The sequence below is a fragment of the Mycolicibacterium sediminis genome (assembly GCF_010731735.1).
Classification (GTDB): Bacteria; Actinomycetota; Actinomycetes; order Mycobacteriales; family Mycobacteriaceae; genus Mycobacterium; species Mycobacterium sediminis.
Genome location: NZ_AP022588.1, coordinates 1 through 54347, shown reverse-complemented (window position 1 = coordinate 54347; position 54347 = coordinate 1). Strand labels below are relative to the sequence as shown.

Annotated in this window: 58 protein-coding genes, 4 tRNA genes and 4 pseudogenes; 34 read left to right on the top strand and 32 right to left on the bottom strand. The window is 69.5% G+C overall.

What is annotated here, in order from left to right; translation table 11 throughout:
• Positions 1-69: 69 nt before the first annotated feature.
• Positions 70-1146: a CAF17-like 4Fe-4S cluster assembly/insertion protein YgfZ gene (ygfZ, locus tag G6N64_RS00325; RefSeq protein ID WP_163795088.1), complete on the bottom strand. Its 1077-nt coding sequence runs from the start codon at positions 1144-1146 to the stop codon at positions 70-72.
• Between the two features lie 40 nt (positions 1147-1186).
• Here ygfZ and G6N64_RS00320 point away from each other — a divergent pair, with 40 nt between their 5' ends.
• Positions 1187-2029 (top strand): aminodeoxychorismate lyase, encoded by an 843-nt coding sequence (locus G6N64_RS00320; RefSeq protein WP_163795086.1) that lies wholly within the window; start codon positions 1187-1189, stop codon positions 2027-2029.
• Between the two features lie 288 nt (positions 2030-2317).
• Positions 2318-3496 carry an alpha/beta hydrolase family protein gene (locus G6N64_RS00315; protein WP_163795084.1) on the top strand — a complete coding sequence of 393 codons (1179 nt, stop codon included), beginning with the start codon at positions 2318-2320 and terminating at the stop codon, positions 3494-3496.
• A 5-nt stretch (positions 3497-3501) separates the two neighbouring features.
• On the opposite strand, the gene G6N64_RS00310 is transcribed toward G6N64_RS00315, so the two are convergent.
• The 8 genes from G6N64_RS00310 to lmeA form a co-directional block, all read right to left on the bottom strand.
• On the bottom strand, positions 3502-3765 hold the full coding sequence (locus G6N64_RS00310; protein ID WP_163795082.1) for a hypothetical protein: 264 nt from the start codon (positions 3763-3765) through the stop codon (positions 3502-3504).
• Positions 3762-4454 carry a heme-binding beta-barrel domain-containing protein gene (locus tag G6N64_RS00305; protein WP_163795080.1) on the bottom strand — a complete coding sequence of 231 codons (693 nt, stop codon included), beginning with the start codon at positions 4452-4454 and terminating at the stop codon, positions 3762-3764. The genes G6N64_RS00310 and G6N64_RS00305 overlap by 4 nt, the downstream gene beginning before the upstream one ends.
• Positions 4455-4647: 193 nt before the next feature.
• Entirely contained in the window at positions 4648-4950 is a 303-nt protein-coding gene (locus G6N64_RS00300) for a DUF1416 domain-containing protein (protein ID WP_070355064.1), read from the bottom strand.
• 1 nt (position 4951) lies between these two features.
• Positions 4952-5785 (bottom strand): sulfurtransferase, encoded by an 834-nt coding sequence (locus tag G6N64_RS00295; RefSeq protein ID WP_163795077.1) that lies wholly within the window; start codon positions 5783-5785, stop codon positions 4952-4954.
• A gap of 25 nt (positions 5786-5810) precedes the next feature.
• Positions 5811-6290: a DUF4395 domain-containing protein gene (locus G6N64_RS00290; protein ID WP_163795075.1), complete on the bottom strand. Its 480-nt coding sequence runs from the start codon at positions 6288-6290 to the stop codon at positions 5811-5813.
• Positions 6291-6380: 90 nt separating this feature from the next.
• Positions 6381-6473, bottom strand: coding sequence for an Ms5788A family Cys-rich leader peptide (locus tag G6N64_RS30670; protein WP_409370713.1), 93 nt, complete (start codon positions 6471-6473; stop codon positions 6381-6383).
• 29 nt (positions 6474-6502) lie between these two features.
• Positions 6503-6925: a thioredoxin family protein gene (locus G6N64_RS00285; protein ID WP_163795073.1), complete on the bottom strand. Its 423-nt coding sequence runs from the start codon at positions 6923-6925 to the stop codon at positions 6503-6505.
• Positions 6922-7734, bottom strand: a complete 813-nt coding sequence (lmeA, locus tag G6N64_RS00280; protein ID WP_174266903.1) for a mannan chain length control protein LmeA — start codon at positions 7732-7734, stop codon at positions 6922-6924. Before lmeA ends, G6N64_RS00285 begins: the two co-directional genes overlap by 4 nt.
• 272 nt (positions 7735-8006) lie before the next feature.
• Between lmeA and G6N64_RS00275 the strand changes: the two genes are divergently transcribed.
• The 6 genes from G6N64_RS00275 to pstB all read left to right on the top strand — a co-directional run bounded on the left by G6N64_RS00275 (position 8007) and on the right by pstB (position 13705).
• On the top strand, positions 8007-8783 hold the full coding sequence (locus G6N64_RS00275; protein ID WP_163801334.1) for a winged helix-turn-helix transcriptional regulator: 777 nt from the start codon (positions 8007-8009) through the stop codon (positions 8781-8783).
• Entirely contained in the window at positions 8783-9658 is an 876-nt protein-coding gene (mshD, locus tag G6N64_RS00270) for a mycothiol synthase (RefSeq protein ID WP_163801333.1), read from the top strand. The genes G6N64_RS00275 and mshD overlap by 1 nt, the downstream gene beginning before the upstream one ends.
• 183 nt (positions 9659-9841) lie before the next feature.
• The gene (pstS, locus tag G6N64_RS00265; protein ID WP_163801332.1) at positions 9842-10900 is read left to right on the top strand and encodes a phosphate ABC transporter substrate-binding protein PstS; all 1059 of its coding nucleotides are present in this window, start codon (positions 9842-9844) and stop codon (positions 10898-10900) included.
• A 50-nt stretch (positions 10901-10950) separates the two neighbouring features.
• Positions 10951-12006 carry a phosphate ABC transporter permease subunit PstC gene (gene pstC, locus G6N64_RS00260; protein ID WP_163795069.1) on the top strand — a complete coding sequence of 352 codons (1056 nt, stop codon included), beginning with the start codon at positions 10951-10953 and terminating at the stop codon, positions 12004-12006.
• Positions 12003-12917: a phosphate ABC transporter permease PstA gene (gene pstA / locus G6N64_RS00255; RefSeq protein WP_163795067.1), complete on the top strand. Its 915-nt coding sequence runs from the start codon at positions 12003-12005 to the stop codon at positions 12915-12917. The genes pstC and pstA overlap by 4 nt, the downstream gene beginning before the upstream one ends.
• Positions 12918-12928: 11 nt before the next feature.
• Entirely contained in the window at positions 12929-13705 is a 777-nt protein-coding gene (gene pstB / locus G6N64_RS00250) for a phosphate ABC transporter ATP-binding protein PstB (protein ID WP_163795065.1), read from the top strand.
• A 110-nt stretch (positions 13706-13815) separates the two neighbouring features.
• Here the strand turns inward: pstB and G6N64_RS00245 are convergent, their stop codons facing one another.
• On the bottom strand, positions 13816-14790 hold the full coding sequence (locus tag G6N64_RS00245) for a quinone oxidoreductase family protein (protein WP_163795063.1): 975 nt from the start codon (positions 14788-14790) through the stop codon (positions 13816-13818).
• Positions 14791-14871: 81 nt separating this feature from the next.
• Here G6N64_RS00245 and G6N64_RS00240 point away from each other — a divergent pair, with 81 nt between their 5' ends.
• On the top strand, positions 14872-15420 hold the full coding sequence (locus tag G6N64_RS00240) for a MarR family winged helix-turn-helix transcriptional regulator (RefSeq protein WP_163795061.1): 549 nt from the start codon (positions 14872-14874) through the stop codon (positions 15418-15420).
• On the opposite strand, the gene phoU is transcribed toward G6N64_RS00240, so the two are convergent.
• The 4 genes from phoU to G6N64_RS00220 form a co-directional block, all read right to left on the bottom strand.
• The gene (phoU, locus tag G6N64_RS00235; protein ID WP_163795059.1) at positions 15374-16042 is read right to left on the bottom strand and encodes a phosphate signaling complex protein PhoU; all 669 of its coding nucleotides are present in this window, start codon (positions 16040-16042) and stop codon (positions 15374-15376) included. The two genes, G6N64_RS00240 and phoU, sit on opposite strands and share 47 nt — an antisense overlap.
• A gap of 76 nt (positions 16043-16118) precedes the next feature.
• Positions 16119-18194, bottom strand: coding sequence for an LCP family protein (locus tag G6N64_RS00230; RefSeq protein ID WP_163795057.1), 2076 nt, complete (start codon positions 18192-18194; stop codon positions 16119-16121).
• Positions 18195-18399: 205 nt separating this feature from the next.
• Positions 18400-19572, bottom strand: coding sequence for a tRNA dihydrouridine synthase DusB (dusB, locus tag G6N64_RS00225; RefSeq protein ID WP_197748360.1), 1173 nt, complete (start codon positions 19570-19572; stop codon positions 18400-18402).
• Positions 19560-20561: an acyl-ACP desaturase gene (locus tag G6N64_RS00220; RefSeq protein WP_163795053.1), complete on the bottom strand. Its 1002-nt coding sequence runs from the start codon at positions 20559-20561 to the stop codon at positions 19560-19562. Before G6N64_RS00220 ends, dusB begins: the two co-directional genes overlap by 13 nt.
• A 311-nt stretch (positions 20562-20872) precedes the next feature.
• Between G6N64_RS00220 and G6N64_RS00215 the strand changes: the two genes are divergently transcribed.
• Positions 20873-21292, top strand: coding sequence for a hypothetical protein (locus G6N64_RS00215; RefSeq protein ID WP_163795052.1), 420 nt, complete (start codon positions 20873-20875; stop codon positions 21290-21292).
• 9 nt (positions 21293-21301) lie between these two features.
• Here the strand turns inward: G6N64_RS00215 and G6N64_RS00210 are convergent, their stop codons facing one another.
• Positions 21302-21886, bottom strand: a complete 585-nt coding sequence (locus tag G6N64_RS00210) for a TetR/AcrR family transcriptional regulator (RefSeq protein WP_163795050.1) — start codon at positions 21884-21886, stop codon at positions 21302-21304.
• 67 nt (positions 21887-21953) lie between these two features.
• Here G6N64_RS00210 and G6N64_RS00205 point away from each other — a divergent pair, with 67 nt between their 5' ends.
• From G6N64_RS00205 to G6N64_RS00195, 3 genes are read left to right on the top strand one after another with little or no spacing between them, the layout of a single operon-like run.
• On the top strand, positions 21954-22952 hold the full coding sequence (locus G6N64_RS00205) for an oxygenase MpaB family protein (RefSeq protein WP_163795048.1): 999 nt from the start codon (positions 21954-21956) through the stop codon (positions 22950-22952).
• A gap of 32 nt (positions 22953-22984) precedes the next feature.
• Entirely contained in the window at positions 22985-24139 is a 1155-nt protein-coding gene (locus tag G6N64_RS00200; RefSeq protein WP_163795046.1) for a serine/threonine-protein kinase, read from the top strand.
• 42 nt (positions 24140-24181) lie between these two features.
• Complete coding sequence (locus G6N64_RS00195; protein ID WP_163795044.1) at positions 24182-24673, top strand: DUF2243 domain-containing protein; 492 nt, start codon at positions 24182-24184, stop codon at positions 24671-24673.
• Between the two features lie 9 nt (positions 24674-24682).
• On the opposite strand, the gene G6N64_RS00190 is transcribed toward G6N64_RS00195, so the two are convergent.
• Positions 24683-24758: transfer RNA gene (locus G6N64_RS00190), tRNA-Lys, on the bottom strand.
• A gap of 116 nt (positions 24759-24874) precedes the next feature.
• On the opposite strand from G6N64_RS00190, the gene G6N64_RS00185 reads away from it, so the two are divergent.
• The 6 genes from G6N64_RS00185 to G6N64_RS00160 all read left to right on the top strand — a co-directional run bounded on the left by G6N64_RS00185 (position 24875) and on the right by G6N64_RS00160 (position 28319).
• A tRNA-Glu gene (locus tag G6N64_RS00185) sits at positions 24875-24947 on the top strand.
• A 47-nt stretch (positions 24948-24994) separates the two neighbouring features.
• Positions 24995-25071 (top strand) — tRNA-Asp (locus tag G6N64_RS00180).
• A 39-nt stretch (positions 25072-25110) separates the two neighbouring features.
• Positions 25111-25187: transfer RNA gene (locus G6N64_RS00175), tRNA-Phe, on the top strand.
• Positions 25188-25497: 310 nt separating this feature from the next.
• The gene (locus tag G6N64_RS00170) at positions 25498-26070 is read left to right on the top strand and encodes a TetR/AcrR family transcriptional regulator (protein ID WP_163795042.1); all 573 of its coding nucleotides are present in this window, start codon (positions 25498-25500) and stop codon (positions 26068-26070) included.
• A 17-nt stretch (positions 26071-26087) separates the two neighbouring features.
• Positions 26088-26696, top strand: coding sequence for a TetR/AcrR family transcriptional regulator (locus G6N64_RS00165; protein WP_163795040.1), 609 nt, complete (start codon positions 26088-26090; stop codon positions 26694-26696).
• A 48-nt stretch (positions 26697-26744) separates the two neighbouring features.
• Positions 26745-28319: a phytoene desaturase family protein gene (locus tag G6N64_RS00160; protein WP_163795038.1), complete on the top strand. Its 1575-nt coding sequence runs from the start codon at positions 26745-26747 to the stop codon at positions 28317-28319.
• Positions 28320-28327: 8 nt separating this feature from the next.
• Here G6N64_RS00160 and G6N64_RS00155 read toward each other — a convergent pair whose 3' ends face one another.
• The 3 genes from G6N64_RS00155 to zwf are packed head-to-tail and all read right to left on the bottom strand — an operon-like array spanning position 28328 to position 31219.
• Positions 28328-29269 (bottom strand): cation diffusion facilitator family transporter, encoded by a 942-nt coding sequence (locus tag G6N64_RS00155; protein WP_163795036.1) that lies wholly within the window; start codon positions 29267-29269, stop codon positions 28328-28330.
• Between the two features lie 4 nt (positions 29270-29273).
• Complete coding sequence (locus G6N64_RS00150) at positions 29274-29627, bottom strand: UBP-type zinc finger domain-containing protein (RefSeq protein ID WP_163795035.1); 354 nt, start codon at positions 29625-29627, stop codon at positions 29274-29276.
• A gap of 29 nt (positions 29628-29656) precedes the next feature.
• Positions 29657-31219: a glucose-6-phosphate dehydrogenase gene (gene zwf, locus G6N64_RS00145; protein WP_409370712.1), complete on the bottom strand. Its 1563-nt coding sequence runs from the start codon at positions 31217-31219 to the stop codon at positions 29657-29659.
• A gap of 106 nt (positions 31220-31325) precedes the next feature.
• On the opposite strand from zwf, the gene G6N64_RS00140 reads away from it, so the two are divergent.
• The 5 genes from G6N64_RS00140 (at position 31326) to G6N64_RS00120 (ending at position 34729) form a co-directional block, all read left to right on the top strand.
• The gene (locus G6N64_RS00140; RefSeq protein ID WP_163795033.1) at positions 31326-31766 is read left to right on the top strand and encodes an SRPBCC family protein; all 441 of its coding nucleotides are present in this window, start codon (positions 31326-31328) and stop codon (positions 31764-31766) included.
• Positions 31763-32839 carry a CaiB/BaiF CoA transferase family protein gene (locus G6N64_RS00135; RefSeq protein ID WP_163795031.1) on the top strand — a complete coding sequence of 359 codons (1077 nt, stop codon included), beginning with the start codon at positions 31763-31765 and terminating at the stop codon, positions 32837-32839. The genes G6N64_RS00140 and G6N64_RS00135 overlap by 4 nt, the downstream gene beginning before the upstream one ends.
• Before the next feature lie 58 nt (positions 32840-32897).
• Positions 32898-33335 (top strand): SRPBCC family protein, encoded by a 438-nt coding sequence (locus tag G6N64_RS00130; RefSeq protein WP_163795029.1) that lies wholly within the window; start codon positions 32898-32900, stop codon positions 33333-33335.
• 59 nt (positions 33336-33394) lie between these two features.
• The gene (locus G6N64_RS00125; RefSeq protein WP_163795028.1) at positions 33395-34309 is read left to right on the top strand and encodes a TIGR03564 family F420-dependent LLM class oxidoreductase; all 915 of its coding nucleotides are present in this window, start codon (positions 33395-33397) and stop codon (positions 34307-34309) included.
• A 120-nt stretch (positions 34310-34429) separates the two neighbouring features.
• Entirely contained in the window at positions 34430-34729 is a 300-nt protein-coding gene (locus G6N64_RS00120) for a hypothetical protein (RefSeq protein ID WP_163795026.1), read from the top strand.
• Here G6N64_RS00120 and G6N64_RS00115 read toward each other — a convergent pair.
• A complete protein-coding gene (locus G6N64_RS00115; protein WP_163795024.1) occupies positions 34717-35895 on the bottom strand; it encodes a pyridoxal phosphate-dependent aminotransferase in 1179 nt (392 codons plus the stop codon). The genes G6N64_RS00120 and G6N64_RS00115 overlap by 13 nt on opposite strands.
• An 11-nt stretch (positions 35896-35906) precedes the next feature.
• Positions 35907-36380: a MarR family winged helix-turn-helix transcriptional regulator gene (locus tag G6N64_RS00110; protein WP_163795023.1), complete on the bottom strand. Its 474-nt coding sequence runs from the start codon at positions 36378-36380 to the stop codon at positions 35907-35909.
• Positions 36381-36445: 65 nt separating this feature from the next.
• Between G6N64_RS00110 and G6N64_RS00105 the strand changes: the two genes are divergently transcribed.
• From G6N64_RS00105 to G6N64_RS00090, 4 genes are all read left to right on the top strand, one after another.
• Complete coding sequence (locus G6N64_RS00105) at positions 36446-36883, top strand: Rid family hydrolase (RefSeq protein WP_163795022.1); 438 nt, start codon at positions 36446-36448, stop codon at positions 36881-36883.
• Between the two features lie 92 nt (positions 36884-36975).
• Positions 36976-38082, top strand: a complete 1107-nt coding sequence (locus G6N64_RS00100; protein ID WP_163795021.1) for an alkene reductase — start codon at positions 36976-36978, stop codon at positions 38080-38082.
• Positions 38083-38386: 304 nt separating this feature from the next.
• Entirely contained in the window at positions 38387-39598 is a 1212-nt protein-coding gene (locus G6N64_RS00095) for an acetyl-CoA C-acetyltransferase (RefSeq protein ID WP_163795020.1), read from the top strand.
• 4 nt (positions 39599-39602) lie between these two features.
• Entirely contained in the window at positions 39603-41750 is a 2148-nt protein-coding gene (locus G6N64_RS00090; protein WP_163795019.1) for a 3-hydroxyacyl-CoA dehydrogenase NAD-binding domain-containing protein, read from the top strand.
• A 58-nt stretch (positions 41751-41808) separates the two neighbouring features.
• On the opposite strand, the gene G6N64_RS00085 is transcribed toward G6N64_RS00090, so the two are convergent.
• Genes G6N64_RS00085 through G6N64_RS00075 form a run of 3 tightly spaced genes read right to left on the bottom strand, consistent with a single transcriptional unit; the run spans position 41809 to position 43374 of the window.
• A complete protein-coding gene (locus G6N64_RS00085) occupies positions 41809-42237 on the bottom strand; it encodes a pyridoxamine 5'-phosphate oxidase family protein (RefSeq protein WP_163795018.1) in 429 nt (142 codons plus the stop codon).
• Between the two features lie 35 nt (positions 42238-42272).
• Positions 42273-42779, bottom strand: a complete 507-nt coding sequence (locus G6N64_RS00080; protein ID WP_163795017.1) for a DUF2505 domain-containing protein — start codon at positions 42777-42779, stop codon at positions 42273-42275.
• 7 nt (positions 42780-42786) lie between these two features.
• Entirely contained in the window at positions 42787-43374 is a 588-nt protein-coding gene (locus G6N64_RS00075) for a hypothetical protein (protein ID WP_163795015.1), read from the bottom strand.
• Between the two features lie 150 nt (positions 43375-43524).
• Between G6N64_RS00075 and G6N64_RS00070 the strand changes: the two genes are divergently transcribed.
• Positions 43525-44514 carry an LLM class F420-dependent oxidoreductase gene (locus tag G6N64_RS00070; protein WP_163795013.1) on the top strand — a complete coding sequence of 330 codons (990 nt, stop codon included), beginning with the start codon at positions 43525-43527 and terminating at the stop codon, positions 44512-44514.
• Positions 44515-44521: 7 nt separating this feature from the next.
• Here the strand turns inward: G6N64_RS00070 and G6N64_RS00065 are convergent, their stop codons facing one another.
• On the bottom strand, positions 44522-44896 hold the full coding sequence (locus tag G6N64_RS00065) for a YybH family protein (protein ID WP_246230866.1): 375 nt from the start codon (positions 44894-44896) through the stop codon (positions 44522-44524).
• Entirely contained in the window at positions 44883-45599 is a 717-nt protein-coding gene (locus tag G6N64_RS00060; RefSeq protein ID WP_163795012.1) for an SDR family NAD(P)-dependent oxidoreductase, read from the bottom strand. Before G6N64_RS00060 ends, G6N64_RS00065 begins: the two co-directional genes overlap by 14 nt.
• A 124-nt stretch (positions 45600-45723) precedes the next feature.
• Here G6N64_RS00060 and G6N64_RS00055 point away from each other — a divergent pair, with 124 nt between their 5' ends.
• The gene (locus G6N64_RS00055; RefSeq protein WP_163795009.1) at positions 45724-46644 is read left to right on the top strand and encodes a LysR family transcriptional regulator; all 921 of its coding nucleotides are present in this window, start codon (positions 45724-45726) and stop codon (positions 46642-46644) included.
• A 12-nt stretch (positions 46645-46656) separates the two neighbouring features.
• On the opposite strand, the gene G6N64_RS00050 is transcribed toward G6N64_RS00055, so the two are convergent.
• The 4 genes and pseudogenes from G6N64_RS00050 to G6N64_RS00035 form a co-directional block, all read right to left on the bottom strand.
• The gene (locus G6N64_RS00050; protein ID WP_163795007.1) at positions 46657-47265 is read right to left on the bottom strand and encodes a hypothetical protein; all 609 of its coding nucleotides are present in this window, start codon (positions 47263-47265) and stop codon (positions 46657-46659) included.
• Between the two features lie 47 nt (positions 47266-47312).
• On the bottom strand, positions 47313-47660 hold the full coding sequence (locus G6N64_RS00045) for a VOC family protein (protein ID WP_163795005.1): 348 nt from the start codon (positions 47658-47660) through the stop codon (positions 47313-47315).
• A pseudogene (locus G6N64_RS00040) lies at positions 47657-49305 on the bottom strand (DNA repair helicase XPB). Before G6N64_RS00040 ends, G6N64_RS00045 begins: the two are co-directional and overlap by 4 nt.
• A gap of 37 nt (positions 49306-49342) precedes the next feature.
• Positions 49343-51565 (bottom strand): annotated as a pseudogene (locus tag G6N64_RS00035) (helicase-associated domain-containing protein).
• A 64-nt stretch (positions 51566-51629) separates the two neighbouring features.
• Between G6N64_RS00035 and G6N64_RS00030 the strand changes: the two are divergent.
• From G6N64_RS00030 to G6N64_RS00015, 4 genes and pseudogenes are all read left to right on the top strand, one after another.
• The gene (locus G6N64_RS00030; protein ID WP_197748314.1) at positions 51630-51812 is read left to right on the top strand and encodes a hypothetical protein; all 183 of its coding nucleotides are present in this window, start codon (positions 51630-51632) and stop codon (positions 51810-51812) included.
• A gap of 47 nt (positions 51813-51859) precedes the next feature.
• Positions 51860-52263: pseudogene (moaC, locus tag G6N64_RS00025) on the top strand (cyclic pyranopterin monophosphate synthase MoaC); the annotation flags it as partial.
• A 47-nt stretch (positions 52264-52310) separates the two neighbouring features.
• Entirely contained in the window at positions 52311-52760 is a 450-nt protein-coding gene (locus tag G6N64_RS00020) for a MogA/MoaB family molybdenum cofactor biosynthesis protein (RefSeq protein ID WP_163801328.1), read from the top strand.
• A gap of 53 nt (positions 52761-52813) precedes the next feature.
• A pseudogene (locus G6N64_RS00015) lies at positions 52814-53068 on the top strand (molybdenum cofactor biosynthesis protein MoaE); the annotation flags it as partial.
• Positions 53069-53182: 114 nt separating this feature from the next.
• Here the strand turns inward: G6N64_RS00015 and G6N64_RS30100 are convergent.
• Together G6N64_RS30100 and G6N64_RS30665 are read right to left on the bottom strand one after the other, a co-directional pair.
• Entirely contained in the window at positions 53183-53404 is a 222-nt protein-coding gene (locus G6N64_RS30100; protein ID WP_246231375.1) for a hypothetical protein, read from the bottom strand.
• 474 nt (positions 53405-53878) lie between these two features.
• Positions 53879-54316 carry a transglycosylase family protein gene (locus tag G6N64_RS30665; RefSeq protein WP_425487209.1) on the bottom strand — a complete coding sequence of 146 codons (438 nt, stop codon included), beginning with the start codon at positions 54314-54316 and terminating at the stop codon, positions 53879-53881.
• Positions 54317-54347 lie beyond the last annotated feature (31 nt).

The window sequence follows — 54347 nt, the reverse complement described above, 5'->3', positions numbered from 1 at the left end:
CAACACCTTACCGTGCGCAATCCTTCCGCGCTGGCAGGCCCGGCCCAGCGGTACCGCCGGGCCGCGGGATCACCTGGTCCGGCCCCGCAGGCGATCCACGGCCAGTCGGCCTGCACCGATCTGGTCGTCGAGGGGGAGGGTGTCGGGGTCGATGACGGCCGCGACGGATGCCTCGCCGCCGGTCACGAGTTCGGTGTCGGCGGGCAGGCCGCGCTTGAGCAGCGCCAGCGCCACCGGCCCCTCGTCGACGTGGTCGACGACGGTTCCCAACCGGCCCACGGCGCGCCCGCCGGCCAGCACCGGATCACCCGGCGACGGCCGGTCGCTCGACCCGTCGAGCTGCAGCAGGACCAGCATCCGCGGCGGTTTGCCCAGGTTGTGCACCCGCGCGACGGTCTCCTGGCCGCGATAGCAGCCCTTCTCCAGGTGGACGGACCCGTCGCCCGGGCCGCCGATCCAGCCGATCTCGTGGGGGATGGTGCGCTCGTCGGTGTCGACGCCCAACCGGGCCCGCACCGCGGCCACGCGCCGCGCCTCGTAGGTCCACATCCCCGCAGGTCGCACCCCTGCGGTCGTCAGCCGGCGGATCACGCCCGCCGCCTCGGCGCGGGGGACGAGCAGGTCGACGTCGCCGTCGAAGGTGCGTCGGGCGAACCCTTCGGCCAGCGGCACGGCCCGCCATGGCTGCGGCAGCGCATCGAGGCCCAGGACGTCGAGCACCTCGGGCGCGGCGGCCCCCGGCCCGAGCAGCGACAGCACCGCGAGGTCGGCGGGTTCGACCACCACCTCCGACCAGAACACCATCTTGCGCAGGAAGGTCAGCAACGGTTCGCCGCGCCACGACTCGGTGTCGAGATACGTGACCCCGTCGAGGTCGACCTGTAGCCAGTGATCCTCCACACGCCCCTGGCCGTCGAGGCTGGCGTTCTCGGTGACGACGCCGTCCTCGAGGGCGCTGACGTGCTGACTGGAGATGGTGTGCAACCACGTCAGCCGGTCCTTGCCGGTGAGCCGCAGGACGGCGCGATGCGACCGGTCCACCACCACGACGCCGTCGGCCGCGGCGCGCTGCTCGCCGAGTGGGTCGCCGTAGTGCCACGTGGCGCCGGCGTCTGGGCCTGATTCGGGTGCGGGAACAGCGGACATGCCTCAACTGTACGAGCAGCCGGCACTATCGTTCCCGGCCATGACGCCACGTCGCGCCACCGATCTCGTGGTGGGACTCGACGGCCATCTGCTCGACCCCGGCGCTGCGGTGCTGCACCCGGACGACCCCGTCCTCGCGCGGGGCGACGGCGTCTTCGAGACGGTGCTCGTGCGGCACGGCCGGGCGTGCCTGCTGGACGCCCACCTGAGCCGCCTGGCCGCATCCGCCGCGACCACCGGACTGCCCGCACCCGACGTCGGTCGCTTCCGGGCCGCGGTCGACGTCGCGGTCCGTGCATGGCCGGACGCCGAGGGGATGTTGCGTCTGCTGTACGGCCGGGCGACGCGCGGGACGGTGGCGTTCGTGACGGTGTCCGCGGTGCCGGACCGGGTCGTCGCCGCTCGCCGGGACGGCGTGTCCGTCGTGACACTGGACGCCGGCCACGCGGTCCCCGGTCCGTGGTCGGTGGCGACCGCGAAGTCGCTGTCCTACGGCAGGTTCGCCGCCGCGCAACGGCAGGCCGAGCGCGCGGGCGCGTCCGATGCGATGCTGATTCGATCGGATGGAAACGTGCTCGAAGGTGCCCGGTCGACGGTGGTCGTCTCGCCCGAGCCGGGCGTGCTGCTGAGCCCGCCGCTCGACTCGGCGATCCTGCCCGGCACGACGGCTGACGCACTGTTCGATGCCGCCCGCCGCCGAGGCTGGCGTTGCGAGCACGGACCACTCGGGATCGCCGATCTTGATGCGGCGCAAGGGCTCTGGCTGGTGTCGGCGGTCACGCTCGCCGCGCGGGTGCACACGCTGGACGGACGGCCGCTACGTGCCGCGCCCGCGGCGGCCGACGTCGCGTACCTCGTCGACCTCGCCGTCGCCACCGATTGAGCGGGAAGCGAAAAGTTGTTGTCGGCGCGCACGTTCGGGGGTAAGTTCGCTCGTACACGAGAAGGGAGGTGGTCCGAAATCATTAGTGACATATGGACATGTGAGGTGGCTGCTAGCTAGCAGCACCGGGAGTCATTCCTGGCACGGAGCACTCGCTCCACGCGCAGATCGAGACGATCGCGTGCGCTGGCGAATTCCCAGCAGTCACCCGGCCCCCGAGCTCCTAGGCCGTCCGCCTAGGTTTACCGGCTCGGGGGCCGTTCCATGTCTGCACCTAGGGTGTGTGCCATGCGCCGCACCTCGATCCTCCTGACGACCGCGCTCCTGGCACTGTCGACGCTGGTGGCGCCCGTCGCTCACGCCGCGGCCCCGGTCTGGTCGGGGCTGAACGCTTCCGACTACTCCGGCCCCATCGGCGCGCCCGGCACCCTCGTCGAGAGCGTCCCCCTCGACCCCGCCGTGACGCTGCCGGCCGCGGGTTCGGCGTACCGCTTCCTCTACTCGACCGTCGACGCCCGGGACCAACCTGCGGTCAGCACGGCGGCGGTCTTCCTCCCGCGCGGCGCGGCCCCCGACGGCGGGTGGCCCATCGTGGCCTGGGCGCACGGCACCGTCGGACTCGGCGACGACTGCACGCCGTCCGCCCACCCGCGCAACGAGCGCGACGTCGCCTACCTCGGGCACTGGCTCGACCAGGGCTACGCGGTCGTCGCCAGTGACTACGCCGGTCTCGGCACCCCGGGCGTGATGGCCTACCTCGACACCGTCAGCACCGCGCACGGCGTCGTCGACTCGGTGGTGGCCGCGCACCGGATGGCGCTTCCGCTGTCCCCCAGGTGGGCGGTGGTCGGCCAGTCCCAGGGCGGCGCGGGCGCCGTCGGCACAGCCCGCTACGCCACGGAGTTCAGCGCCGGCTCCGGACTGGACTACCGGGGAGCGGTCGCCACCGGAACGCCCGCCTTCATCGAGGAGATCGTCGGGAAGGCCGGACCGGACATGGCACTCCCACCCGAACTCGGGTCCGGTGCCAACGCCTACTCGGCGTACATCCTCGCGGCGTTCCGCGCGGCCCGCCCCGATCTGAACCTCGACCGCATCCTGTCGCCCGTCGGCCTCGACGCCGTCGCTCGCGCCGAAGTGCTCTGCTACCAGGATCTGGCCGCCGCGCTGGCGACGTCGCGTCCGAGCGGGTTCTTCACCGCGACGCTCGCGTCGGTGCCGGGGGCGGAAGCGGCCCTGACCGAGTACATGGGGATCCCGACGAGCGGCTACGACCGCCCGGTGTTCCTCGGCGTCGGTCTCCGCGACCGCGACGTGCCGCCCTCGTCGTCACTGAGGTTGGACGAGGCGATGCGCGCCAACGGCCAACCCGTCGAGTTGCACGTCTACCCCGACGAGGACCACAGCGGCACCGTGCTCGCGTCGATCCCGGACTCCACGCCGTTCCTGGCGCGGCTGATGTCCTAGCGCCGTCAGCTCGCGGGGCCGGGCGCCTTATCGGCGCACGCCTGCTGCGCGGTGGCCCAGGTCTGCGGATCGACGCCGGGAGATGCCGCCGGGCCGGCCGGTGGGGTCGAGATCCCGTGCTCGGCGAGGCAGCTCGCGTACGCGCCGTGACCGGACGCGGGCTGCGTGGTGGTGGGTTCGGGCTCGGGTGCCGGTGCCGGTGCCGACGAACACGCGGCGAGGACGCCGGCTGCCAGGACTGCGGCGGCCATCGCGGTGCGGTTCGTCAACCGACGAACCTCGCGAGCCGGGCGGACAGGTGCGGTACGAGACCACCGTCGGCGTCCACCCGCTCCTCGACGTAGGCGAGGTCGCCGCCCTCGACGATGCCGTAGAGCCGCTTGGCGCCTCCTACGAGGAGGCCCGACTTGCTGCGGGCCAGGGCGTCGGTGACGAGTTCCCACGAGGCCTGATTGAGCGGCCGGCCGTAGAACAGCTCGACGAACCCCGCGGAGTTCGCGAGCATCAGCTCGATGGCCTGGGATTCGGACGGGTCTGCGGGGTCGTTCACGAAGCGCCAGAAGCCGGTCTCGCGGAGGTCGGGCCGCTCGAACTCGCCGTCCTCGGTGAGCCGCCACGACCGCGACTCCCAGTTGAGGTAGTCGTTGCCGTCGTGGGAGACCACGATCTGCTGACCGAAGCGGTAGTCGCCACCGGCGTCGTGGCCGGTGCCCTCGCCGCGCCACACGCCGACGAGGGGAAGCAGCGCGAGGAGGGCGTCGTTGAGGCTGACGCCCTCGCGCAGGTTGGCCGTGTCGGCCGGACCGGGAAGGTCGTCGAAGCCCGGCACGTTGCGAACCGCGGTCTCCTTGGCGCGTTCGGCCGCCTCGGCGACGGCCCGGTCACCCGAACGCGGCGGGACCGCACCCGGGGCGTCGACGGCGTCGTCGGGGCCCGCGGCCTCGTGGTCGGACGTCACTCGTCGGTGATCAGTCGGTACACGGCGTACAGCGCGAACCACGTGATGACCACGACGGCCGCGACGAGCAACAACTCGAAGAACAGAATCACGGTTCGAGTCTAAGTCGTCGGGTTCACCCGGCACGACCTGCTCCACCCCGCGGGCGTGCGGGATATCTCACTCGCACACCGCGCAGGGGAAACGGATCGGGTCAGGCGACCTTGACGTCGACCTCGTGGATGCCCGCGCCGGACGGCGCGACGGTGGCGTCGCCGTTTCCGACCTTGGACAGCGCGCGCAGCGTCCACGTGCCGGGCGCGGCGAAGAACCGGAAGTCACCGGTCGCCGACGCCACGACCTCGGCGGTGAACTCGTCGCTGCTGTCGAGCAGGCGCACGAACGCACCGCCGACGGTCTGTCCCGACCCGTCGACGACGCGGCCGGTGATCACCGTCTCCTTCTCGAGGTCGACGCCCGCGGGCAACGTCAGTCCTTGTTTCGGTGCAGAGCACATATCAGCTTCCCAACTCGATCGGGGCTCCCACGAGGGAGCCGTATTCGGTCCAACTACCGTCGTAGTTCTTGACGTTCTTGTGTCCGAGCAACTCCTGCAGCACGAACCAGGTGTGCGACGAGCGCTCCCCGATGCGGCAGTAGGCGATGGTCAGCTTGTCGCCGTCCAGGCCGGCGTCGGCGTAGAGCTTGGCGAGGTCGTCGTCGGACTTGAAGGTGCCGTCCTCGTTGGCCGCCTTGCTCCACGGCACGCTGATGGCGGTGGGGATGTGACCGGCACGCTGACTCTGCTCCTGGGGCAGGTGCGCCGGGGCGAGGATCTTGCCGGAGAACTCGTCGGGGGACCGGACGTCGACGAGGTTCTTCTCACCGATCGCGGCGATGACCTCGTCGCGGAAGGCGCGGATGTCGTTGTTGGGCGCCTTGGCCGAGTACGACGTGGCGCTGCGGTTGGGCACCTCCGTCACCAGCGGGCGGCCGTCGAGTTCCCACTTCTTGCGGCCGCCGTCGAGCAGCTTGACGTTCTCGTGGCCGTACAGCTTGAAGTACCAGTAGGCGTAGGCGGCGAACCAGTTGTTGTTGCCGCCGTAGAGGATCACCGTGTCGTCGTTGGCGATTCCCTTGTCGGACAGCAACTTCGAGAACTGCTGCTGATCGACGAAGTCGCGCTTCACCGGGTCCTGCAGTTCGGTCTTCCAGTCGATCCGTACGGCGCCGGCGATGTGCCCGCCCTCGTAGGCGCTGGTGTCCTCGTCGACCTCGACGAAGACGGTGTTGGGGGCGTCGAGGTTGTCCTCGGCCCACTCGGTGGTGACCAGGACGTCGGAACGTGCCATGACGTGTTTCCTTTCGGGAGGTGCGTTAGGACGTTGGAGAGGGTGTTGACGCGGTGGTGGATGCCCGGCGCAGGCGTGCGACGAGCGGGTACAGCTGGCAGCCCAGGCAGATGCCGAAGGCTGCGTTGAGGAAGGCGGCGATCAGTGCGAACGCCGTCGCGACCAGGCCCACCGCGACCAGGCCGGAGGCGAAGCCCGCGGCGCCGATGACCGCGAACACGAGGCCGACGGCCTGCGCGAACTTCAGTGGTGCGATCGGTTCCCTGTCGGTGACGGGGCCCAGTCGCGGTGCCACCGCCGCGGCGAACACGCGGCCGTAGGGATTGCGGCGGGGTCCGCCGACCGCGCCGATGGCGAAGACCACGGCCTGCAGGGCGAGGAGCACCGCCGCGGCCGCGGGGCTGAACGCCGACGCGAGCAGGGTGGCGACGATGACGACCGTGGTGACCCATGCTGTGAAGCGGGGACCGCGAACGTCTACCTGGTCGGTGTTCGGGTTCGGCATGAGAATGCTCCTAGGGACGCTGTCGTCATCGGGGATCGCGGGCACGCCCGCGGGGGCTGCTCGGAGTGCGGCACGGACACGCGCGGCGACTCAGCAGCTACGACAACAACAGCGACAACCCGCAACGCGGCACAGATCAACTGCGCGGCGCTTGGTGAGCATCGGCTCGCGGCGGGTTGGCACGAACGACAGCCTACCCAACGACCCCGTGCTCAAGCCAATAGCGGTTCGAGAGCCGTCCGCAGGTCAGCGGCCTTCGGCACGCCGCTGATGCGGAACTTCGGTCGGCCGTCGGCGTCGAACACGATGGTCGTCGGCAGGGACAGCACCGAAAGTCGCTTGGCGGCCTCGGGGTCGTCGTCCATGTCGATCTCCACGTGGGCAACCGCGGGCAGTTCGGCGCAGACCTCGTCGACCACCCGTCGGACGGCGGCGCACGGCCCGCACCACGTCGCGGTGAAGTGCAGCACGGTGGGACCGGTGGTGGACAGGCCGAGACCGGAGGTGTCGACGTTCGACGCCGCCTCCCCGTCCCTGATCATCCCGGCTCGCAGGCTGATCAGCTTGCCGATCACGTAGGCCACGCCCAGCGCGGCGATCAGCACCGCGACGACGACGATCACCGAGGTACTCATGTCGTATCGAACCCATTCAGAGGCATGGTCACTCCCTCGGCTATGCCCTCGACGATGATGTCGGAGCCCCGCGCGCCGCCGCTGGTGGGCGCCACGCCGAACGGCAGCTTCATCCCCGGGATGGTGGCGGTGAACGCCTGGAGCACCGCGGTCCGCTCGTCGTCGGGAACCTCGCGGTCCGCGGTGTTGGGTCCGGTGAGCACACCGGTCGGGGTCAGGACGATCGTATTTCGGTCCGCGCCGGTCATCGTCAGGTCGACGGCGATGCTGACCTTCTCCATGAACCCGCTCGCCGTCGGGGTGCCGGTGAACACCAGTCCGCGGCTGTCCGAGATGCCGGACTCGGTGGTCCCGCCGGTCGCGTCGTTGGTCTCCCGCGACGGCGCCTCGACGAGGAGGTCCTTGATGTTCATGAACCGGCCGAGGTGGGTGGAGTCGACGATGATGCGGCTCTCGATCTTGCCGACCGGCAAGACAGAGTCGGGCTCGACCAGCCAGGAGTCGCCGAGATCGACCTCGTGCAGCGTCGACTCGAGCGACACCTTGCCCACCACCGGGTGCGGGACCCCACCGGCTCTGACCTCGACCTCGCGGTAGTGATGTGCGGCCGCCTGGGTCGTGAACGGGAACCCCAGGATGCCGACCCACGGGTCGAAGCCCAGGTCATTGGCCGTCCGGATGCTCCGCGCCCAGCGGTACTCGGCGTAGATGGCCCCGCCGAAGTCGACGCCGACCGCGGCGACCACGAGGGACGTCACCACCGCGATGAGCCCGATCAGCAGCCTGCGCACGAGGACATTGTGGCGTATCGGGTCGTGCCGGCGGGCAGGAGCGAAGCGACCGGGGAATGTCCCGGCGGGCAGGAGCGAAGCGACCGGGGAATGTGCCGGCGGGCGGGAGCGGAGTGTGACCGGCTCGTTCAACGCGGCTAATCAGCAGGTGGCACGCTATCGTTGGACGATCGCTGACCGGTAACGGCTGCGTGTCAGCCATGAATCTGGGCTGTGACCGGACGTTCGTCGGAGTCGGTGTCGCCGTCGACGACGCCGGTGGCGGACCCGGGGCCATGATGGAGGACCCGTTGGACCTATTGCTACTGACCGTCGACCCGCAACCCGAATCGGTCCTGCCCTCGCTCGCCCTGCTCGCCCACACGGTGCGCTCGGCGCCCACCGAGGTGTCCTCGCTGCTCGAGGCCGGGACGGCCGACGTCGCGATCGTCGACGCACGCACCGATCTCGCGGCCGCGCGTGGACTGTGCAGGCTGCTGGGCAGCACCGGGACGTCGGTGCCCGTCGTCGCCGTCGTGAACGAGGGTGGCCTGGTGGCCGTCAACACCGAGTGGGGGCTCGACGAGATCCTGCTTCCCAGCACGGGCCCGGCGGAGATCGACGCCCGGCTCCGCCTGCTGGTGGGGCGCCGCGGCGGAGCGGCCGACAACGAAAGCGTCGGCAAGGTGAGCCTCGGTGAACTCGTCATCGACGAGGGCACCTACACCGCTCGGCTCCGCGGCCGCCCCCTCGACCTCACCTATAAGGAATTCGAGCTGCTGAAGTACCTCGCGCAGCACGCCGGGCGCGTCTTCACGCGGGCGCAGCTGCTGCAGGAGGTGTGGGGGTACGACTTCTTCGGCGGCACCCGCACGGTCGACGTCCACGTGCGACGCCTGCGCGCCAAGCTGGGCCCCGAGTACGAATCGTTGATCGGCACCGTGCGCAACGTCGGCTACAAGGCCGTCCGTCCGGCACGGGGCAGGCCCCCGGCGCCCGGCACCGAGCTGTCCGACGAGGACGTCGACGACTACGAGACCTCGGACGACATGTCCGACGCGTACGTCGACCCACTGCGCACCACGTGATCGAGTGGCGCCCGGCGCTCTCCGGGGACGACCAGCGGCGGATCCGGGACGTCGTGGCCGCGGCCACGGCCGAGGACGGCGTCGCCCCGGTGGGCGACGGCGTGCTCCGCGAGCTTCCCCTCGACCGGACGCGGCATCTCGTGGCAGCCGAGGACGGCGACGTCCTCGGCTATCTCAACCTGGCACCGGCGTCGGACGACGCGCCGGCCATGGCCGAGGCCGTCGTGCACCCGGGGGCGCGGCGGCGCGGCATCGGGGGCGACCTCATCCGTGCCGGCCTCGCCGAGGGAGGTGCGGGCACCCGGGTCTGGGCGCACGGCAACCTCGAACCGGCCAGGGCCGTGGCGGCGGCGCTCGACCTGGAGAACGTGCGCGAGCTGTGGCAGATGCGGCGGTCTCTCGCCGACCTGCCGGCGGTGTCGGTGGCCCCCGGAGTCCGGCTGCGCACGTACGCCGGGCCCGAGGACGACGCCGAACTGCTGCGGGTCAACAACGCGGCCTTCTCCTGGCATCCGGAGCAGGGCGGGTGGACCGAGGCCGACGTCGCCGAGCGGCGGGCCGAGTCGTGGTTCGACCCGGCGGGGTTGTTCCTGGCCTTCGACGACTCCAGCGGTGCCCTGCTCGGCTTCCACTGGACGAAGGTGCACTCGCCCTCCCTCGGCGAGGTGTACGTCGTCGGAGTGGATCCCGCGGCGCAGGGAAGGGGCCTCGGTGCGACGCTTACGCTCGCCGGACTGCACCATCTCGCGGCAAGGCTGGGCAACTCGTCGACGGTGATGCTCTACGTCGAGGCCGATAACTCGCAGGCCGTGAAGACGTACGAACGGCTGAACTTCGAGGTCTTCAGCGCGGACGTGGCGTACACCACCCGTTAGCCCCTCAGCTGTGAGATCGCTGAGGCTGTTCACCGCTCGTTCACCTATGATCCCCGATCCGTCCATGACGGCCGAATACGTTGCCCGGGAGCCTGAGAAGACAACCGGAAGAGGGATTCAGTGAAGCTCGATCGCTTTAGCAGGGGCACTGGCGTGGCGCTCTCGTTGACCGCCGCAGCCGCCATGCTGCTGACCGCATGTGGCAGCGACAACAACGCGGGCACCTCGTCGAGCGCCTCGGGCAGCTCGTCGTCATCGGCCGACTGCGGTGGCAAGGCCTCCCTCACCGCCGAGGGATCGACCGCCCAGCAGAACGCCGTCGCCGAGTTCAACAAGGTGTGGCAGCAGGTGTGCTCCGGCAAGAACCTGTCCTACAACCCGACCGGCTCCGGTGCGGGCCGTGAGCAGTTCATCGCCAAGCAGGTCGACTTCGCCGGCTCCGACTCGGCCCTGAAGGACGACCAGGTGGCGGCCGCCGCTGCACGCTGCGGCGGCAACCCGGCGTGGAACCTGCCGCTGGTCTTCGGCCCCGTGGCCATGGCCTACAACGTCGAGGGCGTCGACAAGCTGGTCGTCAACGGTGACGTCCTGGCCAAGATCTTCCAGGGCCAGATCACCAAGTGGAACGACCCGGCGATCGCGGCACTCAACTCGGGAACCACCCTGCCGGACACCGCCATCACGCCGGTCTACCGCTCGGACTCCTCGGGTACCACCGACAACGTCCAGAAGTACCTCGCCGCCGCGGCACCGCAGACGTGGACCAAGGGCGCGGGCAGCGAATTCCAGGGTGGCGCAGGCGAAGGCGCACAGAAGTCCTCGGGCGTCGTGCAGGCCGTGCAGGCCACCCCGGGCGCGATCGGCTACGTCGAGAAGGGCTTCGCTCAGCAGGCCAATCTGCCGATGGCGCAGATCGACAACGGCGGGGGCGCCGTCGAGCTGACCGACGAGACCACCAAGAAGGCGATCGACGCGGCCAAGTTCGCCGCGGAGGGCAACGACCTGGCCCTGGACCTGAACTCGATCTACGGCACCAAGGAGGCGGGCTCCTACCCGCTGGTGCTGGCCACCTACGAGATCGTGTGCTCCAAGGGATACGACGCCGACACCGCCGCCGCGGTGAAGTCGTTCCTGACGGTCGCGGCCAACGACGGCCAGGCCAACCTCGGCCCCGCCGGATACGTACCGCTGCCGGACGCGTTCAAGGAGCGTCTGCTCACGTCCATCGACGCAATCGCCTAGTCACACCTAGCGCGCCAGCACCACAACGGTGAGGATGGGGTCCGGAATACATGACCGATAGGGTCACCGACGGGATGACAGTGACGACACCAGATCCATCCGGAGCGGGGTCGGGCGAGGCACTTGCCACGCCCTTCCCGGCACCGGACCCCATCTCCACCGACCCCGGCAGGGGTGGCAAGGTTCGCCTGGGGGACCGCATCTTCCGCGGTCTCGCCGAGGGCTCCGGCGTCCTGATCGTCGTCCTCATCGGCGCGATCGGCGTGTTCCTCCTCATGCGCGCCATCCCGGCGCTCACGCGCAACGAGGTGAACTTCTTCACCTACGGCGGCAACTGGATCACCACCGACACCTCGGCGATGACCTTCGGCATCCTGGACCTGCTCCAGGTGACGGTGTTCGTGTCGGTGTTCGCCCTGGTGCTCGCGATGCCGATCGCGCTGGGCATCGCGATCTTCCTCACCCAGTACTCCCCGAAGCGGCTCGCAGGACCGCTCGCCTACATGGTCGACCTGCTCGCCGCCGTCCCCTCGATCGTCTACGGCGTGTGGGGGCTGTACGTCCTCGCGCCGGTGCTGAAGCCGATCGCGGTGTTCCTCAACGAGAACCTGTCATGGCTCTTCCTGTTCAAGACGGGAACCGCGTCCGTGGCGGGCGGCGGCACGATCTTCACCGCGGGCATCGTGCTCGCGGTGATGATCCTGCCGATCATCACCGCCGTGACGCGCGAGGTGTTCGTGCAGACTCCGCGCGGTCAGGTCGAGGCCGCGCTGGCGCTGGGCGCCACCCGATGGGAGGTCGTGCGCACCACGGTCCTGCCGTTCGGCCTGTCCGGCTACATCAGCGGATCCATGCTCGGTCTGGGCCGCGCGCTGGGCGAGACCATCGCCCTGCTGATCATTCTGCGAGGCACCCAGACCGCATTCGGATGGTCGCTGTTCGACGGCGGCTACACGTTCGCCAGCAAGATCGCCGCGACGGCGAGCGAGTTCAACGATCAGTACAAGGCGGGTGCGTACATCGCCGCCGGCCTGGTGCTGTTCATCCTCACGTTCGTGGTGAACTCGGCGGCACGCGCCGCGGTCGCCGGAAGGGGCGCCAAGTGACATCCACCCTGGACCGTCCGGTCAAGCAGCCCACCTTCCAGGGCGTCAGCAGTCGGCGCAAGCTGACGAACAACGTGGCGACCGTGCTCGTCACGCTGTCGGTGCTCGTCGCCCTCGTGCCCCTGCTGTGGGTGCTGTATTCGGTGATCACCAAGGGCATCTCGGCTCTGATGTCGCCCACCTGGTTCACGAACTCCCAGGGCGGCATGACCGCCTTCGCGCCGGGCGGCGGCGTCTATCACGCTCTCATCGGAACGCTCCTGCAGGGCGCGGTGTGCTCGGTCATCTCGATCCCCATCGGCGTGATGGTCGCGGTGTACCTCGTCGAGTACGGCGGCGGCACGCGGATGGGCAAGCTCACCACCTTCATGGTGGACATCCTCACCGGCGTCCCGTCGATCGTCGCGGCACTGTTCATCTACGCACTGTGGGTGGCGACGCTGGGCTTCGAACGCTCGGGTTTCGCGGTGTCGCTGGCGCTGGTGCTCCTGATGATCCCGGTCATCGTCCGGGCCACCGAGGAAATGCTGCGTATCGTCCCGATGGACCTGCGCGAGGCGAGTTACGCACTGGGCGTGCCGAAGTGGAAGACGATCGTGCGGATCGTCATCCCCACGGCGCTGTCGGGCATCGTCACCGGCGTCATGCTCGCCCTGGCTCGCGTCATGGGTGAGACCGCGCCGCTGCTGATCCTGGTGGGCTACGCCCAAGCGATGAACTTCGACATGTTCGGCGGGTTCATGGGTTCGCTGCCCGGGATGATGTACGACCAGATCTCGGCTGGTGCCGGCGCCAACCCGGTGCCCACCGACCGGCTGTGGGGTGCGGCTCTGACGCTGATCCTGCTGATCGCCATCCTGAACGTCGCGGCTCGGCTGGTCGCCAAGATCTTTTCCCCCAAGAAGGTATAGGAGCCTCTCAGATGGCCAAGCGCCTCGACCTCAAAGACGTCAACATCTATTACGGCTCGTTCCACGCCGTGTCCGACGTGGCACTGTCCGTCCAGCCGCGCAGCGTGACGGCATTCATCGGCCCGTCCGGCTGCGGCAAGTCGACCGTGCTCCGCACGCTGAACCGCATGCACGAGGTGATCCCCGGCGCCCGCGTCGAGGGATCCGTGCTGCTCGACGGCGAGGACATCTACGGTGCCGGCGTCGACCCCGTCGGCGTCCGCAAGACCATCGGCATGGTGTTCCAGCGTCCGAACCCGTTCCCCACAATGTCCATTCGCGACAACGTCGTGGCGGGCCTGAAGCTGCAGGGCGTACGGAGCAAGAAGACCCTCGACGAGGTCGCCGAGCGGTCGCTGAAGGGCGCCAACCTCTGGAACGAGGTCAAGGACCGCCTCGAGAAGCCCGGTGGCGGACTGTCGGGCGGTCAGCAGCAGCGGCTCTGCATCGCCCGTGCGATCGCCGTGCAGCCCGACGTGCTGCTGATGGACGAGCCGTGTTCGGCGCTGGACCCGATCTCGACGCTGGCGATCGAGGACCTGATCTCGGAACTGAAGCAGGACTTCACGATCGTGATCGTCACGCACAACATGCAGCAGGCCGCCCGGGTGAGCGACCAGACCGCGTTCTTCAACCTCGAGGCGACCGGCAAGCCGGGCCAGCTCGTCGAGATCGACGACACCGAGAAGATCTTCTCCAACCCGACGCAGAAGGCGACCGAGGACTACATCTCGGGCCGCTTCGGCTGACGGTTCTTCCCGCGGTTTCTTCCCGCGAGCAGACGCAAGAATGCGCGACACGCCGGTGCTGCGTGCACGTTTGCGTCTGCTCGCCGGAAAGAGGTGACCCGTTCCGGGGGCTAGGGGACCAGGACGACTCGGGTGCCCGACGGTTCGGCGGTGGTCCATACGTCTTCGACGTCGGACAGCGCACGCGTCGCGGTTTCGAGCCGCAGATCACCCGAGGCGACCATCGCGAACAGTCGCGGCAGCGCCTCGGTGCGGGCGTTCGCCATGACCTCCGGCGGCACACTGCCGATGCCGACGCCCGACAGGACGATGCCGGTGCCTCGGAGGATTCCGGCCGGCAGTTCGATGGGATCGCCTGCGATGGAGCCGATCTGGACGAACCGGGTGGCGTGGTAGTGCGCCGACGGATGGCTGTCGGCGAGTGCGGTGAGTGCGGTGGCGGCCGGCGGGCCCCACAGGTAGTCGAGGACGGCGTCGAAGGGCCGCTCGGCGTGTAGTGCGCGGATGCGCTCGGCGAGGTCCTCGTCTCGCATCGAGATGGCCTCGTCCGCACCGGCGCCGAGCAGCCAGTCCAGCCTGGCCTGGTCACGTCCGGCGACCACGACGCGACCGGCGCCGAACACGTTCTTGGCCAACTGGGCCGCCATCGCACCGGTGACGCCGGTGGCGCCCAGGATGAGGACGTGGTCGCCCGGCTGCACCTTGGCGGCGAAGGACAGTGCCGTCCACGCCGAGATGCCGGGGTTGGGCACCGCCGCCGCGGTCACGGAGTCGACGCCCTCGGGCACCTCGACCAGACCGTCTGCGGCGACCAGCGTGCGCTGGGCCATCATCCCGTACGGAGCCACCGAGTAGCCGTAGACCCGTCGGCCGTCGTCGAGGCGTGCGACGCCGTCGAAACCGGGGATCGCCGGCAGGGGGATCTCCTTGCTGGCGTAGTGCTTTCCGGAGATGAGTGCACGCGTGAGGTTCGTCAGCGCGGACGCCTCCACCGTCGCCGCCAGGGCGCCGTCACGTGCCTCGGGATCACCGAACTCGGCGTACACCGGCGTCGCGCCCCATTCCTCTACCACTGCTGCCAACACGGGAGCCTCCATAGTTTCATTGGTAACGGTTTCTCTGGAAACAATGTACGCCCACCCCGCCTCGGTGGCAAGATGGTTTCCATGAAAACCAAGTCGGCGCTGATCGCGGACATCAACGCACTGCTGGGCGCGGTGAAGGACAAGTTCGAGGACGACGAGGACGGCGACGCCGAGCGGGACTACATGATCGAGCGCTGCCCGCCACGCCTTCGGGAATCGTTGCGGACCCTGCCCACCCTGGCGCTGCACCTGCTCGCCCACCTCGAGGGCGACCCGACCGGCGTGGTGGGGTTGGCCGCACGCTCGGGGCAGCTCAAGGGCACGGTGTCCAAACAGGTGCAGCGGCTGGTCGAGGCCGGTCTGGTGATGCGGACACCCGTGCCGGGCAACCGCAAGGAGGTCGAACTCGCGCTGACCGACGACGGCGAACTGGTGGCCCGCGCGCACGACGACATGCACGTCGAGATGGCCGCGGGGGTCGGCGACTTCCTGAGTCGCTACGCCAAGGCCGACCTCGAGGTCCTCGCTACCGTGCTGAGCGACCTGCTGGCCGCGCGACGGGTGGGCGTCCGCCTGACGCCGCCTACAGCGGCGTCGGAATCTGTTCCTCTTCGGGGAAGTGCCCGGTGACCTGGAAGATGACCCTGCGGGCCACCTCGACGGCATGGTCGGCGAAGCGCTCGTAGAACCGGCTGAGGAGCGTCACGTCGACGGCTGCGGTCACGCCGTGCTTCCACTCGCGGTCCATGAGGACGTTGAACAGATGGCGATGCAGATCGTCCATCGCGTCGTCCTCGTCGCGGATGCGCGCGGCCTTCTCCGGGTCCCGGGTGATCAACACCTCCTGTGTGCTGCTCCCGAGTTCGACTGCCACCCGGCCCATTTCGGCGAAGTAGCCGTTGACCTCCTCGGGCAGGGCGTGCTGCGGATGACGGCGACGCGCGATCTTGGCCACGTGCAGGGCCAGCGCCCCCATGCGGTCGATGTCGGCCACGATCTGGATCGCGCTGACGATCGAGCGGAGGTCGCCGGCCACCGGGGCCTGCAGGGCGAGCAGGACGAAGGCGTTCTCCTCGGCACGGACGCTCAACGCGGCGATCTGCTCGTGGTCGGTGATGACCTGCTCGGCCAGCACCAGGTCAGCCTGCAGGAGGGCCTGGGTCGATCGCTCCATCGCGACGCCCGCTAGGCCGCACATCTCCCCGAGCAGGTCGGAGAGTGAAGCCAGCTGTTCTTGGTAGGCGGTGCGCATGGTCGAAGCCTACGGTCTGAGCCGGTGAAACGTCACGTCGTCGCAGGTGAACGGACGGTGAATGCCGTTGGGCGGGTCAGCCTTCACAGGATGTGTCGGCCGCGTTGGTGACGGTCAGGTCCTCCGGCAGGTGCGTCGGTTCGCTGCCGGATCCCTTGAGTACCTGAACCTGGACCGTCGAGCCGCTGGGCGTCGGGGGTGCCACGGTCGAGAAGTCGGAACCCAGCACGACGCGGATCTCGTCGCCCATTCCCGACACGCGCTCGATCGTGGGATTCGCGAAGGACGACGCGACCGTCGCCGCGGCCTCCTCGTTGCCCGCGGAGAAGAACACCGTCGTCGAATCGAGCGGTCCCGGGTAGTCGTCGGGTTCCACGGTGTTGAAGCCGTGCTCCTGCAGGGCGGTGGCCGCGGTGGTCGCCAGCCCGTTCTCGCCCGTGGAATTGGACACCCGGACGGTGACGGCGGCCGGGTCCGTCGTGACCGCGTCGACCACCTCACCGTGCGCGTCCGGTGCCCCCGGCGCGCTGGTGGGGGTCTGCGGCGCGGCCGTGCTGTCGGCCTTCTCCTCGGGGAGCGGATCGTCGTTGATGATCGCGTCGAACAGCGCGCGCATGTCGTCCATCCGCGGAACCTCGTTGCCGTACTCGTCGGCGTATCCGACGGTGGGCACGGTGACGAACGTGATGCGGCCCGCGTTGACGCCCTGCACGGACTGGCCGAGGTCGACCAGGTCCCTGGTGTCGATGTTGTCCACGTAGCTGTCGGCGATGAACATGTTCACCACGTTGTTCAGCTTGCTCAGCGAGAAGAACGTGTCCTTGGAGATCAGCGATCTCAGCAGCGACGACAGGAACAGCTGCTGGCGCTTGATGCGGCCGTAGTCGCCGTTGGTCTCGGTGGTGACCTGCCGCGCCCGGACGTACTGCAGCGCGGTGTGGCCGTCGATGATCTGCCTGCCGGCGGTGGGCAGCACCGTGCCCAGTTCGTAGTCCTCGAGCGGTGTCGTACTGCAGACCTCGACCCCGCCGAGCGCGTCGACCATGGTCTGGAAACCCGCGAAGTCGACGGCCATGAACCGGTTCACCGACAGGCCCGACAGTTTCTGGATGACCTTGACCAGACACCTCGGCCCGCCAACCGCGTAGGCCGAGTTCAGCTTCGTCTCCGTGTAGACCTCCTCGAGGCCGTACATCGGGGACTCCTCGTCGGTGATCGGTCCGTAGGCCCGCGTCTGCGGATCCCACGGCTCGCACTTCTGCGGGGTGATGGAGAGGTCGCGCGGGAAGGACACCGCGACGACCCGCTTCCGGTTCGCGGGGATGTTGACCAGCATGATCGTGTCGGATCGGGCGCCGTCGGCGTCTTCGGTCGTGCCCGCGCCCACGTCGCTGTTCTGGCCGAAGCGGCTGTCCGTGCCGACGATCAGGAAGTTCTCGTCGCCGAACTGCGCGTTCGGGTCGAGGATGTCGCGCGAATCGGGGTCCAGGGCCGAGACCTTGTTGAGGCTGCGGTTCTTGACCGACTGCCACTGCCAGGCCGCACCGGTCATCGCGAGCGCGCAGATGGCGATCAGGGCCGCCGCCACCCGACCGACGATCATCGCCCGGCGACGGGCGCGATGCGTGCGGACCACCGGAAGCACGGTGGTCTCCCCGATCCGCTCCGGGACGACCACCTCCCGGGAGTCGCTCAGACGGGGCTCGCCGGACAGGACGGGGAGTTCGGAGGCATGCGCCGGAAGGGCGGGGAAGACGATGGTCTCGGGATCGGCCTGGCGCGGCACGGCCTGCGTCTCGGGCTCGGAACTCGGCTCGGCCTCGATCTCCGGCTCGGCGGCTTCCTCAGGGGGTTCGGGCTGCGGATCGCTGCGGTGGCGGGGACGTTCGTCGGCCTGCTCGAGCGAGGCGGTACCCGCCACCTTCGCGATCAGATCGGCGACGGTGACGCCCTCTACGTGGCTGCCGGCCGATTCGTCGTCGTCCCGGTCCTGGCGGCTGCGCCGGCCCGTCGGACGTCCCTGCGAACTCGTCGACCGTTCCCACGGCGCGGCGCCTGGCAATGAGCGCGGCGATCGGGTAAGCCATTGGTTGTCGTCACCGGGCTGATCCGATCGTCGGCGGCCAGGAGTGGCGTCGTCACCGTCACTCATGTCCAGGGGGCCTCCGACTCCGGCTACGCACGCGGAAATTCGTTGATGTGCTTCTAGTCTTGTAGCAGCACGGCACGGGCTCCGCTACCCGGAACCGATCGCAATGAACCCACATCGTACTGAGGAAACCTGAGAGCAATCCACCCGGCGAGCGTCTCGGTGCCGTCTCGGTGCCGTCTCGCGGGTGTCTCGGTCGGGCTTCTACCTACCCGCCGGAGTGCATGACGTCCGCTCCGAACGGCACCGTGCAATCGTCGGGATCGTCGAGCCACCCCTCGGGCAGCGACACGCCGGCAGCAGAACCCTGACGCCCGCGCGGCCCCTCCGCTGCGCGTGGGAACGGCACGTCGTGGTCGAGGCGGGCGAGCAGGTCGTCCAGCTCCGCGAGGGTCTTGACCAGCGCCAATCCCCGGCGGAGGTCAGCGCCCGCGGGGAAGCCGTGCAGGTACCAGGCGACGTGCTTGCGGATGTCGCGCATCGCCTTGTCCTCGCCGAAGTGGTCGGTGAGCAGCTCGCCGTGGCGCCGCACGATCCGGGCGACCTCGCCGAGGGTCGGCGGTTCCTTCGCCGGGCGACCGCCGAACGCGGCCGACAGCTCGGCGAACATCCACGGCCTGCCCAGGCAGCCGCGCCCGATCACCACCCCGTCGCACCCGGTGGCGGCCATCATCTCGAGCGCGTCGTTCGCGTCGAAGATGTCGCCGTTGCCGAGGACAGGGATCGAGGTGACGTGCTGCTTCAGCGCAGCGATCTGCTCCCAGTCCGCCGTGCCCGAGTAGCGCTGGGCGGCCGTACGAGCGTGCAGAGCGACCGCGGCGGCACCCTCCTCGGCGGCGATGCGGCCGGCGTCGAGGTGGGTGTGGTGCGCGTCGTCGATGCCGATGCGGAACTTCACGGTGACCGGGATGTCGGTGCCCTCGGTCGCCCGCACGGCAGCGCCGACGATCTGGCCGAACAGGGCCCGCTTGTAGGGAAGCGCGGCACCGCCCCCGCGCCGGGTCACCTTCGGCACCGGGCAGCCGAAGTTCATGTCGATGTGGTCCGCCAGGCCCTCGTCGGCGATCATCTTGGCCGCGGCATAGGTGTTGACCGGGTCGACGGCGTACAGCTGCAGCGAGCGGGGTGACTCGTCGGGCGCGAACGTCGTCATGTGCATGGTCACCGGGTGGCGCTCGACGAGCGCACGGGCGGTGACCATCTCGCAGACGTAGAGCCCGCTGACCGTGCCCTCCCGGGCCAGTTCGAGTTCGCGGCACAGCGTCCGGAAGGCGACGTTGGTCACGCCCGCCATGGGCGCGAGGACGACGGGGCTGCGCAAGGCGAACGGCCCGATCCGGAGGGATCGGGCCGTGTCCGGGGGAGTGCTTAGGAGGACGATGATCCCACCAGCAGGTTCTTCCGTGCCTTCTTCTCGGCCACCTGGCGCTCGCGCTCGAGGCGGCGCTGCTTGGCCGTCTCGAACTTCTGGCAGGCCTCTTCGAGTTCCTCGATCAGCTTGCCGAGGTCGTCGCGCATCTCGGCGGCCTCGCCGGTGAAGTCCTCGCGCTCGAAGATCCGCCACTTGCGCAGGACGGGCATCACGACGTCGTCGAGGTGGATCCGCGGGTCGTACACGCCGCCGACGGCGATCGTGACGGCGCGGCGGCGGAACTCGGGCACCGTGTATCCAGGCATCTTGAAGTTGCGCAGCACGCGGTGCAGCGACTTCATGGCCTGGTTGGGTGCGATGTCCAGGCCGGCGGCCGACACGTCGCGGTAGAAGATCATGTGCAGGTTCTCGTCGGCCGAGACGCGGCCGAGGAGTTGGTCGGCGATGGTCTCGTTGCACGCCTTGCCGGTGTTGCGGTGCGAGACGCGGGTCGCGAGTTCCTGGAACGTCACGTAGATCACCGAGTCGAACAGGCTCTCGGCGAACATGTCGCCCTGCGCGTTCTGGCCGGGGCTGAAGCCACGCGTGACCTGCTCGAGGCGGATGGTCTCGAGTTCGACGGGGTCGATTGCCCGGGTGACGATGAGGTAGTCGCGCAGGGCGATGCCGTGGCGGTTCTCCTCGGCGGTCCAGCGGTTGACCCACCAGCCCCAGGGCCCGTCCATGCTGAAGTTCATCGCGATCTCGCGGTGGTACGACGGCAGGTTGTCCTCGGTCAGGAGGTTCTGCACCATCGCGGTCTGCGCGATGTCGGAGAGCTTGGACTGCTCCGGGCTCCACTCCTGGCCGCCGAGGGCGTAGAAGTTCTTGCCGTCGGACCACGGGATGTAGTCGTGCGGGTTCCAGTCCTTGCGCATCGAGAGGTGCCGGTTGATGTTCTTCTCGACCACTGGCTCGAGTTCTCGCAGCAGATGCAGGTCGGTCAAGTCGGTCGCCATGGGCGTCGTCCTCCTCGCGTTCAAGGCCCGGATAAGTATCTGTATCCGTTGGTTGCAGTCAACATATCTGTGTAACCCGGTGACATCAAGTTGTGTTATTCGAGTGTGACGGGTGTTGCACCTGCACGTGACACGGGACATCGTGCACCACGGGTCTACCCGTGTCGGCGCGGCGGAACCGGCACCCGCACGTCGCGCCGACGGGCGTTCGGAGGTGATGCGACGAGTTCGGCTCGCTGCTGTGCAAGCACCATGGAGCGGCGGTACGATCTGCCGCGAGCAGGCTGTTACGACTCGCAGATAGGTCTTCCGTGAAGAAGCTCTTGGTTATTGGTTCCGGCGCAGCATGCGCCTTCGCGGTCTCGGCCGTGCTGGGTACCGGCATCGCCGCAGCCGACGACTATGCGGGGCAGTCGTACGCCGACGCATCGTCCGCGGCCAGCGACGCCGGCCAGACCGTGATCGTGGCCGCACGCGTGGGCGACAAGGTCAGCGAAGACGAATGCTTGGTCACGCGCTCCCAGACGGCGCCCTTCGCAAGCGCCAACGACGGCGTGCACGTCTCCAGCACCGTGCAGTTCTACCTGAACTGCAACGCCGGTGTGGCGTCGGCGACGAAGCCGGGCAACTCCCTGGCCAGCGAGGTCGGCCGCTCGACGAAGGCCGCCGAGGACGAGGCCGCCGCTCAGGAGCAGCAGGAGCTGGAGCAGGTCAGCACTCCCGACGAGTAGTCGACGGCCTCAGCCGGCGGTCGCCCGGCTGAGCAGCATGTCCACGCAGTAGTCGATGAACTGCTCCCTGGTGGTGGTCAGGCGTCCGTTGAGATAGGCCGTGAACAGGGCCGTCAGCGCACCGACGAGGCCGGTGGCCACCATGGCCTGCACACCGGTGTCGGTGATGCGGGTCAGCTTGCGCTGCAGCAGGTCGATGAACGTCGGCATCCACTCCGCCCCCGAGCGGGCGAGCACCGGTTCCCGCTCGGGCGCGATCAGCAGGACGCGGCCGCGCGCCGGGTCGTCCACCATGAGCGTGACGAACCGTTCGACGGCGTCCCGCGGCGTGGTCGACGACGTCAGCGCGGACATGGCCGTGCTGCACACGTCGTCGTAGACGGCGCGGACGAACTCGTCGCGGTCGGTGAAGCTCTCGTAGAAGTACCGCTCGGTGAGACCCGCGGCCCGGCACACGGCGCGGACGGTCAGTGCGGGACCACTCGGTCCACCCAGCAGGTCCACGCCCGCGGCGACGAGTTTGTCGCGGCGCATCGGCGCGCGCTGCTGCAGGGGGACGCCGGACCATTGGCTCCGCCGTTGACCGGACGTCACATCCCTCCTATGCTCTTGATGACAACGCCTGTAGTCAGAATGACGTCTGACCGATGGAGAAGTGCCAGTGACACAAGATACGTCCCCGACCTGCCCGGTCACCAGCGACGCGACGGTCGCCGCGGGCTGCCCCGTCGCGCCGGGTGGCTACGAGGCGCCGCCGCTGGGGCCGGACTCGCTGACGTGGAAGTACTTCGGTGACTGGCGCGGACTGCTGCAGGGTCCCTGGGCGGGCTCGATGCAGAACATGCACCCGCAGCTCGGTGCGGCCGTCGAGGAGCACTCCACGTTCTTCATCGAACGCTGGCAGCGATTGTTGCGCTCGCTCTACCCGATCGGCGGCGTGGTGTTCGACGGCGACCGGGCGCCGCGCACCGGCGCCGAGGTCCGCGATTACCACGTAGACATCAAGGGCGTCGACGCGCAGGGCCGCCGCTATCACGCACTGAACCCCGACGTCTTCTACTGGGCGCACTCGACGTTCTTCATGGGGACGGTGATCGTCGCCGAGCGATTCTGCGGCGGTCTGACCGAGGCGGAGAAGCGCCAACTCTTCGACGAGCACAAGGCCTGGTACGACCTGTACGGCATGAGCACCAGGCCCGTCCCGGACACCTGGGAGGAGTTCCAGGAGTACTGGGACCACATGTGCCGCAACGTGCTCGAGAACAACTTCGCGGCGCGCGCGGTGCTCGACCTCAGCGAGCTGCCCAAGCCACCGTGGGCGGGCAGGCTGCCGAATTGGATGTGGAACCTGCAGCGCCCGCTGGTGGCCCGCTTCTTCGTGTGGTTCACCGTCGGGCTCTACGACCCGCCGGTGCGGGAGTTGATGGGCTACCGCTGGTCGCCCCGCGACGAGCGGGTGCACCGACTGCTGGGCACCGCCGTCGGCAAGGTGTTCGCGCTGCTGCCCCGGCGCGCCCGCATGCATCCACGGGCGCGCGCCGGATGGGACCGTGCCACCGGCCGGATGCCCGCCGGCGCGCCGCTGCCGGAGACGCCGGCACGCAACCTGCCGCCAATCGACAGGCGCGGCAATCCCGCGCACTACTGCCCCGACGTCTGACGGCGGCCGGTCGCGCCACTAGCGTGGGAGCGATGGCGGGCCCAGATCTCCTCGGCGGCCGCTACGAACTTCGTGGCGTGCTCGGTCACGGCGGCATGGCCGTTGTGCACGCCGGATGGGACCGCCGACTGAATCGGCCGGTGGCCGTGAAACTGCTGCACCGCACGCTGCTGCACGACGCCGACTCGCGGGCACGCTTCGGATTCGAGGCGACCGTCGCGGCGGCGCTCAATCACCCGAACATCGTGACGGTGCACGACAGCGGCGAGCACCACGGCGTCCCGTACCTCGTCATGGAGCAGCTGCCGGGCACCTCGCTGGCCGAGGCGATCGCGAGGGGCCCGATGCCCGTGCCCTACGTGCGTGCGGTGCTGGCCGACGTCCTCTCGGGACTCGCGGCAGCGCACGCCGCCGGCGTCCTGCATCGCGACGTGAAGCCGTCCAACGTCCTGTTCGGGCCCGTCGGGGAGGCGAAGCTCGCCGACTTCGGGATCGCCAAGTCGAACAGCGCGGACATCACGCGCGTCGGCCAGGTGGTCGGCACGATGGCGTACCTGAGCCCCGACCGCATCTCCGGCAAGCCCGCGTCGCCCGCCGACGACCTCTACGCCGTCGGTGCGATGGGCTACGAAGCCCTCACCGGCGCAATGGCATTCCCGCAGCAGGACCCGGTCCTTCTGCTCCGTGCCGTCGCGGAGCGCGACGTCGTCCCGCTCCGGGCGGCCCGTCCCGACGTCGACCCCGTGCTGCTCGGTGTGATCGAGCGTGCGATGTCACCGGACGCCTCGGTCCGGTTTCCCAGCGCCGACGCGATGCGCACGGCGCTGACCGCCGTCAGGCCTCCCACCCGGGTGCTCTCCTCGCCGGCCCCGCCACCGATGACGGGCGCGGTGCCGCCACCTCCGCCGCCGGACGGGCGCCGGAAGGTGTTGGCCGTCAGCGCCGTTGCCGCCGCCGTCCTCCTGGCACTCCTGCTGGTCGTCGTCGAGGCGACGACGTCGGAACCGGCGACCTCGGAGCCCACCCCGACGCCGACCACGTCGAGTGCCACGTCGTCGTCCGTCGTCCCCGTGTCGACGACACCCGCGGTGCTGGCCCCTCCGCCACCGCAGGGGCCGCCGGGTCCGGGTGAGCGGCCCGGGAACGGCAACGAGCGTCCCAAGAAGCCCAAGAAGGGTGAGGAGTGACGACGGTCGTTTGACGGCGGTGTCAACGGGGACTCGCCGGCGATGGCGACCACCGCGCACCGTCCCTCGTCCGATCTGAAGCCGTCGGCAGCCCCGGCGCTACTGCTGGGACTGGGTCTCGGCGGCTTCGTCGACGGCATCGTCCTGCACGAGATCCTGCAGTGGCATCACATCCTCAGCAGCGTGCCCGAACACCCGACCGACACGGTCGCGGGTCTCGAGGTGAACGTCCTCGCCGACGGCTTCTTCCACGTCGTCACCTGGCTCCTGGTGATGGCGGGAACCACGATGACGGTCGTCGCCTGGCGGAGCGGACGCCTCGCGCCGAGCTGGTCGTTCCACGTCGGGCTGCTACTGCTCGGGTGGGGGATCTTCAACGTCGTGGAAGGTCTGATCGATCACCAGATCCTGCGGATCCACCACGTACGCGACGACCTCGGTGGGCCGCTCGCGTGGGACATCGGCTTCCTGGTGTTCGGTCTGCTGCTGGTCATCGTGGGCTGGACGACGTATCGGCGCGACACCCGGAGGTGACGACAGACGTGGTACCCCCACCCGGGCTCGAACCGGGGACCTGCGGATTAAAAGTCCGTAGCTCTACCAACTGAGCTATAGGGGCGCGGTACTGAAGGATACTGGGCCACCCTCGTTTGAGGATTTGGGTGTCGGTACCCTAAGCTATCGAAGCTCCCAACGTCACCGCGTTGTGGGCGACCCCGAAGAGATTCGGCTTTGGCCCCCATCGTTTAGCGGCCTAGGACGCCGCCCTTTCACGGCGGTAGCACGGGTTCGAATCCCGTTGGGGGTACGACGCGACGGTGGTGACGCCGGAGCAGTAGTAACGCAGGAAAGCAAGGCCCTGTGGCGCAGTTGGTTAGCGCGCCGCCCTGTCACGGCGGAGGTCGCGGGTTCGAGTCCCGTCAGGGTCGCCATCATTGGCGAGGTACACCGGTGTGAGTCGGTGGCCTTCCGGCCAGGTAGCTCAGTTGGTACGAGCGTCCGCCTGAAAAGCGGAAGGTCGCCGGTTCGATCCCGGCCCTGGCCACCACGAACGTGGACGAAACGCGCTTTTCGTAGACGTCCACTCGCACTTCTCCGCCAAAAGGCGACTCTCGCGCGCGTCTAGCGACGTCTCTCCACGCGTCTGACCGTCACCGGGAACGTCGGCTCCTGAATCGAGTCGGCGCCACTCGCACCGCCGCCAGAACGTCCCGTCCCATGGGTCGTCGTACCAGCGGATCATCGTCGAGCACCTCGCCACGTGGCTGCACTCGCCGGCCGTGCATCTGCGGCACTCGATCACGTCTCGGATACTCCCACGGCCCGATCCCAGCATCCGTCGGTAGCATCTCCCCACAGTGAACGACAGCTTCCGCCAACGTCTGTTCGACGCCCTCGAGGAGTCGATCGCCGAGGACGGCTACGCGAAGACGACCATCGCCGACGTCGTGCGCCGGGCCCGGACGTCTCGCCGCACCTTCTACGAGCACTTCTCGAGCAAGGACGACTGCTTCGTCGCGCTGCTGACGGAGACGAACGCCGAGCAGATCCGGCAGATCACCGCGGCCGTCCGACCGGATGCACCCTGGGAGACCCAGGTGCGGCAGGCGATCGAGGCGTGGGTGGCGTCGATGGAGTCGCGACCCGCGCTGACGCTGAGCTGGATCCGCGACGTGCCCGCGCTGGGTACGTCGGCGCGGATGCTGCAGCGCGACGCCATGGAGCACTTCGTGGACATGGTGCAGGCACTCTCGAGTTCCGCCGGGTTCCTCGCCGGCGGCGGCGGACCCGTGTCGCGGCAGCGGATCATCATGCTGCTGGGTGGGTTACGCGAGTTGACGGCGATCACGGTCGAGGGCGGCGGACGCATGAGCGACGTCGCCGAGGAGGGCGTCGACGCGGCGATCGCGCTGGTCGGGCCACGAGCCTGACGCGGTACGTTACCGACATGGTCCGGCCCGCGCAGACCGCGCGCAGCGAGCGCACCCGTGAGGCGCTGCGCCGGGCCGCTCTGGTCCGCTTCCTCGGCCAGGGTGTCGAGGACACCTCCGCCGAGCAGATCGCCGCCGACGCCGGGGTCTCCCTGCGCACCTTTTACCGCCACTTCACGTCCAAGCACGATCTGCTGTTCGCCGACTACGACGCCGGCCTGGAGTGGTTCCGCGCCGCCCTGGCCGAGCAGTCGGGCGACGTGTCGCTGATCGAGTCGGTGCACGCCGCGGTGATGGCGGCGCCGTACGACGTCGACGCGGTGGCCAGGATCGCCGAGCTGCGCACCCAGGAACTCGACGCGGGTCGGATCGTGCGCCACGTGCGACAGGTGGAGGGTGAGTTCGCCGAGGCGGTCGAGGAGTTCCTGATCCGCACCGACCAGCCCGGTCACGGGACCGACGAGCGACTCCGGGTCACCGTCACCGCCCGCTGCGTGGCCGCGGCGGTGTTCGGCGCCATGGAGGTGTGGATGCTCGACCCCGACCGCTCGCTGTCCGAACTGGCGCGGCTCACCAGGACCGCGCTCGAGTCGGTCGCCGAGGGGTTCGACAGCACGCGCCGGTGAAGTTTCGTCATAATTGACAAAACCTGGGGCCCGTGCCAGCCTCGGCTGATGACGGACTTCGACGCCATCGTCGTCGGCGCGGGACACAACGGGCTCACCGCGGCGACGCTGCTGCAGCGGGCCGGCCTGCGCACGCTGTGCCTGGACGCCAAGCTCTACGCCGGGGGCATGGCCTCGACCGTCGAACTGTTCGACGGCTTCAAGTTCGAGATCGCGGGCTCCGTGCAGATTCCGACCTCGGCCGTCGTAAGCCGGGAACTTGGGCTCGACCAGTTGCCGACCGTCGACCTCGACGTGATGTCGGTGTCGATGCGGGGGATCGGCGACGAACCGCTGATCTACTACACGGATCCGATGAAGCTGATGACCCATCTCGACGAGGTGCACGGCGCGGAGGCCGTGATGGGGATGGCCGGTTTGATGGCCTGGTGTCAGGCGCCGACGCGGGCGCTGGGCCGGTTCGACGCGGGGGCGCCGCCGAAGACCCTCGACGAGATGTACGCCTGCGCCACCAACGAATTCGAGCGGTCGACGATCACCGACCTACTCTTCGGCTCGGTCACCGACGTCCTCGACCGCTACCTGCCGGACCGCGAGAAGCACGGCGCGCTGCGCGGCATGCTGTCCCTGCTGGCGGTCAACACCACCTACCGCGGGCCCGCGACGCCCGGCACCGCCGCCGCCCTCGCGTACGGGTTCGCCGTGCCCGACGAGAACGCGCTGCTGGTCAAGAAACTCCGCGGCGGGATCGGCGCGCTCACGTCGCACCTGTGCGAGACGTTCACGTCCCAGGGCGGTGAGATACGACTGCGCAGCAGGGTCGACGAGATCACCGTCGCCGACGGCCGGGTGAGCGGTGTCCGCCTGGACGACGGGTCGGTGATCTCGGCACCCGTCGTCGTGTCCGGCATTGCGCCCGACCTCGCGATCACCAAGCTGCTCGACCCCGCCGCGCTACCGGGCGAGGTGCGCGAGAGGTTCGGCCGCGTCGACCACCGCGGCAGCTACCTGCAGATGCACTTCGCACTCGACGGGATCCCCGAGTTCGCCGCGCCCTACGAGGTGCTCAACGATCCTGCGATGCAGTCGAACATCGGGATCTTCAGCACCCCCGAGGAACTGCAGCAGCAGTGGGAGGACTGTCGCCGTGGCATCGTCCCGGCAGATCCGGCGATCGCGCTGCAGATCCCGTCGGTCAACGACCCCGGTCTCGCACCGCCGGGCAAGCACGCGGCGTCGGCGTTCTCGCTGTGGTTCCCCATCCAGGAGGCGCACGCCGACGGTGCGTCGAGCTACGGCGACATGAAGGTCGAGATGGGCCGACGGGTGATCGAGAAGATCACCCGCCTGGCGCCGGACTTCGAGTCGAAGATCATGCGGCACACCACGTTCACACCGAAGCACATGGGCACGATGTTCGGCGCGCCCGGCGGCGACTACTGCCACGGGCTCATCCATCCGGACCAGATCGGCATCAACCGTCCGGGGCCGAGGGGCTACGTCGACCAACCGATTCCCCTGCCGGGCCTGTACCTCGGGAGCGCCGGATGTCACGGGGGGCCCGGCATCACGTTCATCCCCGGCTACAACGCCGCCCAGGCGGTGCTGGCCGACGCCGGCTGACGGGCGCGCTAGGACGACACCGGGGTGTCGTCGGGCTCGGACACCGTCAGCACCGCCTCGGCCACGTACGGGTCCTGCTCGAGGCGGTGCTCCAAGTCCCGCAGCGTCTTCGCCACCGACGACTCCACGGCGTCGCCCTGCAGGTCGACGCTGGCGATGACGAAGAGCCGCTTCGGGCCGATGAACTCGGGCCGCAGGAAGCGGACCTCCGCTACCTCCGGGAATCCGCCGAGCCGGGTGACGAGGGCTTCGCGGATGCGGGGTGAGCCGGGCTCGCCGGTGAGGAACTGGCGGTTGCGGTCTATCAGGATCACCGCGACCACTCCGAGCAGCACGCCCACCAGGATCGAACCCACCGCATCCCACACCGCCGACCCGGTCAGCTCGTGCAGCAGCAGGCCGGAGAATGCAATGACGATGCCGATCAGCGCGGCGCTGTCCTCGGCGAACACCGCTCGTACCGTGGGGTCGGAGGTGGCGAGCGCGTAGTCCAGGACATCGCTGTCGAAAGTGGTTGCCTCGCGCCGTAATTGGCGGGTGGCCTGCAGGAGTGACGTACCCTCCAGCACGAACGCGACGGCGAGCACCACGTAGGCCAGCAGATAGTTCTCCGAGGCCGACTCGGAACCGTGCAGCAGTTCGGTGACGCCTCGCCAGATCGACACCGCGGCGCCCACCACGAACAGACCCACCGCGGCGAGCAGTGACCAGACGTAGGTCTCCCGGCCGTAGCCGAGTGGCCGTCGTTCGTCGGCGGCGCGCGTCCCGCGGCGGTTGGCGATCAGCAGGAACACCTCGTTGCCGGTGTCGGCCCAGGAGTGCGCGGCCTCGGCGGTCATCGACGCCGACCCCGACACCATCGCGGCGACCGTCTTGGCGATCGCGATGACGAGGTTGGCGCCGAAGGCGATGATGACGGTGAGCGTGCTCTCACCACCGGCCTTCACCATGGTGTCAGTCGGCGCGATTCTGCAGCCGTGCCATCCAGTCGCCCGGCACCCGGTCGTGCGGGCCGGGCACGGTCTGCGCCTCGGGATGGCTCTGCGGCGCCGCGAGGTCCGGACCCTCGTAGTACCCGTCGGTGGAGTAGTCCCAGAACCAGTCCTCGCCCGGCTCGAACGACTGGATGATCGGATGCCCCGAACTGCGCCAGTGTGCGGCGGCATGGCGGGACAGCGAGTCGTCGCAGCACCCGACGTGTCCGCAGGCCGCGCACCGGCGCAGGTGGAACCACCAGCCGCCCGCGGCGTCGCAATCGACGCAGCCGGAGCCGCTCGGCGGGACGGAGGGATCGATCGGGTCGCTCATGGGTCGAAGCCTATCCGAGATCCCTTGCCTCACTTCTTCTCGCGCCACGCCCGCTCGAACGGCAGCCGCCACGCGTTCGGCGCGACGAGCTGGTGGATCGCGTTCGGGCCCCACGTGCCGGGCTGGTACTGCTTGACCGGCGGCGGATCGTCGAGCAGCTGCATCGACCGGTCCCAGAGGCTCTCGATGCCCTCGGCGGTGGTGAACAGCGTGTGGTCGCCGCGCATGGCGTCGAGGATGAGGCGCTCGTACGCCTCGAGCACGTCACCCACGTTCTCCGTCTCCTGAGTGGAGAACTGCATCGACATCTTGTCGAGCTTCATGCCGGGCCCGGGCCGCTTCCCGTAGAAGGACAGCGAGACCTTGGACGCGTCGGCCAGGTCGAACGTCAGGTGGTCCGGCCCTTGGGAACCGACGCCCGACCCGGCCGGGAACATCGTGCGGGGCGCTTCCTTGAAGGCGATCGAGATGATGCGCATGCCCTCGGCCAGCTTCTTGCCGGTGCGCAGGTAGATCGGCACCCCGGCCCAGCGCCAGTTGTCGATGCCCACCTTCAGCGCGATGAAGGTCTCGGTGTCCGAGTCCCGGGCGACGCCCTCCTCATTGCGGTAGCCGGCGTACTGCCCGCGCACGACGTCCGAACACTGGATCGGCAGCATCGACCGGAAGACCTTGTTCTTCTCCTCGCTGATCGCGCGCGGCTCGAGTGCAGTCGGCGGTTCCATCACCACGAACGCCATCACCTGGAAGAGGTGCGTGACCACCATGTCCTTGTAGGCGCCGGTGCTCTCGTAGAAGTTCGCGCGCTGATCCAGCCCGAGGGTCTCGGGGATGTCGATCTGGATGTGGTCGATGAAGTTGCGGTTCCAGATCGGCTCGAACAGGCCGTTGGCGAAGCGGAACGCCAGGATGTTCTGCGCGGCCTCCTTGCCCAGGAAGTGGTCGATGCGGAAGATCTGGCGCTCGCGGAACGTCTCGTGCACGAAGTCGTTGAGTTCGATGGCGCTCGCCAGGTCGGTGCCGAACGGCTTCTCCATCACCACCCGGGAGCGGTCGACGAGTTTTGCGTCGCGCAACATCGTGATGACCGCGCGCGCCGCCTTGGGCGGTACCGAGAGGTAGTGCAGCCGTTGCACTTCCGCGGTCATGCCTGCGGCGACGTCGACCTCGGAGGAGAGTTCGGCCTCGGCGGCCGCCACTGCCTCCGCCAACGCCTCCGGCCCGGCGCCCTGCGGGACGTAGGTGATCCGGGAGGCGAAGTCGTCCCACTGCGCGTCGGTCAGCTTGTGGGTGCCGAACGCGTCGACGGCCTCCCTCGTCAGCTCCCGGAACTCGTCGGGCGACAGGTCCTCGAGCGACGTCCCCACCACCCGGATCTTCGGTGCGAGCGAGGACAGCACCAGATATGCCATGCCGGGCAGCAGTTTGCGCTTCGCCAGGTCGCCGGTCGCGCCGAACAGGACGATGACGTGCGGCGCCAGCGCCGCCTCGTCACGGCGGTTGGGACGGGCACCCGGCGCGGGGTAGGCGATGGTCTGCGCGCCGCTCTGCGCGATTGGCTGCTCGGGCTGCTCTACCTCGTTGGTGGCCACGCCCCCGATGCTTCCACCGCTTGGTGAACTGCGCATGGCAGCCGAAGAATTCGCCACGGTCACCCAAAGCCGCGAATGTCCGCCCGCACGTGGCTACTGTCTCGGCATGGCAGTCAGCGACTCACGTGAAGTCACCATCGACGCGACCCCCGAGGAAATCCTGGACGTGATCGCCGACGTCAAGACGGCGCCGGACTGGTCGTCGCAGCACCAGGGCGCGGAGATCCTCGAGGAGGACGCCGACGGCCGGCCCAGCAAGGTCAAGATCAAGCTGAAGACGATGGGCATCACCGACGAGCAGGTCGTGCAGTACTCGTGGACGGATACCAGCGCGAGCTGGACGCTCGTCAGCTCGGGACAGCTGAAGACGCAGGACGCCAGCTACACGCTGACCCCGGACGGTGCCAAGACCAAGGTGCGCTTCGAGATCACCGTCGACCCGTCGGTGCCCATCCCCGGCTTCGTGTTGAAGCGCGCCATGAAGGGTGGCCTCGAGGCCGCGACCGACGGGCTGCGCAAGCAGGTCATGAAGGTCAAGAAGGGTTGAGCGGGGGTCCCCTGGCCGGGGTGCGGGTCGTCGAACTGGGCGGCATCGGACCCGGGCCGCACGCGGCGATGATCCTGGCCGACCTGGGTGCGGACGTGGTCCGCGTGCGCAGGCCGGGCGGGCTGACGATGCCCGCCGAGGACGTCGATCTCCTGCACCGTGGCAAGCGCATCGTCGACCTCGACGTGAAGAAGGATCCCCAGGCGCTGCTCGACCTCGCCGCCAAGGCCGACGTGCTGCTGGACTGCTTCCGGCCCGGCACCTGCGAACGGCTCGGCGTAGGACCCGAGCAGTGCGCGGCTGTGAACCCGCGGCTGATCTTCGCCCGCATCACGGGCTGGGGCCAGGACGGCCCGATGGCCACGCAGGCGGGCCACGACATCAACTACCTGTCGCAGACCGGCGCGCTCAGCGCGATCGGCTACCGGGACCGGCCGCCGGTCGCGCCGCTGAACCTGGTGGCCGACTTCGGCGGCGGCTCGATGTTCGTGCTGCTCGGCATCGTCAGCGCGCTCTACGAGCGGGAGCGATCCGGCACGGGGCAGGTGATCGACGCCGCGATGGTCGACGGCGTGAGCATCCTGGCGCAGATGATGTGGACGATGAAGTCGACCGGGTCGCTGCAGGACCGGCGGGAGTCCTTCCTGCTCGACGGCGGCGCGCCCTACTACCGGACCTACGAGACCTCCGACGGGCAGTACGTGGCCGTCGGCGCGATCGAGCCGCAGTTCTTCGCCCAGTTGGTCAGTGGCCTCGGTCTGTCGCCCGACGAGGTGCCCAACCAGTTCGACCTCGGCCGCTACGACGAGATGCGCGAGACCTTCGCGCAGCGGTTCGCCACCCGGACCCGCGCCGAGTGGACCGAGGTCTTCGGCGGCACCGACGCGTGCGTGACGCCCGTGCTGACGTGGACCGAGGCGGCCCTCGACGAACACCTCCTCGCGCGGGGCACCGTGGTGACCGCCAACGGCGTCGACCAGGCCGCCCCCGCACCCCGGTTCTCCCGGACGCCCGCCGGCCCGCCGGCGTCACCACCGTCGGAGACCACCCCGCTCGACCGGGTCGGCTGGTGACGTTCAGTTAGCTGGCTGAAGTGTTGCGCGAGGCTGGGGGGATGGCTACCGTAGCTCCATGGCGGTCAGAGCCTTCCGGGAAGTGGTGTTCGACGCCGCGCCCGAGGCGATCCTCGATGCCCTCGCGGACATCGAGGACGTGCCGTCGTGGTCGACGCTGCACCGGGAGGCCGAAGTCCTCGACCGGCATCCGGACGGCAGACCGCATCACGTCAGGGCCACGCTGAAGATCATGGGCGTCACCGACCGCGAGGTGCTCGAGTACCACTGGGGTGACGACTGGGTGGTCTGGGACGCGGCCGACACCTTCCAGCAGCGCGGTCAGCACGGCGAGTACAACCTCACCCGCGAGGGCGACCAGACGCGCGTTCGGTTCGACATCATCATCGACGTCGCCGCTCCCGTGCCGGCCTTCCTGATGAGACGCGCGAAGAAGATGGTGCTCGACGTGGCCGTCGACCGACTGCGCTGCCGCGTCACGCGTAATCACGGCTGAGATCGGATCACCGTGATCCGTAGGGAATGGGTCGCGGTCGACGGCGGGTTGTCCGCTACATGCCCACAGGAGTAGTGCTCCACCGCAGCGAGACCACCACCAACGCCGTCGACGACTTCGTCGAGCAGGCCCGTCAGGCATGGGACGTGGGTGTCCGCCAGGTCTGGGTGGCCCAGCAGTTCGACCACGACGCCATCACGCTGGCCGCCCTGATCGGTGCCGCCGTACCCGGTCTGGGCGTCGGCACGTTCGTCGTCCCGATCAACCCCCGGCACCCGCTGATCGTCGCCTCCCAGGCACAGACGGCGCAGGCGGCGTCGCACGGGAACTTCAGCCTGGGCCTCGGGCTGGGCTCGCACGGGCCGGAGCGCCAGGCCTTCGGCACGGCGTGGCCCAACACCATCGCGCGGCTGCGGGAGCACCTGACGATCCTCCGGTCGATCGTCGACACCCGCGCGGTCGACTTCCACGGCGACGAGTTGACCGCGGCCCCCGAGTGGACCGTCAGCCTGCCCGGCGGGACACCGCTGCCCATCTACGTGGCCGCGATGGGCCCCAAGGCGCTCGAGGTGGCCGGTCAGTTGGCCGACGGCACGCTGCCCTACCTCGCCGGTCCCCGCACGATCGGCGAGTTCATCGCGCCGACGATCACCGCCGCCGCCACCGCGGCTGGCAGGGGTGAGCCGCGCGTCGTCGCGGCGGTGCCGGTGCTGGTGACCGACGACGTCGAGGAGGGACGCGAGGCGGCCGCGGAGGCGCTGAACTTCTACGCCGCGATCCCCTCCTACCAGAAGGTGATCGCGCGCGAGGGCGTGGAGTCGATCGTCGAGCTGGCCGCGGTGGGCGATGCCGAATCCGTTGTCCGGCAACTGCGTCGCTACCTCGACGCCGGGGCGACCGACGTGGTGTTGAGCCCGCTGCGCGGCGTTGACGCCGACCGCGGGCGGCTGTGGGACGTCGCCGCGGCGCTGTAGTGGTGGGGGCTAGCCGGTAGTCGGACCTGGGTGCCAGCGGCGACGCGGTGGGGGCGTCCGCGCGAGATGGTGGAGGGGTCGGGTCACGGGGATCCGGCGCTCACTCACCGGAGGTCCGCCATGAAGAACCTACTCGCCAGCGTCGCCACCGCCGGATTCGTCTTCGCGGCCGGAATGAGCCTGGCCGCACCGGCTCTCGCGGACCCACTGGCCGGCGGATCGGCCGCGGACGCCGTCAGCAGCCTGCAGTCGCGCGGCTACGACGTCCGGGTGCAGGGTGACACCGAGGCGCCGCTGTCGGAGTGCACGGCCACCCAGATCAGTGGACTGTCGGGCACCAATTCGGCGGGCCAGGGCGGCGTACCCAAGGGGTCGACGGTCTACGTGACCGTGGCGTGCGACGACGACTACGACGAGTGATCGCGCAGCACCTGGAGTCGGCGGATCGCCTCGTCCATCGTCTCGTCGCGCTTGCAAAAGGCGAATCGCACCAGGTGCTTCCACTCGTCGGCGTGCGCCGCGGCCGGGTCGCAGAACGCCGACATCGGGATCGCCGCCACCCCGGCACGCTCGGGTAATTCGGCGCAGAACGTCGCGCTGTCGGCGAAGCCGAGCGGACGCGGGTCGGCGCACAGGAAGTAGGTGCCGTGGCTGTCGTGCACGTCGAAGCCGATGTCGGTCAGCGCCGACGCAAGGGTGTCGCGTCTGGTCTGGAACGATTCGCGCAGCGTCGCGACCCATCCGTCCTCGTCGTTGAGCGCCCTGGCCACGGCGGGCTGGAACGGCGCACCGCCGACGTAGCTGAGGTACTGCTTGGCCGCGCGGACTCCCGCGATGAGTTCGGCGGGGCCGCACGCCCATCCGATCTTCCAGCCCGTGACGTTGAACATCTTCGCCGCGCTGGAGACCGTGATGGTGCGTTCGGCCATGCCGGGGTAGGTCGCCAGCGGAACGTGGCGGTGGCCGTCGAAGGTCAGCGTCTCGTACACCTCGTCGGCGATCACCAGCAGGTCGTTCTCGACGGCGATGCGTGCGATGCCCGCCAGTTCCGCGTCACCGGCCACCATGCCCGTCGGGTTGTGCGGCGAGTTGACGATGAGGGCCTTGGTCCGGGGTGTCACGGCGGCACGCAATGCGTCGACGTCGATGGCGAACCCGCGTCCGTCGCGCACCATCGGGACGGCCACCCGGTGACATCCGGCCATCGCGATCACGGGGGAGTACGAGTCGTAGAACGGTTCGACCAGGAGTATCTCGGACCCGGGTTCGACGAGCCCGATGACCGACGCTGCGATTGCCTCGGTCGCGCCCACCGTCACCAGTATCTCGGTGTCGGGGTCGTACTCGACGCCGTAGAGGCGGCTGCGTTGCGCCGCGATGGCCTCCCGCAGCGGCGGGATGCCGAGGCCCGGTGGGTACTGGTTCACGCCGTCGGCGATCGCCTCCTGCGCCGTCTTCAGCATGTCGGCGGGGCCGTCCTCGTCCGGGAACCCCTGGCCGAGGTTCACCGCGCCGATCCGCGCCGCGAGGGCCGACATCTCGGCGAAGATCGTCACCGCGTAGGGCCGGAGCCGTTGCACCGTCATGACAGTCGAGCCTAGGCCCCGGCGAAGTCGGGCGGCACCACCCGCAGCTTGGCTGCGATCCTTGCCAGCGAGCGTTGATCGGCGACGGTGAGTGGATCGAGCACCAGTTCGCGCACGGCGTTCAGGTGGATCGGGGCCGCCTCGACAACGAGAGCAAGGCCGGCGTCGGTGAGCGTCGCGATGGTGTAGCGGCCGTCGTCGGGGTCGGGTGAGCGGGTCATCCAGCCCCGCTGCTCGAATCGCTTGACGACGTTGGACAGCCGCGACAGGGAGCCGTTGGCGAGGAATGCCAACTCGCTCATGCGCATTCGGCGGTCCGGGGCCTCGGACACGTGACTCAGCGTCAGATACTCGAACAGCGTGAGGTCGACCTGGCGCAGTGGCGCCTCGAGCATGCGCGGCAGTAGCAGCATCAGGGAGACGAGGCCCGTCCACGCCTCCTTCTCGCTGGCGCTGAGCCACTGCGGTTGGTCCGTACCTGCCATCCCCGTACTTTAGCGACACCGTCGATCACTTTACGCGTGAAGTGATTTAGTGCTACGTTGACTTCATGAATGAAGTAATCAACGACACCGACGTCCAGTTCTACGTGACCCCGGGATACGGCGACTACATGCGAGAGAACCTGCACTACAGCCAGGCGGTCCGGATCGGGAACCGGATCGAGACCTCGGGCCAGGGCGGCTGGGACGACGACATCGTCTTCCCGGAGTCCCTCGACGAGGAGATCGTGCGCGCCTTCGACAACGTCGAACGCACGCTCGCCACCGCCGGCGCCACCTGGCGCGACGTCGTCGCGGTGAACTCCTACCACGTCGCCGCCGAGCAGGGCACCATCGGCGATGCCCACAACCGCGTGATGGTCGACCAGTTCCGCACCCGGATGCCCGACAGGGCACCGATCTGGACGCAGACCGGGGTCACCGTGCTCGGGGCGGTCGGGATGCGCGTCGAGATCCGCGTCACCGCCGTCGTCGCGCAGTCCTGAAACACGTTGCACGACGAACGTTCTGGTCGAGTGGTCTCGGGCCGGCGGCGCCCGGGGGAATGAACCGGGCCCCCGGCGCGCTGGAGATCAGCATGACGTTCACGCTCGCGGCCGATGCGGCCCTCCTGAAGCCCACTCGAATCGGCGAGACCGCCGTCGACAACAGGATCTTCATGGCGCCGTTGACGCGGTCGCGTGCCCAGGCAGACGGCACGCCGTCCGACCTCGCTGCCCAGTACTACTCGCAGCGTGCCGGGGCCGGTCTGATCATCTCCGAGGCGACGGCCGTCTCCAAGGAGTCCAACGGCGCGTACCTGAACACCCCGGGCATCTACACCGACGGGCACCAGGCGAAGTGGGCCGAGATCGCCGCCGCCGTGCACGACGGCGGTGGCCGGATGTTCGTGCAGCTGTGGCACGTGGGCCGGATGGGCCACCCCGACATCGGCGGCGTGGAGACGGTGGGTCCGTCGGCCATCGCGGCGGACGCCGTGACGCACACCCCGTCCGGCAAGCAGTCGCTACCGGTTCCGCGTGCGCTGGCGACCGCCGAGATCGCCCCCATCGTCGCGGACTTCCGCCGCGCCGCGCGGCGCGCGATCGACGCCGGCATGGACGGCGTGGAGATCCACTCCGCCAACGGGTACCTGCTGCACGAGTTCCTCTCCGACGTCGTCAACCAGCGCACCGACGCCTACGGTGGCTCACCCGAGAACCGGGCGCGCCTGACCGCCGAGGTGGTCGAAGCCGTCGCCGACGAGATCGGGGCCGGTCGGGTCGGACTGCGCATCTCGCCCGGGAACTCCGCCGGTGACATGCGGGAGGTCGACACGGTCGGCGCCTACGAGGCGCTTCTCGAGCGGATCGCGCCGCTGGGCCTGGCCTACCTGCACGTCCTGATCGAGCCGTCGTCGGCCGAGTTCGGCGTGATCCGCGCGGTGTGGGAGGGCAACCTCGTGCTCAACACCGGCCGCGAGGTCGACACGGACTTCTGCCAGATGGAGTCGCTGGCCGGCTGGGGTGCCATCACCGCCGCGGCGATCGGCCGGGCGTTCCTGGCCAACCCCGACCTCATCGACCGGCTCGTCCTCGGCGCCGACCTGAACGAACCCGACGTGGCGACCTTCTACGCCCCCGGCCCCGCCGGCTACGTCGACTACCCGACGCTGGCGGAGGCGGAGCAGCCCCAGTCCGCGTAGGCCTCTCTCGCGAGCAGTCGTGAACTCCCCTGTTTCCTGGCGAAACAGGGGAGTTCGCGTCTGTTGGCGAGATGGGGTGACCCGAACGCATCGCCGAACGTGACGCCACTGCGAAGAATCCGCGCGATCTTCGCCGTGGCGTCACGTTCGTCCGGGCACTGCGCCGCAGGTCGCTGGGCAAGCGCCCAACCAACGGGTTGGGCGAGGCTGCTAGGCTCGCATCGCGAGGATCATCCTCCACGCTGGGCTTCTGTAGTAGGGGAAGTCTGCGTATCCATACACCCCAGGACCTGGAGAGTCAGACATGTCCGAAGAAGCCTTCATCTATGAGGCGATCCGCACGCCGCGCGGCAAGCAGCGCAACGGAGCCCTCAACGAGATCAAGCCCGTCAACCTCGTCGTCGGCCTGATCGACGAACTGCGCACCCGCCACCCCGATCTCGACGAGAACCTGATCAGCGACCTGATCCTCGGCGTCGTCTCGCCCGTCGGCGACCAGGGCGGCGACATCGCCCGCACCGCCGCGCTGGTCGCGAAGCTCCCCGAGACCACCGGTGGATTCCAGCTCAACCGCTTCTGCGCGTCGGGCCTCGAGGCCGTCAACACCGCCGCTCAGAAGGTCCGCTCCGGCTGGGACGACCTGGTGCTCGCCGGCGGCGTCGAGTCGATGAGCCGCGTCCCCATGGGTTCCGACGGCGGCGCATGGGCCACCGACCCCGAGACCAACTACCGCATCGGCTTCGTCCCGCAGGGCATCGGCGCCGACCTGATCGCCACCATCGAGGGCTTCACCCGCGACGACGTCGACGCCTACGCGCTGCGCAGCCAGGAGAAGGCCGCGGCCGCATGGTCGGGCGGCTACTTCGCCAAGTCCGTCATCCCCGTGAAGGACCAGAACGGCCTCGTCGTCCTGGACCACGACGAGCACATGCGCCCCGACTCCAGCCTCGAGGGCCTCGCCAAGCTGAAGACCGCCTTCGACGCCGTCGGTCAGATGGGCGGCTTCGACGACGTGGCGCTGCAGAAGTACCACTACGTCGAGCGCATCAACCACGTGCACACCGGCGGCAACAGCTCCGGCATCGTCGACGGCGCCGCACTGGTGCTCGTCGGCAGCGAGAAGGCAGGACAGTCGCAGAACCTGACGCCGCGCGCCCGCATCGTGGCCACCGCCACCAGCGGCGCCGACCCCGTCATCATGCTGACCGGCCCGACGCCCGCCACCAAGAAGGTGCTGGACCGTGCCGGCCTGACGGTCGACGACATCGACCTGTTCGAACTCAACGAGGCCTTCGCCTCGGTGGTGCTCAAGTTCCAGAAGGACCTGAACATCCCCGACGAGAAGCTCAACGTCAACGGTGGCGCCATCGCGATGGGCCACCCGCTCGGCGCCACCGGCGCCATGATCACCGGAACCATGGTCGACGAGCTCGAGCGTCGGGGTGCGCGCCGCGCGCTCGTCACGCTGTGCATCGGCGGCGGCATGGGCGTCGCGACCATCATCGAGAGGGTGTAAGGCCATGGCAGAGAACACCATTCAGTGGGAGCAGGATGCCGACGGCATCGTCACCCTGACGCTGGACGACCCCACCGGGTCGGCCAACGTGATGAACGAGCACTACCAGGAGTCCATGCACAACGCCGTCGAACGGCTTGCGGCGGAGAAGGACTCGATCACCGGCGTCGTCATCACCAGCGCGAAGAAGACCTTCTTCGCCGGTGGCGACCTCAAGGGCATGATCAACCTGGGCCCCGAGAACGCCGCCGAGGCGTTCGAGATGGTCGAGGCCGTCAAGCGTGACCTGCGTGCGCTCGAGACGCTGGGCAAGCCCGTCGTGGCCGCGGTCAACGGTGCGGCCCTCGGCGGCGGCCTGGAGATCGCCCTCGCGTGTCACCACCGCATCGCGGCCGACGTCAAGGGCAGCCAGATCGGCCTGCCCGAGGTCACCCTGGGTCTGCTGCCCGGCGGTGGCGGCGTCACCCGCACCGTGCGCATGTTCGGCATCCAGAAGGCCTTCATGGAGATCCTGAGCCAGGGCACGCGCTTCAAGCCGGCCAAGGCCAAGGAGACCGGTCTGGTCGACGACCTCGTCGGTTCCGTCGAGGAGCTGGTGCCCGCAGCGAAGGCGTGGATCAAGGCCAACCCCGAGAGCCACACCCAGCCGTGGGATGCCAAGGGCTACAAGATGCCCGGCGGCACCCCCGCGTCGCCCGGCCTGGCCGGCATCCTGCCGTCGTTCCCAGCCCTGCTCAAGAAGCAGCTCAAGGGTGCGCCGATGCCGGCGCCGCGCGCGATCCTCGACGCGGCCGTCGAGGGTGCGCAGGTCGACTTCGACACCGCGAGCCGCATCGAGAGCCGCTACTTCACGCAGCTCGTCACCGGCCAGGTCGCGAAGAACATGATCCAGGCGTTCTTCCTGGACCTGCAGTACATCAACTCGGGTGGGTCACGTCCCGACGGCATCGGCAAGACCCCGATCACCAAGATCGGCGTCCTCGGCGCGGGCATGATGGGCGCGGGCATCGCGTACGTCTCGGCCAAGGCCGGGTTCGACGTCGTCCTCAAGGACGTCAGCATCGAGGCCGCCGAGAAGGGCAAGAACTACTCGGAGAAGATCGAGGCCAAGGCGCTCGAGCGCGGACGCACCACCCAGGAGAAGTCCGACGCGCTGCTGGCCCGCATCACGCCCAGCGCCGACCCGGCCGACTTCCAGGGCGTCGACTTCGTCATCGAGGCGGTGTTCGAGTCGGTCGAGTTGAAGCACCAGGTGTTCCAGGAGATCGAGGACATCGTGGAGCCCAACGCGCTGCTGGGGTCGAACACCTCGACGCTGCCCATCACCGGTCTCGCGGCCGGGGTGAAGCGCCAGGACGACTTCATCGGCATCCACTTCTTCTCGCCGGTCGACAAGATGCCGCTGGTCGAGATCATCAGGGGCGAGAAGACGTCCGACGAGGCGCTGGCCCGCGTGTTCGACTACACCCTGGCCATCGGCAAGACGCCGATCGTGGTGAACGACAGCCGCGGCTTCTTCACCAGCCGCGTCATCGGCACGTTCGTCAACGAGGCGCTGGCGATGCTGGGCGAGGGCGTCGTCCCGGCCAGCATCGAGCAGGCGGGTTCGCAGGCCGGCTACCCGGCGCCGCCGCTGCAGCTGTCCGACGAGCTGAACCTCGAACTGATGCACAAGATCGCGGTCGCCAGCCGCAAGGGCATCGAGGACGCGGGCGGCACGTACGAGCCGCACCCGGCCGAGGCGGTCGTCGAGAAGATGATCGAACTCGAGCGTCCGTCGCGGCTCAAGGGCGCGGGCTTCTACGATTACGTCGACGGCAAGCGCGTCGGCCTGTGGGAGGGGCTGAAGGACACCTTCAACTCCGGCACCGCGTCGATTCCGTTGCAGGACATGATCGATCGCATGCTGTTCGCCGAGGCGCTCGAGACGCAGAAGTGCATCGACGAGGGTGTGCTCACGTCGACCGCGGACGCGAACATCGGCTCGATCATGGGCATCGGCTTCCCGCCCTACACCGGCGGTAGCGCGCAGTTCATCGTCGGCTACGAGGGTGCCGGCGGCGTCGGCAAGGCGGCCTTCGTGGCCCGTGCCAAGGACCTGGCCGAGAAGTACGGCGAGCGGTTCACCCCGCCCGCCTCGCTCACCAGCTAGTCGGACACCCGAAGAGCCCCGAATCCGTCACGGATTCGGGGCTTTTCGCCGTCCGCCCCTAGAACGAGCCCATGTCCGCCGACAACCAGTGCTCGGGCGTCATGAAGATCGCGACGTGTTCGCCGAGGTTGTCCTTCGCGAACTGCAGGTAGCGCTCGGCGGCCTCGCCGTCGAGATAGCGGCGGGTGACCTCCTCCATCTGCGCGTCGGTGCCGGGCTCGATGCGGCTGACCGGGCCGTCCACCGCGACGTACCGCGTGGTCGGCTCCACCCGGTCGATCATCAGCGAGAAGTACCCCGCCGCCTCGATCAGGCGGTGCTTGCGCGAACCCGCACCCGTCAGCACCCACAGCTCGCCGCCGGGGGAGTACTGGTACCAGATGGGGAGCGTCAGCGGTCCACGGTTGGCGCCCGCCGACACCGACAGCGCACCGACGTGCTGGGGTTCGGCCAGGAAGGCCTCGCGATCGTCCTTGTTGAGTGCCATGACGTCAGGCTAGCCACGGCGGGTGAGCGCACGGGTCAGTTCTCGCCGTCGAGGTAGGCGTCGGTGACGCTGACGACGTCCACGATGCCGTTGGCGAGCACGCCCGCGATGAATCCGGCGATCGCCCCACCGATCACCGGCATCCGCACGTCCACCACGGCCGTGCCGACCAGCCGGGTGCCGGTGACGGCACGCCGAAGCGTCACCGACCCGTGGCCGGAGATGGGCGTCCGGGGGGCGTCCACGGCGATCGAGCAGCGGACCACGTCACCGTCGAGCGCCGACCACTCCTCGCGCTGGACGACGTGCAGCGTCCCCACCCGCAGGCGCCGCAACGGACCGGGCAGATCGTCGCCGCCGAAGCGCATCGACATCTGCATGGTCGTGGTGCCGTCGCCGGCGGTGCTCAGCTCGTCGAGTGTGGGCGCGCCGCCCGCGACGAACGCCAGCCTGGCCTGCCAGTAGTCGGCGTCGTCGAACGCCGCACGGATGCGGTCGATGCCGTACGGGGATTCGGCGGACAGCTCGAGGGTGCGCTGCACGGCCCGGTCAGATGAACGGGATTCCCGGGGTCAGATCGGGTGGCGGGGGAAGGCCCAGCGGGTTCAGCGGGTTGATCGCCGGTGGCGGGGGCAGTCCGAGCGGGTTCAGCGGGTTGATCGCAGGCGGCGGCGGGAGTTGCGGCCCGGGCAGCTGGCTGAGTGCCGCCGCACCACCGAGCAGGGTGCCGACACCGAGGTCGGGGGTCAGCTGCAGGTTCGGCACCACCTGCAGTCCGACGCTGGGCAGCGCCAGGGTGGGGTTGACCTCGCCCAGCGGCAGACCCGAGATGCCGCCGAGACCGTCGGGGGTGCCGAGGCCCGCCAGCGACGGCGGCGGAGGTAGCGCTTGCAACTGCTTGCTGATGCCGTCGAGCAGCGACACGCAGCGGCCGTTCTCGGCGTCGACGATCTGGCCGTCGGTGCAGGAGACGCTCTGCGACGCGGCCGAACCGTTGCCGCCGCACGGCTGGACGCCAGCGCAGTCGTCGGCCGAACCGATCGCGGGCGTGACGACGGTGGAGAAGGCGAGGGGGGCCATGACCAGCGCGGAACCCGACAGAAGTGTGAACAGAATCCGGTTCGTGCGTGCCGTCATGAGAATCCCTAGAAATATCGTCGCGCGCAGTGAATCCGTGCACGACGAGTGTAGACAATCTTTCGCCTCGCGGGCATGACCGAAGGAACCGGGAACCAATGACGGCGGGACCGTCGACGGTGGCCCGGTCCCGGCCTAGAGTGGGGCCTCGTGCGCTTCGGACTCTTCATTCCGCAGGGTTGGCGACTCGACCTCGTCGACATCCCACCAGCGAGCCAGTGGGAGGTGATGCGCGACCTCGCGGCCTACGCCGACGGCAGCGCCTGGGACTCCCTTTGGGTGTACGACCACTTCCACACCGTGCCGGTCCCGACCGACGAGGCGACCCACGAGGCGTGGTCCCTGATGTCGGCGTACGCGGCGACCACCTCGCGGATCAAGCTCGGTCAGATGTGCACCGCCATGAGCTACCGCAATCCGGTGTACCTGGCGAAGGTCGCAGCGACGGCGGACATCATCTCGGGCGGCCGGGTGCAGATGGGCATCGGAGGCGGCTGGTACGAGCACGAATGGCGCGCCTACGGATACGGATTCCCGTCGGCGGGCACCCGGCTCGGTCGCCTCGACGAGGGCGTCCAGATCATGCGCGACGCATGGCGCGACGGCCGGGTCAGCTTCGACGGCAAGCACTATCAGGTGGACGGCGCCATCGTCGCCCCGAAGCCGCTGCAGGAGAACGGGATACCGCTGTGGATCGCCGGCGGCGGTGAGAAGGTGACGTTGAAGATCGCCGCGAAGTACGCGCAGTACACCAACTTCACCTCGCAGCCCGAGGGGTTCAAGCACAAGTCCGACGTACTCGAGTCCCACTGCCGCGACGTCGGAACCGACTACGGCGCCATCGTCCGGTCCGCGAACTTCAACGCGGTCGTCGGCACGTCGGAGACGGAGGTCACCGAGCGCATCGAGCGGATCCGGTCCCGCCAGGTCGCCAAGGCGAACTCGGAGGCCGTCGACGGGATGCTCTCGACCATCACGTCGCCCGACTCGGCGACCGGGACGCCCGAGCAGATCGTCGAACGGCTCACTCGCATGAAGAATCTCGGCTGCGAGTACGCCATCCTCTACTTCCCGGAGGCGGCGTACGACCGGTCCGGCATCGAACTGTTCGAGCGCGAGGTCATTCCGGCGTTGAGCTGACGACGGGTCAACCGACGCGCGACGCCTGGTACTGCAGGATCGACCAGTCGTCATCCTGGCGGGTGAGGACGACGCCCAGGTTGGCCTGCACCGCGGTCCCGTCGGCGAAGGCGAACGTCGCCAGCAGGTAGCCGGAGACGACGTCGGTTGCCGGCGAACGGCTTTCGAGCACCCGGTAGGTTACCGTCATGCCGGCGGGCTGCGAGTCGTAGTAGGCGCGTACCGCGGCGCGGCCGACGCCGTGGGGTCGCAGCCCCTGGAACACCGCGTCGGTGGTGAACGCCGAGGCCACCCGGTCGGGATCGTGGGCGTCGACGCCGGCCGCCCACTCGTCCATCACGGCGGTGACGATCGTCGAGGCGTCCACCTCAGTGACCCGCACTCTGGCCGCCGTCGACGTGCAGGATCTCGCCGGTGACGAACGGTGCCTTCTCCAGGTAGAGCACCGCGTCGACCACGTCGTCGATCTCGCCGACCCGCCCGACGGGATGCAGCTTCGCCAGCTCCACGTAGTCGGACGGCTGGTGCATGGGAGTCCTGATGATGCCGAGAGCCACTGCGTTGGAACGTATCCCGCGGGTGGCGTACTCGACGGCGAGGGCACGTGTCGCGGCGTTGAGTCCGCCCTTGGTCAACGAGGCGAGCGCCGACGGTACGCCGGAGTTGGCGTGGTCGACCAGCGATGTCGAGATCGTGATGACGTGCCCACCGTCGCCCTGGCGGAGCATCTGCGCCACCGCGGCGCGGGACACCTCGAAGAAGCCGCGCAGGTTGACGCCCGTGATCGCGTCGTACTCCTCGTCGGTGTAGTCGACGAACGGCTTGGCGATGAAGATCCCCGCGTTGTTCACCACGGTGTCGACTCGCCCGAAGCGTTCGACGGCGGCGGCCACGACGCGGGCGCCGACCCCCGGCTGTCCGATGTCGCCGGCGACGGCGAGCACACCCGGGTCGTCGTGCTCGCCGATCGAGCGGGAGTTGGCGACGACGGAGTAGCCGAGCCTGCGGTAACCGGCGACGAGGGCCTCGCCGATGCCCTGGGATGCGCCGGTGACGATCGCGACGCGGGGAGTGGAGGTGGTCATGTCGTGGTCCCTTCTCGATGTGACGATCATTCGAACGCGGCGCGGACGGGTTGCACTCCACTTCGACGAGACCGGTTTGCTCGCTGCTGGTAGACGTGGCCTCTCACTCGCCTACGCTGACCGCGTGGAGTTGCGACAGCTGCGCTACTTCGTCACAGTGGCCGACGAGTTGAACTTCGGGCGTGCCGCCGACCGGCTGCGCATCGCCGGACCCTCGCTGTCGCAGCAGATCAAGTCCCTCGAACGGGACCTGAAGGTGCAGTTGTTCGACCGCGATCGCCGGTCGGTCGCGCTCACCGCCGCCGGCTCCGCGCTGCTGCCCCGCGCCCGGGCGTTGATCGGGCAGGCCGACGAACTCCGCCGTGAGGCCCTGGGTCTGTCGTCGTCGGAACCGGTGCGAATCGGCTGCGTGCAGTGGTGTCCGACGGACTGGGCTGAACGGGCCGCGGGTGTGGCGAGGGTCCGGGTCGACACCTGGGTGATGCCGTCGCACGCGCAGGCGGCGCGCGTCGCGGACGGCAGCCTGGATCTCGCCATCTGCTGGGTCGAACGGCCGGACCTCGATGCCCTCGAACTCGACGCGCGGCTGGTCGGCACCGACCGGCTCTACGCCGTCTCCATGGGGCAAGACGCCTCCCCGGTCGAGGCGGGGCACCTGACGGTGCTGCTCGACTCCGACGAGGCGAGCTGGTCGTCGTGGAACCGCTACGCCGCCGAATTCGCTCGCGAGTCCGGCGCGCGCGTGGTTCGCGTCGACGACGGCGGCGTCACGGGATCGACGTTCTTCGACCACGTCCGTCGACTACGCGGCCCGGTGCTCAACAATCCCAAGGGACAGAATGACGCAACGCCCTCGGACCTGGTGCGCCGTCCCGTGATCGATCCCATGCCGGTGTGGACCTGGTCGCTGGTGTGGCGGCGCGGCGAGGCGAACCCGTCCGTGCACGCCGTCGTCGACGCCTTCACCGCAGACACCGACGCGTCGGCACTCACCGAACCCGGGACGTGGCTGACGGCAGGTGACCCGCATCGCGCGGGGAACTGAGTTCGAGCGACGCTACGGCGCCGGGAGCAGCGGAGGAGGCGGCGGCGACACCACCGGCTGGTACGCACCCGGCGTGGCCGGCGGCGGCGGAGGCGGCCCATCGAAGTATCCGGGCGGCGGCGGCCCGTTGAGCGGGTAGTAGCCCTCCGGCAGCGCCGGCCCACCGGAGTAGTTGCCCGTCGCGGGCGGGCCGTTGGACTCGGGTGCGTTGGTCGACTGGTAGCCGGGGGGGAGCTGCGGTGCGGGCCCGGCGCCGGGTGGGGGTGCGCTTCCCATCGGCTGCATGTCGCCGTAGGGGTTCTTCGCCTGATTGAACGCGTCGCGCAGGAAGCCCAGCTTGCCCGAACTCGACCCCGAGCCGTAGACCTGATTCTGGACCTCCGGCACCGGCGGTGCACCGATCGGCGGGGGAGCCGGCGGCGCGTCGCCACCCGCGACCTCTTGCACGACGACGGGCTGGCCTGGCGGCGGAGGGGCCAGCGGATCGCCGGGCACCGGCGTCGGGGCCACGGGCTCCGCACCGGCGGGTACGGCGCAGACCATGGCGCCGACGCTCAGGGCGAGTCCGGCCAGGGCCACCTTGGCGGCATTCGTGCGCGAGGCGGCGCTGCTGCGGGTCATAGCTGACGAGATTAGCGCCTGACCGCCGACTCCGCGATCGACTCGGATCAACCGATGTGTGCGAGGACGTTGACGACGTTCCCGGCGGCATCGGCGAAGAAGAAGCGTCGGACGCCCCAGTCCTCGTCGGAGAGTGGGTGCACGATCGCCAATCCGGCGGCGACCGCAGCGTCGTACGCCGCATCGACGTCGTCCACCTCGACCGAGACCGTCGGGTTGACCTCGGCGGTCAGGTCGCGCGTCATCAGGCTCAGCTGGTGACGCCCATCGGCGTCGGCGAGCGTGACGATCCACCCGTGGTTCATCACCTCCGCGAGCCCGAGGACCCGGGAGTAGGCCGCCGCCGCGCCGAGATCGGTGACCGTGTGCACCGGAACGACACGCAACACCGTCATATGGCGGGGCCGAGCATGTCGTCGGCGTCCTTGATGACGTAGCCGTAGCCCTGTTCGGCGAGGAAGCGCTGCCGGTGCGCCGCGTACTCGGCGTCGAGGCTGTCGCGCGAGACCACCGAGTAGAACACCGCGCCGCCACCGTCGGCCTTCGGCCGCAGCAGTCGGCCGAGACGCTGGGCCTCTTCCTGGCGCGACCCAAAGGTCCCGGACACCTGCACCGCGACGCTCGCCTCGGGGAGGTCGATCGAGAAGTTCGCGACCTTGGACACCACCAGCGTCTGGATCTCGCCGCGGCGGAACTGGTCGAACAGTATCTCGCGCTCGGCGTTCTTCGTCGAGCCCTGGATCACCGGTGCGCCGAGTTCGGTGCCCAGTTCGTCGAGCTGATCGAGGTAGGCGCCGATCACCAGCGTCGGTTCGCCGGGGTGGCGGTCGAGGATCGACTTCACGACGGCGATCTTGGTGTGCGCCGTCGAGCAGAGTTTGTAGCGCTCCTCGGGCTCGGCCGTCGCGTAGATCATGCGCTCGTTGTCGGTCATCGTGACGCGGACCTCGATGCACTCGGCGGGCGCGATCCAGCCCTGCGCCTCGATGTCCTTCCACGGGGCGTCGTACCGCTTCGGTCCGATCAGGCTGAAGACGTCGCCCTCGCGGCCGTCCTCGCGGATGAGAGTCGCGGTGAGCCCGAGCCTGCGCCGCGACTGGAGGTCGGCGGTCATGCGGAACACGGGTGCGGGCAGCAGGTGCACCTCGTCGTAGATGATCAGGCCCCAGTCGCGGCTGTCGAACAGCTCCAGGTGCTTGTACTCGCCCTTGGTACGACGCGTGATGACCTGGTAGGTCGCGATCGTGACGGGTCGGACCTCCTTGCGCTCGCCGGAGTACTCGCCGATCTCCTCCTCCGTGAGCGAGGTGCGCGCGATCAGTTCGCGCTTCCACTGCCTGCCGGCCACGGTGTTGGTGACCAGGATGAGCGTGGTGGCACCTGCCTTGGCCATCGCCGCGGCGCCGACCAGAGTCTTGCCCGCGCCGCACGGCAGCACGACGACGCCGGAGCCACCGGCCCAGAACGAGTCGACGGCCATCTCCTGGTAGTCGCGCAGCTCCCAGCCGGTCTGGTCCAGCTCGATGGCGTGCGCCTCGCCGTTGACGTACCCGGCGAGGTCCTCGGCCGGCCAGCCGATCTTCAGCAGCATCTGCTTGACGCGGCCGCGCTCGCTGGGGTGGACCAGCACGGTGTCGTCGTCGATGCGGGTGCCGAGCATCGGTGCGATCTTCTTGTTGCGCAGCACCTCCTCGAGGACCGCACGGTCGGTGCTGACCAGCATCAACCCGTGCACGGGGCTCTTGACCAGCTGCAGGCGGCCGTAGCGGGCCATGGTGTCGACGATGTCGACCAGCAGCGGCTGCGGCACGGCGTAGCGGAGAAGGAGACCAGTGCGTCGACGACCTGCTCGGCGTCGTGGCCTGCCGCTCGGGCGTTCCAGAGCGCCAGCGGGGTGATGCGGTAGGTGTGCACGTGCTCGGGGGCACGTTCCAGTTCGGCGAACGGCGCGATGGCCGAGCGGGCGGCACCCGCCAGCTCGTGGTCGATCTCGAGCAGCAGCGTCTTGTCGGACTGGACGATCAGGGGGCCGTCGGTCACGCGCTCGCGCCCACGCTTGCGGTAGTCATTCCATCCATTATTGCGAGTCGGCCGACACGACGGACGTCACGCGGTGGATTGCGAACTCGGGCCCGCCCGGCGGCCGGATCGAAGGCGGTCAGCGTGCCGCCGCGGACGTTGATCGGCGCGACGACGCGTTGCGTGGCCACCCCCGCCGGGTCGACGTAGCCGATCACCACCGACGTCTGCTGCTGGGCGGCCGACTGCAGCTGTGCCATCGCCTCGCGGGATCGAGACGACCCCGGCGGATGCGCGCCACCATCTTGCGCAGGACGGCGACGATGGCCCCGAGCGTCTGCGGACTCGGCGTCGGCAGCGGCCGGTAGCCGCGGCGCCGGGGAACGGGCACGCGGGCACCCCGGCTGCGGATGTCGACGATCGCACCCGACCAGTCCTCGGCTGCCGGCGCGAAGCCCGCCGCGCGCAGTCCGGCGAGCACGTCGGCGATCGGAGCGGCCGACACCGCCACGGTGGGGGCGAGGCTGCGCATCTCGACGGCGGCCATCGCGGGCGCCGCGACGGCCTGGGCGAGCAGCGCGGGGTCCTCACACCGGACGAACGACGACGCCATGCCGACCCGGAGCTGACCGTGCCTGCGGGCGACGTCGTCGATCAGATAGGTCAGACCCTGCGGGACCGGAGTCTTGGAGTGACGCTCGAACAGCGCGTGCAGTTCGGTTGCCGTGCAACCGGTGTCGAGTGCCCGCCGGATCGTGGCCTCGCTGATCCGATAAACCATGGCGGCGCCGGCGGACTCGACGGTGGCGACGGCGGAGAGCCGCTCTGCCAGTTCGCGTTCCAGCGGCCCCGGCACGACGACGGTCAGGTCGGCCTGCAGCAGGAAGTGGTCGATCGGCTTCGGCAGCACCTTGCTCATCGCGGCCACCACCGCATCCTCGGGCGCACCGTCGAGCAGCAGGCGGATGGGCGAGGCGAGCGCGCCGCGACCCACGACGCCCAGCGTGTGGGCCTCGGTGAGCAGCGCGCCCACCGGACCCGGCTGTAGTCGCGCCGCCCATCGCGGGCGACGCCACGCCAGGGCGGAGGCGGCACGGGTCGCGTCGACCCCGGCGCCGGGCGGCAGGTCGGCGAGCATGCGGAGGAGCAGCCGCCGATCGAGTGGTGCCGCCGTCGAGTACAGCGAATCCGACAGTGCCGCATAGGGTTTGTTGTCGGGGCCGCGTTCACCGATCAGGCTGGGCCGGGCCGACAGCTCCAGCCACGACGACACCAGCAGATACCAGCGCGCCCCCGCGGACGACTCGATGAACCGGTCGGCTGCCACCGTCGGCGCCCAGAACGGTCCGATGCCGTCCTGCGGCTCGGGTTCCGGCATCCCCACCGCGATCAGACCCGCCGCGGCGGCGACCCCGTGACGAGGCCGAGTCGCTGATCGTCGATGCCGGTGGCCTTCGCGGGCGCTTCACCTCGCGAACCCGAGCCCGCCGCTGCGCAACTCGGCGACCGGTCCGCTCGACAGCGTGTCCAGGACCAGTTCCACCTCGCGCAGCACGTCGATGGCCGAGCCGGCCGCCGCGGCATCGGTGTCGGCGACCGCGAGCGTCGACACCACGGGGTCCGGAGGGTCGACACCGGTCGGTCCCTGAGCTGACCGCGCATGACCCCCACCAGCCGCGGCAGGATCACCGTGTCGTCGTCGACCTGGCGGAGCAGCCGGCCGCGAGCAGTCGCTGCACCGGACGGTCCGGCGGCGTCCCGGCGTCCCGGGTCCGGCCCACCGGCGATCCCTCGACCAGCCGCTCCAGGAGTTCGCGCTGCGCGGTGTCGAGGCCGGCCAGCAGTTCGGTGATCGCCGCGGGTCGGGCACCGTGGCCTCGGAGGTGACCTGGCCCGGATGCCACGGCAGGCCGGAGGCGGCCTCCGCGGTCACGCGGACGCTCGTCTCACCCCAGACCAGCCCACGCTCGCGGAGGTCGTCCAGCGCGGTGAGCACGCGGTCGTCACCGCCGAACAGGGCGACCAGCTTGGCCGTCGGCACCGCAGATGCGTCGGCGTGCAGGAACAGCAGACCGTCGAGCACCGAGAGCCGCAGAAAGTCGAGGTCGTCGGTGGCCGCCTTCACCGATTGTCGGGACTGCGCGCGGGCAGCCAGGGCCGCGATGGAACCGGGTGGCGGCTGGGTGAGATCGGGTCGCAGCTCGAGCAACCGGATCAGCTGCTCGTCGGGCAGGCCGGCCAACCAGGTGCCCAGCGGCATGGCGGGGTCGGGTTCGGACATCGCATCCAGCCTAAGCCAGCGCACCGGTCTCGCCAGCCACCGCTTGGCCTGCCACAATGGACACGTGGCTGAGAAGAAGAAGCAGTACGTCGACAATGGCTGGCCTCAGACCGAGGACGGCGACCACGCCGTCAGCGAACTGGCGAGCGACCGTACCGGTGCGCTGTCGCCGTTCGGCGACGTCTCGTTCCCGCTGCCTGCCGACGCCCTGCCGTACACGCACCCGGTCACCGTCGTCAACAAGTAGCCGTGGCCGATCGGTTGTCGCACCTCGACGACGAGGGCGCGGCACACATGGTCGACGTCACCGCCAAGGACGCCACCAGGCGCACCGCCGTGGCCGGGGACCCTGCGGACGCGGACGGACGTCGTGGACCTCATCGCCTCCAAGGGCCTGCCCAAGGGTGACGCGTTGGCGACCGCACGCGTCGCCGGCATCCTCGCGGCCAAGCGCACCAGTGACCTCATTCCGCTGTGCCATCAGCTCGCGCTCACCGGGTGGACGTCGACTTCGACATCGGCACCGACTCCGTCGACGTCACCGCGACCGTCCGGACCACCGATCGCACCGGTGTCGAGATGGAGGCCCTGACCGCCGTCAGCGTCGCCGCGCTCACGCTGTACGACATGCTCAAGGCCGTCGACCCGGCGGCGACCATCGAGGGATAGCCGTGGTGCGCAAGGACGGCGGCAAGACCGAGCTGGACGCGGTGACCGCCGCCCGCCGAGGACGGCGCGCGTCGTCATCGCATCCACCCGCGCGGCCACCGGGGTATACGAGGACCGCACCGGTCCCGTCATCGTGGAGTGGTTGCGCGACAGAGGATTCGACGTACCCGCCCCCATCGTCGTGGCCGACGGCATGGCAGTCAACCGGGCGCTGATCGAGGCGATCGGGGAGAAGGTCGACCTCGTCCTCACCTCGGGCGGAACCGGCATCTCACCGACCGACGGCACCGCCGACGCGACCGCCGCGATCGTCGACTATCAGATCCGCGCCGACGCCATCCGGCGCTCGGGACTGCCGCACGTGCCGACCTCGGTGCTGTCGCGTGGCGTGTGCGGGGTGCGGGACGGCATCCTCGTCGTCAACCTGCCGGGCTCGACGGGTGGCGTGAAGGACGGTCTGGGCGTGCTCGACGAGGTCTTGGACCACGCGCTGGATCAACTCGCTGGAGGCGATCACAGCCGATGAGCGCAAGCGCGAGGAGGAGGCACCGATGACGTCCGTGCGCGTGGCGCTCACCGATGACCCGATCGATCTCACCGAGCACGAGGCGCTCGTCGCGCACGGCGGCAGCCGGAGCCGTCGTCGGATTCTCCGGCGTCGTCCGCGACCACGACGGCGGTCGCGGCGTGATCCGGCTGGAGTACTCCGGGCACCCGACTCACTCGACGTCCTCGTCGCGGAGGAGGTGGCGCGCGCCGCCGGCGTACGCGCGATCGCCGTGAGCCATCGCGGGGACGCTGCACATCGGCGACGCCGCGCTGGTGGCCGCCGCCGATCACCGCCGTGCGGCGTTTGAGACGTGTGCGCTGCTCGTCGACACCGTGAAGGCGCGGCTACCGGTGTGGAAGCACCAGTTCTTCGCCGATGGAACCGAGGGTCGGCTCGGCCTAGGCGGACCCAGGCCGAGCCGGTCGACTAGGCGACGGCGCCAGCAGAGGCGCGGGTGCCTCGGGAGCGGGCGGTGCGTCGGCGGCCAGCGGAGCGTTGCCCGGGGTGATCGGCACGTTGGGGCCGGCGGCCTGCGTCGGGTACGGCGTGTTCATGCCGCGCTGCGCGAGACCCATGATGAGGGCCTTGCCGCTGATCTCGTGGCCTGAACCGCCTGCCACAGATCCTTCAGGTAGCTCGCGTTCGGACCCTCGGCACCCTGCGTGGCGGGATCCATCGTCGAGCCGGGCGGCAGTGCGTCGGGGCTGGCGAGGGGCACGCCCTCGGCGGCGGTGCGGGCAGCTGGCCGTCGGCGGCGAGGGCCACCGGCTGGTCGGGTGCGGCGGCGGGAGCGGGGCCGCGACGTCGGCGGCCAGGGGGGCAGCGACGGCGCGGGCAGCGCCGGCTCGAGCGGCAGATCCGCACGGCTGAGCGACCAGGCCTGCGGCTGGTCGACGGGTGCCGGTCCACCGGGGACGACGTCCCAGTTGGCCGCTTCGACCACCGGCTCGGCGGGCGGCGGGGCAGCTCTGGTGCAGGCGGCAGCGGCGCGTCGAGCGGTGCGACGGCGTCGGGTGCGGGCAGCTCCTCCGGAGCCGGCGGCAGGTCGGCCGGCGGGGGCAGCGGCGCATCCATGGGTATGGCTTCGCCGACGGTCATCGCGGGATCGACGGGCAGCGCAGGATCGACGGGCAGGGTGCGTCGAGCGGCACTGCGGCCGCCCGGGCGGCGGCGGGGCAGCTCGGGTGCGGGCGGCGGGGCAGCGGTGCGTCGAGCGCGGCGGCCTCGGCGGCGGCGGGGCAGCTCGGGCGCGGGCGGCGGGGAGAAGCTCGGGTGCCGGCGCCGAGAACAGCTCGAACGGCTGCGCGGGCGGAACCGTTCAGTTCGGGTTGTCGAGCGGCTGCGGCGCGTCGGGCGACGACATTGCGCGGCGTGGCGGACGAGAGCCCGCGGCCGCAGGTCGGCCATGCGCCACGGCCCTGCGAGGCGAGGACGCGTTCGGCGACGGCGATCTGCTCGTCCTTGCTGGTTGTGCGCGGACGGTGCGTATTCGCTACCGCCGTGTCCGGACAGGTGCTGGGCGAGAACTGCAGTCCGCCCTGGTACTCCGTTGCCCGTGTTGAT

Bases quoted from the DNA above. Each gene is read 5' to 3' on its own strand.
- ygfZ (WP_163795088.1), bottom strand. From the start codon at position 1,146: ATGTCCGCTGTTCCCGCACCCGAATCAGGCCCAGACGCCGGCGCCACG.
- G6N64_RS00320 (WP_163795086.1), top strand. From the start codon at position 1,187: ATGACGCCACGTCGCGCCACCGATCTCGTGGTGGGACTCGACGGCCAT.
- G6N64_RS00315 (WP_163795084.1), top strand. From the start codon at position 2,318: ATGCGCCGCACCTCGATCCTCCTGACGACCGCGCTCCTGGCACTGTCG.
- G6N64_RS00300 (WP_070355064.1), bottom strand. From the start codon at position 4,950: ATGTGCTCTGCACCGAAACAAGGACTGACGTTGCCCGCGGGCGTCGAC.
- G6N64_RS00295 (WP_163795077.1), bottom strand. From the start codon at position 5,785: ATGGCACGTTCCGACGTCCTGGTCACCACCGAGTGGGCCGAGGACAAC.
- G6N64_RS00290 (WP_163795075.1), bottom strand. From the start codon at position 6,290: ATGCCGAACCCGAACACCGACCAGGTAGACGTTCGCGGTCCCCGCTTC.
- G6N64_RS00285 (WP_163795073.1), bottom strand. From the start codon at position 6,925: ATGAGTACCTCGGTGATCGTCGTCGTCGCGGTGCTGATCGCCGCGCTG.
- pstS (WP_163801332.1), top strand. From the start codon at position 9,842: ATGCTGCTGACCGCATGTGGCAGCGACAACAACGCGGGCACCTCGTCG.
- pstC (WP_163795069.1), top strand. From the start codon at position 10,951: ATGACCGATAGGGTCACCGACGGGATGACAGTGACGACACCAGATCCA.
- pstB (WP_163795065.1), top strand. From the start codon at position 12,929: ATGGCCAAGCGCCTCGACCTCAAAGACGTCAACATCTATTACGGCTCG.
- G6N64_RS00240 (WP_163795061.1), top strand. From the start codon at position 14,872: ATGAAAACCAAGTCGGCGCTGATCGCGGACATCAACGCACTGCTGGGC.
- phoU (WP_163795059.1), bottom strand. From the start codon at position 16,042: ATGCGCACCGCCTACCAAGAACAGCTGGCTTCACTCTCCGACCTGCTC.
- G6N64_RS00230 (WP_163795057.1), bottom strand. From the start codon at position 18,194: ATGAGTGACGGTGACGACGCCACTCCTGGCCGCCGACGATCGGATCAG.
- G6N64_RS00220 (WP_163795053.1), bottom strand. From the start codon at position 20,561: ATGGCGACCGACTTGACCGACCTGCATCTGCTGCGAGAACTCGAGCCA.
- G6N64_RS00200 (WP_163795046.1), top strand. From the start codon at position 22,985: ATGGCGGGCCCAGATCTCCTCGGCGGCCGCTACGAACTTCGTGGCGTG.
- G6N64_RS00195 (WP_163795044.1), top strand. From the start codon at position 24,182: ATGGCGACCACCGCGCACCGTCCCTCGTCCGATCTGAAGCCGTCGGCA.
- G6N64_RS00165 (WP_163795040.1), top strand. From the start codon at position 26,088: ATGGTCCGGCCCGCGCAGACCGCGCGCAGCGAGCGCACCCGTGAGGCG.
- G6N64_RS00160 (WP_163795038.1), top strand. From the start codon at position 26,745: ATGACGGACTTCGACGCCATCGTCGTCGGCGCGGGACACAACGGGCTC.
- G6N64_RS00155 (WP_163795036.1), bottom strand. From the start codon at position 29,269: ATGGTGAAGGCCGGTGGTGAGAGCACGCTCACCGTCATCATCGCCTTC.
- G6N64_RS00150 (WP_163795035.1), bottom strand. From the start codon at position 29,627: ATGAGCGACCCGATCGATCCCTCCGTCCCGCCGAGCGGCTCCGGCTGC.
- G6N64_RS00140 (WP_163795033.1), top strand. From the start codon at position 31,326: ATGGCAGTCAGCGACTCACGTGAAGTCACCATCGACGCGACCCCCGAG.
- G6N64_RS00130 (WP_163795029.1), top strand. From the start codon at position 32,898: ATGGCGGTCAGAGCCTTCCGGGAAGTGGTGTTCGACGCCGCGCCCGAG.
- G6N64_RS00125 (WP_163795028.1), top strand. From the start codon at position 33,395: ATGCCCACAGGAGTAGTGCTCCACCGCAGCGAGACCACCACCAACGCC.
- G6N64_RS00120 (WP_163795026.1), top strand. From the start codon at position 34,430: ATGAAGAACCTACTCGCCAGCGTCGCCACCGCCGGATTCGTCTTCGCG.
- G6N64_RS00115 (WP_163795024.1), bottom strand. From the start codon at position 35,895: ATGACGGTGCAACGGCTCCGGCCCTACGCGGTGACGATCTTCGCCGAG.
- G6N64_RS00110 (WP_163795023.1), bottom strand. From the start codon at position 36,380: ATGGCAGGTACGGACCAACCGCAGTGGCTCAGCGCCAGCGAGAAGGAG.
- G6N64_RS00105 (WP_163795022.1), top strand. From the start codon at position 36,446: ATGAATGAAGTAATCAACGACACCGACGTCCAGTTCTACGTGACCCCG.
- G6N64_RS00100 (WP_163795021.1), top strand. From the start codon at position 36,976: ATGACGTTCACGCTCGCGGCCGATGCGGCCCTCCTGAAGCCCACTCGA.
- G6N64_RS00095 (WP_163795020.1), top strand. From the start codon at position 38,387: ATGTCCGAAGAAGCCTTCATCTATGAGGCGATCCGCACGCCGCGCGGC.
- G6N64_RS00090 (WP_163795019.1), top strand. From the start codon at position 39,603: ATGGCAGAGAACACCATTCAGTGGGAGCAGGATGCCGACGGCATCGTC.
- G6N64_RS00085 (WP_163795018.1), bottom strand. From the start codon at position 42,237: ATGGCACTCAACAAGGACGATCGCGAGGCCTTCCTGGCCGAACCCCAG.
- G6N64_RS00075 (WP_163795015.1), bottom strand. From the start codon at position 43,374: ATGACGGCACGCACGAACCGGATTCTGTTCACACTTCTGTCGGGTTCC.
- G6N64_RS00060 (WP_163795012.1), bottom strand. From the start codon at position 45,599: ATGACCACCTCCACTCCCCGCGTCGCGATCGTCACCGGCGCATCCCAG.
- G6N64_RS00050 (WP_163795007.1), bottom strand. From the start codon at position 47,265: ATGACCCGCAGCAGCGCCGCCTCGCGCACGAATGCCGCCAAGGTGGCC.
- G6N64_RS00045 (WP_163795005.1), bottom strand. From the start codon at position 47,660: ATGACGGTGTTGCGTGTCGTTCCGGTGCACACGGTCACCGATCTCGGC.